Consider the following 56,539-nt stretch of genomic DNA (forward strand, 5'->3'; position numbering starts at 1 on the left):
GCGTCGGCGTCGGCGTCGGCGTCGGCGTCGGCGTCGGCGTCGGCGTCGGCGTCGGCGTCGGCGTCGGCGTCGGCCGGGAGTAGCGCGGGATCGTGGTCGTGCGCAACGTCGGTCACGGATTGTTCGGGAGGTGGGGACGGCACCCGTGCCGGGCCTTCTCGCTGCTGGTCGTCGACCGTGATCGCCCGTGGGGTGCCGTGCTCGCCGCCGGCTGCCGCCTGCGCCGCCTCGTGGATGCGGCGGAGGCGCTCGGCGTGGCGTCTGGCCAGGCCCCAGGCTCGATGCCGCTCGTGCTCCCGTCGGAACTGCTCAGTTGCCGGAGAATAGCGACGCGACCTGGTCCTGTCGCGCATGGCAGCCAATTCCGTCGCGGAAAACAGTTGCAGCTGCCTCATGCATTTGATTATCCCAGAACCCAACCGAAATCACCGCCCCGAACGATCGCGGATCATTTCAATTGGCGCACGCCTATGCTGTATAATTGACGTTCATTGCTGCTTGATACGACTGAATAGTGAGGCGTGCGCTGAGCTTGCTCGGACTCGGCGTCGTCACTCCAACCCCAAGCTGGGGCAAGCGCCTGGGGTCGGCCCTGCCCACCCGCATGCGGATGTCCATGAGCTGATGGACCCGCTCGTGCGCCTTGAGCCGCTCCACGACCCGTGGGTGCGCGGCGTTGCCCCGGCCCGCCTCGCCGAGGCTACCGCGATGATCGGCTGAATGCCGCGACGGCGCGGTGGGCGTGATCACGGTCCTCGGCGTCGCAGATCTCGGCCAGGGCCTGTTTGGCGCCAAGCCGCGCGGATTGCATGCCGCAAAGCCGCCGAGGAACATCGCGACAACGGGATCGTCGACAGCATCCCGACCACCCGACAGCATCGGCACGGTGCCCAGTGGCTCTGGTGGTGAAGCATGCCGCTTGTCGCGCGTTCTCCTGCTGGCGTTGCCGGCACCAGCATCGGCCTACCCAAAAAATGAGGTGCCCAGATCTGCGGCAGTCCGCAGTGCGTCGGGTCGCCGTATCTCTATCGCATGAGCGGCCTGCACGCAGGCACTCCGCTGCGCGTTGACCGGGCCTACGTCCGGCAGACCGACGACGAGTACATGCTGATTCTGGCCGCCACAGGCGTCCACCAGATTCGGCGCACCGGATCTGCCGACCATGGCGCCGTCGCGTCGGTATCGAGGTAACCGGAGTGGCTCCGGTGGGGTGGCCCCACCGGAGGTACTCCGGACGGCTGGATCGAAGCGGGTCGTTGCGCCCACTATTTACCGGATCGGGCTGCGGGCCGCCGTCTGGCCCGCGATCCGCCCGAAGAAGCTTCCGTCGCCGAGGGAGATGCCGCTGCAATAGCCGTGTACGGCCAGGCCCGCCGACGCGCGGCCCGCGGCGAAGAGCCCGTCGATCGGGCGGCCCTCGACATCCAGCACGTGACCACCGGCATCGGTGCGCAGGCCGCCCATGGTGAACGCCTGGATCGGAAACGACCGGTGGCGCAGGTCGAGCACCGCATACGGCGGGCTCAACGGCTGCAGCCACCGGACACCCTTGTGGAACAACGGGTCCTCGCCGGCCTCGGCACCGCTGTTGTAGTAGTCCACCGTCTGCTGGAGCGCACCATCGGGCAGCCCGATCTGCCGCTCCAGATCCTGCAGCGAGTCCGACGCCCAGGCCGGACGCAGCCACGACGACTCCAGGAAGATCTTCTCGTCGACGACGAGATAGCACTCCGAGTGCTGCCGCAGCACCGTCTCGGTGCCGAGCCGGCCGTAGTAGGTGTCCTCGTTGATGAAGCGCTGCCCCCGGGAGTTGACCAGGATCCCCTTGATGAACGAGATGTGCGGGGTGGAAACCAGGGTCGCGTCGATCGCGTCCATGTGGATCGCGTCCGCGCCGAGCATTTGCGCCATCCGGATACCCAGACCGTCCTGCCCGCCGTGGCCGAGCTTGCCCGCGCCGTGCACGGCGGGCGTGCAGTGCTCGCCGAGCATCTCGTCGTTGTAGACGAAGCCACCGGTGGTGATGATGACGCCACGGGCGGCGCGGACGAAGACGTCGGTACCGAAGCTGCGGGCCGCCGCCCCGACCACCCGGCCGGCGTCGTCGACGACCAGCCGCTCCACCCCGGTGTTGAAGACCGTCCGGACACCGGCCCGTTCGGCGGCGGCCAGCAGGCATTTCAGCACTGCGCCCTCGAACAGGTCCTCGGTGCCGTCCGGGTCCCGCGGCATGTGCCCGCGCGGGACCGGCGGGGTCAGCGCATTGAACGGATACGCCTGCTCTCCCCCGGTCCAGACCAGGCCGCCACCGGCGTACTCCTGAGCTCCCACCTGGACGAAGCCGTCCGGGTCCGGGGTCGCCAGCGGGGTACCTTCGCGGTCCGGCCCGCTGATCAGCGGTACCCCCGCCTCGAACAGCCAGCGGAAGTGCTCGACGCTGCCGTCGCAGTACCGGCGCAGCTTGTCCTCGTCGACGCCGGGACCGAGCGCGGCGAGCAGGAAGGTGTACATCGCGTCGGCGGTGTCGTGATGCCCCATCGCCTGCTGCATCGGGGTGCCGCCGCCGAGGTACAGGATCCCGCCGCAGGTGCCCTCCGAGCCGCCTCCGCGCTCCAGCGCGACGACGCGGTCCGTCACCTCCGACGCGCCGAGCGCGGCACAGACGCCGGCGATGCTGTAGCCCACGACAACCACGTCGGTCTCGATGTCCCAGGCTGGTACCTGATCCTGCGTGATCGGCCGGGCCGAAGCCTTGCTCGCCATTCTCATACCTCCAGCGATGATGGTCAGACGTTCGGAGTGGCTCCGAGGTAGAGACCGGACAGTTCCTGGTCCACTTGCTGCGGAGTGCCGGTCATGGCGACCCGTCCGGTGGTGAGGACCACCGCGGCGGATGCCAGGCCCAGGATGGTGGTGGCGAACTGCTCCACGGCGAGCACCGTGACGCCCTGCGCGGCGACGTCAGCCACCAGGCCGTACAGCGTCTCGACGATCTGCGGTGCCAGACCCATCGACAATTCGTCGATGAGCAGGAACGCCGGATCGGCCACCAGCGCCCGGGCCAGTGCCAGCATCTGCTGTTCCCCGCCGGACAGCGTGCCGGCCAGCTGCTTGCGCCGCTGCGCCAGCCGGGGGAACTGGGTGAACGCCCGTTGTTCGATCTCGGCGGTTCGGTGGCCCAGGTGGGTGATGAGGCGCAGATTCTCCTCGACCGTGAGGTTGGGGAACACCCCGCGCCCCTCCGGCACCAGGCACAGGCCGCGCCGGGCGAGCTCGTCCGGCGCCGCCTGGTTGACCTCGCGTCCGGCGAGCAGCACTGTTCCGGCCGAGACCCGGTGCAGGCCGGCGATCACCCGTAGCATGGTCGACTTGCCGGCACCGTTGGGGCCGAGGACGGCGAAGATGCCACCGGCCGGCACCACCAGGTCGATGCCGTGCAGCACCTCGATGGCGCCGTATCCGGCGCGGACGCCGCGCAGTTCCAGCAACGGCGGGCTCTCGGGCGCCTCCTGCCGCGCCTCGGCGGTCCCGGACGGGTGGGTTGCCGGGCCGTTCAGGCTCACCGGGCTCGCGATGTCGGTCATGCCGTCCTCTCCGGTGCGGATCCGAGATAGGCCGCGAGAACCGCAGGGTCGGTGCGCACCTGCTGAGGTGTTCCGGTCATCAGGACCTGGCCGAGGTTGAGCACCGTGATCGTCGAACATACCTGCATCACCAGGTCCATGTCGTGTTCCACCAGCACGATCGCCAGGCCGTCTCGGGCCAGACCGGTGAGCAGGTCACCCAGCACCGCGGACTCCTGCTCGTTCAGGCCGGCGGCCGGCTCGTCCAGCAGCAGCAGTCTCGGGCTCGTCGCCAGCGCCCGGGCCACCTCGAGCAGGCGCGCCATGCCGGTGGGCAGGCCGTCGGCTCGTTCGTCGGCGACGTCCAGCAGGCCCGTGCGTTCCAGGGCGGCGTGGGTCTCGGCCTTCGGGTCGCTCTTGTCGCGGGCCCAGCCGCGGCGCAGCTCGGCGGCGGTGAGCACGTTGTCGGCGACCGACAGCACCCCGAACAGCTCCAGCTGCTGGAAGGTCCTGGCCATGCGCAGCCGGGCCCGCTGGTGCGGCACCAGACGGGTGATGTCCCTGCCGTCCAGCACCACCGTTCCCGTGCGGGGCCGGACCAGGCCACTGACGACGTTGAACAGGGTCGACTTCCCGGCGCCGTTCGGGCCGATCAGTCCGGTGATCCGACCGGCCTCGGCCGAGATCGACACCGAGTCAAGGGCGGTCACGCCGCCGTACCGGACGGTCACGCCGCGCAGTTCGAGGAGTGTGCTCATCGCCCGGCCCCGATACCCAGGCGCTCGTCCAGCAGGTTCCGTTCATGATCGGTCAGCGGTTGGTCCATGCCGCTCCATTCCCAGGCGATGGTGGCAGTGTTCCCGGCGTGGTCAGCGGGCCCCGGTTCCGACGGTTCCGCCGGGGCCGCCGGCGCGCCCCGCCGGCTCAGCTTCGCCAGCCCGCGGCCGATGTCGGCGGCGACCCCGTTGGGCTGTTCACCGAGCCCGAGACCGACCAGGCCCGGCAGCAGCTGCGAGCCGCGGTTGAACAGGGACGACAGGTGGGAGAAGGTGCTGAACAGGCCGAGCGTCACCGCGCCGAACAGGGCGCCGCTGACCATGCCGGCACCGCCGGCCATCATCAGCAGCAGCAGTGGCAGGCTCGCGAAGAACGAGAACTGGGTCGCCGCCGTCTGACCCGACAGCCCGGCCAGCAGCGCACCGCCGACGCCGGCCATTCCCGCCGACAACGCGAACACGCTGAGCTTGACCGTGGTCAGTCGCAGCCCGAGCGTCGCGCACGCGGCCGGGCTCTCCCGCATCGCCAGCAGCATCCGCCCGTACCTGGACCGGCGCAGTGCGACCACGCCCAGGCCCATCAGGGCGAAGACGACGGTCAGGACCACGAAGTAGACCCGGTCGTCGCCGACGTTGAGGCCGCCGAGGTTCAGCCGCGCGGTCGCTACCGAGCCGGATTCGAACAGCGGCACCCGGTACCCGAACACCGTGATGGACGGCAGGCCGAACAGCCAGAGGTCGCAGAAGCTGGCCACCGCGGCGGTCGACAGCGCCAGGTACAGCCCGCGCAGCCGGATCGCCGGCAGTGCGGTGATCGCGCCGCAGATCGCCGCGACGGCGAACGCGGCGATCAGACCGAGCACGTTGCCGTCCCTGGCGGCGTGGGCGAAGGTGAGCGCGCCGACGCCGGCGAAGGTCATCTGGCACAGCGAGATCTGCCCGCCGTAGCCGAGCAGCGGCACCAGCGAGAGCCCGATGATGCCGAGGCCGAGACCGGTGCTCATCGAGAACAGCGGCTGGGTCGGCAGGACCACGGCCAGCAGCGCGGCCACGACCAGCAGGGTGCCCGCACCGATGACGAACATGCGGTAGGTCGGCACCGGGAAGGACTCCTGGCTGCGCCGGGCCGAATGGCCACGCAACCGCTGGTGTGGCAGCACCAGCAGGGCCAGGAAGAGCACGATGATGGGAATGGTGATGGGGAAGCTCTGCAGCCAGGGCACCGTGGACGTGGGCAGGTAGCCCACGGCGTAGCTCTGTGCCAGGCCGATGACGAGCGCGCCGGCGAAGGTCATCGGCAGGCTCCGCAGCTTCCCGATCACCGCCGCCGCGTAGGCGTTGACCACCAGCAGCGTCAGCGGGATCACCGCCAGTTGCAGGTACGGCGCGATCAGCACGCCGGCCAGCGCCGCGAGCATCGAGCCGACGACCCAACTGGTCATCGCGGCCCGGTCCGGCCGGCCGCCGTTGAGCAGCACCAGCGACCGGTTGTCGACCACGGCCCGCATGTCCAGCCCGATCCTGGTCCGGTAGAGCAGCAGCCGCAGTCCGACCGCGCACAGCACACCCAGCGCCAGCGTGATCAGCTGGTCCCAGGTCACGAACACGCCGGCGATGTCGACCTTGTTCCCCGCGTAGAACGCCGGGAAGGGGCGGCTGACCTGCGGATCCCAGATCCACAGCGCGGCACCGACGAGGGTCAGCATGACGCCGATGGTCACCGCGAGCTTGGTCGCCTCGGTGGCGTCGGTCAGCTTGCGCATCAGCAGCCGTTCGAGGCCACAGCCGAACAGCGGCGCGAGGACGAACACCACGAGCGGCAGCGCCAGCCACGTCGGCCAGCCCCAGCCGAACCGCAGCTGCCAGTAGGAGAACGCGGCGAACATGCCGAACGCGCCGTGGGCCAGGTTGAACACGCCGGACGTGGTGTAGGTGACCACCAGACCGCTGGCCGCGATCGAGTAGATGGCCGCCGTCACCAGACCGAAGATCGTGTAGGCGATGAGCTCATGCATCCGGTGTTGACCTCCGGGCGGTCAGAAATGATCGGATCACACAGTGGACAGCGGGTCCGGCAGGTCGCCACCCGGGACCGGGCGACGCGCGGTCCCGGGTGGCGATGGTTGCTCGTCGTCTTGCGAAGGATCAGGGCGTTACGGTCGGCGCGTTCTGCGGGTCGCAGTCGTACTTCCCGATCTCCTTGGGGATGACCTGGGTGAACTTGTCCGCCTCGACCTTCATGACGATCCAGCACTCGGACGTCTTGTTCTCCGACGGGGTGATCTCACCCTGCAGGCCGCCGCCGGTCCAGTTCTTGACCTTGCCGACCTCGGTCATCACGCAGGCCCGGGTCACCTGCGACCCGCATGCCTTCACCGACTGCGCGAACAGCAGCCACGAGGAGAAGGCGGTGGAGCTGAAGAAGGTGAGCTTGGCCTTCGGCGCGTGCTCCTTCAGGATCTTCAGGAACTGCGCCACCGCGGGAATGGTGTCGGCGGTCTCGAACGGCGTGGTGGGGATGTAGACGTAGTGGTTCTTCGCGACCTTGCCGGCCAGCGTCAGGTAGGTGGCGTCGTAGAGCTGCGGCGGCGAGATCTGGATGTCCGGGTACCAGTTCTGGGTCGACATGGCCTGCTGCAGGCCGGCGACCGCGGTGACCGTGGCGTTGACGAAGAGGAACTTGACCCCGGCGTTCTTCATGGCCTGCACGTACGGGCCCCAGTTGACCTGGCCGGCGGAGCTGTACTGCGCGGTGTAGACGATCTTCCCGCCGATCTTGGTGATCGCCTCGTTGTACGTGTGCTGTTGCCGGGCGCCCGCGGCGCCATCGGCGTACAGGGTGCCGACCGAGTTCTGGATGCCGGGGTTGTCGGCGAAGAGCTTGTGGAAGCCGCCGACGTTCTGCTGCGTGCTCGGGATCGGGTTGAGCGGGACCATGAGCTTGGCGTCGGCGGCCTTGGCACCGACGGTGGCGGCGGTGAAGTTGGGCATCCCGCACTCCACCCAGGCGTCCACGCCGGTGTCGTCGAGGACGCCCATGCTGCCGACCAGGGCGAGATTGCTCGTGCAGCTCGTCTTCACCTGCGGCAGGTAGTTGCTCATCGCGGAGTCACGCTTGTCGAGTACCAGCTTGCGGCCGTTGATGCCGCCCGCGGCGTTGCACCAGTTGACGAAGGCGTCGGCCCCGTCGAAGATCGGCTGGAGCAGGCCGGGAGCGGCCGCCCAGCCGACGTCGGCGACGGTGCCGACCCGGATCTCGGTGTCGGTGACGCCGACATCGGTGGCGCCCTTGGCGTCGCCGGAGCCGCACACCTCGCCCAGGGTGCCGAAACTCCCTGCCGATTTGCCGGCCGGCGCCGTGCTGTTCTGTGTTGTCGGGCTGGGAGCGCCATGGCCGCCACAGGCGGTAAGCGCTAACAGTAATGCGGTTACGGCGGCCAACGCCGTTGTTCGCTGTCGCATGGCTGACCCCTTTCTGCGTTAGACCAGATGGTCGTTGAATCTGCTCGGCGCCAGATGCCCCGGTTCCACTGAATGGCATGGCTGACACCCCGGAACAACGGCGAACCTCCGGAGGTCCGAACAGGCATATATCGATAAGCATCGATATTAATGAGCGTGCGGAATCTGTGCCCGCACGGTAGAACTGGCTAACCGGGCGGCAGCGCTTCCATGTCGACGATCCGGCGGCTGAAGCGCCAGGTGCCCGCATAGCGGGTCAGTTCGTCCAGGTAGCGGCCGAACACCAGCACGATCGGCCCGGTGTCGCGCTCGTACAGCATGGTGAAGTAGGTGCTCGCGACCGCCCGGTCACCGTCGAGCGTGATGGACGGCACCGACAGGAAGTGCTTGTGATAGACGGTCGGCGCCGACGTGTGCTGGTCGGCGAACGCGATGAGGCTCTCGGTGCCGGTATGCGCGAACATCGGTTCGCCCCGGCGGCGCACGTCGAACACCCCGTCCGGGGTGAAGGTGTCGGCCCAGGTCGCGCTGTCACCGTAGTCGAGCGACTCGGCGTAGCGCACCATGGTCCGGGCCACCGCGCGTTCGTCCTCGAGGTCGGCTACCCGGCGGCGCAGTTCGGCGACTTCATCGTCAGCCATCGGTACCTCTCTTCTGCGGTCCCAGTCCTCTACGCGGCGGTCAAGCCGGCCACGTCGAGCAGTTCGATCCGGTTGCCTTCGGGATCCTCGACAAAGGCGAACCGGGCACCGGGCCGGAATTCGGTAACCGGTGTCGCAATGGCGCAGCCGAACGCCGCGCACTCGTTGACCAGCTCCTCGATATTGCTGACGAACAGGCTCAGGTAGCGAAATCCGGCGGCCGGCACCGATCCGGGCGGGTTCGAATCCTGTGGCGCCGGTTCGAGGGCAAGGAGCTTCACGACCGAACCGCCGGCCCCGAACCGCCACATGTGTGTTCCCGGAAACTCCAGATCACCGAGGTATGGAAGGCCCAGCACGTCTCGATAGAACGTGAGCGCTTTCTCCGGATCGCGCACGACGATGCCGATCTCGATCGCTTCGTTGTTGATGACCGCTACCATTCCCGCATCCTTTCTTGATGCAGTCTCCTGAGTCGGACGGCCGTCCGCGGGAGCGGCGATGCCGTCGAGCGGCGCTCAGCTGCCCGGAAGCCGCCAGCCCTCGGGGTACCGGGCGCCCGACACCGGGTCGGCGGCGAGCACCGCGTCGATGCGAACCAGTACCTCGGCCGGCAGGTCGATGTCACAGGCGGCCGCATTCTCGGCGAGGTGATCGGCGCTCGTACTGCCCGGGATCGGCAGGACCAGGGCGGAACGGCTGAGCAGCCAGGCCAGCGCGAGCTGACCGGGGGTGATGTCCAGTGCACCGGCGAGTTCGCCGAGCGTCGCGGCCAGTTGCTGGTTGTGGCGCAGATGAGCACCCCCGAAGCGGGGCAGCCGGGAGCGCAGATCCGAGTCGGCGAAGCCGGTGACGCTCTGCAGGCGACCGGTCAGCAGCCCCTTGCCGAGCGGCGCGAACGCGATCAGGGCCGCCCCGAGCCGGTCGCACTCGGGCAGTACCCCGGCCTCCACGCCACGTTCGAACAGCGAGTATTCGCTCTGCACCGAGACCAGCGGATGCACCGCGGCCGCACGGCGCAACTGCTCCGGCGTCACCTCGGACACCCCGAGATAGCGGACCTTGCCCTCGGCGACCAGCGTGGCCATCGCCCCGACGGTCTCCTCCACCGGCACCTGCGGGTCGACCCGGTGCAGTTGGTACAGGTCGATAACGTCCGTCCGGAGCCGGCCGAGCGAGGCCTCCACACCGGCCCGGACGTACTCCGGACGTCCGTCGACCACCCGCCCCGCGGCCGAGGGGTTCGCGACCAGCCCGACCTTGCTGGCCAGGATTACGCCGTCGCGGCGGCCGGCGAGCGCGGCGCCGAGGCGCTCCTCACCGACCCCGGCGCCGTACGAGTCGGCGGTGTCGAACAGCGTGATTCCCAGGTCGAGCGCTCGATGCACCGCCCGGGTGGCCCGGTCGGCCGAGACCGCGCCGAAGTAGCCGTCGACCAGGCCCATACAGCCCAGCCCGATGGCCGAGACGGCAGGCCCGCCCCGGCCAAGGGTTCGCAGCCGCATCGCTCAGCTCCGATCGCCGCGGGTCATGAGCCGAAGTCGTAGGAGACTTCGCCCATCGCGCCGGCCGCGAGCAGGCCACCGTCGATGACGAAATCCGAGCCGGTGATGAAGGACGCCTCGTCCGAGGCGAGGAACGCGACCAGCGCCGCGATCTCCTCCAGCGTGGCACCCCGGCGCATCGGGGTGGCCAGCCGGATCTTCTCGGTCATCTCCGCGGCGCCGTCGGACATCGGCGAGGTGACGAGCCCGGGATGGACCGCGTTCACCCGGATACCCCAGCCGACGAACTCCAGCGCGGCCGTCTTGGTCAGCCCCCGCAGCGCCCATTTGCTGGCGTTGTACGCCGGCAGCGCGAAGCCGTAGAAGGCCGCCGCCGAAACGGTGTTCACGATCGAGCCCCCGCCGGAGTCCCGCATCGCCGGTGCGCACAGCTGCATCCCGTACATGGCACCGTCGAGGTTCACCGCCATCACCCGGGACCAGTCCTCGGGCGTGACGGTGGCCAGCGTTTCCAGCACACCGATGCCGGCGTTGTTGACCAGGACATCGAGGCGGCCGTGCTCCCCGACGACGTCGGCGACCACACCCGCCCAGGCCGCCCGCGAGCTCACGTCGAGCCGGGCGTAGCCGACGCCGTCGCCGATCTCCGCACTGTCGTGCACGTCGCAGCCGATCACCGTGGCGCCCTCGGCGGCGAACCGGCGCGCCTCGGCCGCGCCCTGCCCCCGAGCGGCCCCGGTGACCAGGACCACCTTCCCCGCGAAACGTCCGTCAGCCATGCTCATGCCTCCTTGACCGGCTCGGCGGCGGCGTAGACGCCGGCCTGGTATGCCCACACAAGGGCGTTGCCCAGCGTCGCGCCGCCGGACCAGTACGCGCCGTGCCCCGGCGATCCGACGCAGTTCCCGGCGCCGTACAGGCCGGGAATCGGGTCGGCGTCGCAGTCGATGACCTGCGCCCGTTCGTTGATCGACGGCCCGCCGTTGGTGTCGAAAGCGGCCGCGCCGATCAGGATCGCGTGGTACGGCCCGGTCGACGCGAACGGGTACATGGTCCGGTTGACGCCGCGGGTCAGTCCGAGCACGCTGTACCCGCGCTCGCCCGGCGCGGTGCCGCGACCGAAGTCCTCGTCGTGCCCGTTCTCCGCGAAGGTGTTGAACCGCGTCACCGTCCCGGCGAGGTTCGCCGCGAAGTCCGGCGCCAGCCGCAGACCACCCGTCTCGCCGGCGAGCTTGGCCAGCCGCTCGTCGATCGCCTCGGCCAGCTCCTCCCAGGTGTCGCCGGAGACCACCAGGTCCCACGGCTGGCCCGGGTACGGCACGGGGTACTTCACGCCCATCTCGGGGTTCTGCGCGAGAGCGTCGTCGTACACCTGGAACAGCACGGTGTTCTCGTACGCCTTGGTGGTCGCGTCGTAGACGGTGTGGATGCGCCCGCGCTCGTTGTAGTGCGCCTTCTCGTTGACGACGCGTACCCCGTGCCGGTTCACCAGCACCATGCTGTCGCCGTACAACCAGAAGGCCATCGAGTCCGACCGGTGGGTCTCGCGCACCTCCTCGACCGCCATCTGGCCCCACCAGACGCTGTCGATGTTCTCGGTCATGGCGCCGAGCTGCTGGGCGATGCGCAGGAACACGCCGGTGTTGGTCTTCGGTGCGGTCGCGCCCCACACCGTGCCGCGCAGCTTCTCGGTGCGCAGCTGCTCGTCGTGGAAGAAGCCACCGCTCGCGAAGATCACCGCCTTGCGGGCGCGCACCGTGACCGTTCCCAGTGCGGTGCTCGCGGCGACCCCGACGACCTCACCGGCGGCGTTGACGAAGGCCCGCTCCACCCGGTGTCCGGTGCGCACCTCGATGCCGGCGCGCTGGCTGTGCGCGTAGAGCAGGTCGACGGTGGCCTGCCCCTGCCCGGGACCGTGGATCCCGCCGGTGTCGGCCATCATGGCGCGGCCGTACTCCACCTTGTTCTCCGGCAGTTCGCTGTGGTACTCGATGTGGCCCTGCGGGTTGAACACCGCGTCCGGCGTCACGCCGTCGCTGAACACCGAGCCCATCGCGCCGATCCTGTCGAGCTCTTCGGTGGCGACGGACGCGACGTCGTAGTACGTCTCGAACAGCCGGTACGCCCGCGCCGGGATGCCGAGGGTGCTGGAGTTCGGGTCGTAACGGGACGGGTAGGACAGTCGGGCCATCAGCCGCAGGCAGTCCTCCTTGGGGTCGGCGATGCCGGCCTCGCGCATCTTCGGGTTGTTGGGAACCCAGTACTCCCCCGACGAGATCCGCATCATGCCGCCGACCTCATCATCGGCCTCCAGCATCACCACCTCGCAGCCGCGCCCGCGTGCGATCGCGGCCGCGACGAACGCCGCGAACCCCGACCCGACCACGACCACGTCGGTCTCGGCACTCCAGCTCCGCGGGGGGCGCATACTCTGTATGCCTGCCATCGGTCACGTTCCTTTCGCGTCTTCAGCCATCGAAGGTGCCGTAGGTGCTCTTAGCCGAGAGCGGCGTCAATCGTCCTGCCGGCCGGCTCAAATGCCCTGATCGGCGATGGACAGCCCGAACTGCTGGGCGCCGTAGGCCATCAGGATCGGTTCGGCGACATTGCTGTTGTGCAGGCTTCCGGCGTGAATGTCCCGCCAGGCCCGCTGGATCGGATTCAGTTCGTGCAGCACCCGGCCGCCGGAGTTGGTGAACACCCGGTCCACGGCGGAGCCCGCCAGCTGGGTGGCGCGCACCTGGTCGAGCCGGCCGCGTGCGCGCAACTCGATCGGGATCTCCTTGCCGTCACGGGCGAGCGCCATCATCTCGTCGAGATCGCGCATCATCTGCAGCCGGGCGCCGTCCAGCTCGCCGGCGGCCTCGGCCACCCGCGCCTGCGAGAACGGCTCCTCCGCCACGCGGGAGCCCTTGGAGATCCGGACCCGGTCGGCGGTCCACGCGATGTGCTCGTCCAGCGCACCCTGCGCGGCACCGAGCAGCGGCGCGGTGATCCCGAAGCTGAACACCGACCCGAACGGCAACTGGTAGATCGGCGAGTCGCTGGTGACACTGCCGGAGGTGAAGGGGTGGGTTCGGTGCTGCGGGACAAAGGCGTTGTCCACGACGACGTCGTTGCTGCCCGTTCCGCGCAGACCCACCACGTGCCACACGTCGTCGACGACGTAGTCGGTGCGTGGCACCAGGAAGCACAGCCGGCGTACCGTGCCGTCCGCTTCGGTCGCGGCGCCGCCCAGGATCACCCATTCGGCGTGGTCGGAACCGGACGAGAACGACCACCGGCCGCTCAGCCGATACCCGCCGTCGACGATCTCGACCTGGCCCCGCGGCGTGTACGAGGAGCTGATCAGCACGTCGTGGTCGGCGCCCCAGACGTCCTCCTGCGCCTGCTGCGGCATGAGCCCCAGCTGCCAGCTGTGCACCCCCACGACGGCGTACACCCAGCCGGTGGAGGGGCAGGCGGCACCGATGATCATCGCCGCCTCCATGAACACCTGCGGGTCGTACTCGAAGCCGCCGTACATCGCCGGCTGCAGCACACGGAACAACCCGGCTGACTTGAGATCGTTGATCGTCTCGTCGGAGATACGCCTGGCGTTCTCGGTGTCGAAGGCGCGCTCGCGAAGCACGGGTGCCAACGCGCGGGCCTTGTCCAGCATGTCGTCCGGGCTCATGCCCGACCTCCTTGGATCCTCGCGATGAGCTCCGGCAGCGCGGTGCTCCAGGACACTCTGCGATCGAGAAGTGGTCTTGTCCACCAACGCATCCCAATGAGCGGCACGGCGACCCGGCCCGGATCAGGACGCCGGCGTCCAGGACGAACGTGTCCTGGTAGCTGCCCGCCGATTCTGGAATTGTGGGGGGATGGAGCCCGCGTTCGTACTTGTGCACAGCCTGCTGCTGGGCCCCTTGACGTGGGCTCCGGTCGCGGCCAGGCTGGCATCCTCGGGTGCGACGACGATCGTGCCGTCGCTGGTCGATGTGACCGACGCGGACGACCCGCCGTTCTGGCCACGCGTCGTCGACAGGGTCGATGACGCCGTCTCCCAGGTGCCGCGGGGTCAACCGGTCTTCGTGGTCGCACACAGCAACGCCGGCCCGCATGTTCCGGTCATCGTGCACGCGGCTCGGCGTCCGGTCGCCGGGTGCCTGTTCGTCGAGGCGAGGCTGCCCTCCCGTACCGGGCCGACGGCTACCGCGTCGCCGGAGCGGCTGAGCTACCTGCGCACCCAGGTGACCGAAGGTCGGCTGCCGCGGTGGACGGACTGGTGGGACGAGGACGACGTCGCGACGCTGTTTCCCGATCCGCGGACCAGGTCGACGGTCTCGGCCGAACAGCCACGGCTTCCGTTGAGCTACTACGAACAGCAGATTCCCGTACCTGACGGCTGGGACAACCGGCCGTGCGGGTATCTGCTGTTCGGGCCGTCGTATGACCACATGGCGCAGGACGCCCGCGCACGTGGCTGGGACGTCGACCAGATCCCTGGCCAACACTTGCACCAACTCGTCGATCCGGACGCGGTGGCCGCTCGCATCGTCACCATGACCGGAAGGTGGGACGGTTAGCTACTGCTCCTGCTGCTCCCGCTGCTCGATGATCAGGCGGAGCAACCACACCCGCAGGAACTGCGCGAGGGAGTAACGCAGGAACACCCCGGACCCCGTCACCGCGCACGCGATACCCAGCATCGCGACGATCTGCGCATCGTTCTGGTTCAGCGGGTTGTCGGTGTTGTGGGACAGGAAGTAGCCGACCACGCCGAGCACGATGCCCAGCAGCGCGAGCAGCATGCCCAGCCGGGCCAGAACCCGGTCCCGGCCCGGTGCGGGCGCCGGCAGTTTCATTTCCGCGATCCGCTCCCGGAAGGCATCGGCACGGGTGCCTGGTTGAACATCGACGCTCATGATTCTCCTCGACAACGCTCGTTCGGCGATGGGCTCGACCGTGGTGCCCTGCGGCCACTGTTCACGCCGAGGTACCGCGGGTCAACTCTGGTATCTCATTCAGTGGCACCGTTCGCCACGCGACCCGGGGCATCAGGTCTACCGTGGCTGGATGGTCACGTTCGCTTCTATCGACGCTGCCTTGGCGGAGATCGCCGCCGGCCGACCGGTGGTCGTCGTCGACGACGAGGACCGCGAGAATGAGGGCGACCTGGTGTTCGCCGCCGAGCTTGCGACCCCCGAGCTGGTGGCGTTCATGATGACTCATTGCCGCGGCCTGGTCTGCGTACCGATGGAGTCCGACGCCCTCGAACGGCTCGAGCTCGGTCCGATGGTGGCGCGGAACACCGAGAGCATGGGGACCGCGTTCACCGTGTCCGTCGATGCCCGGGAGGGCATCAGCACCGGAATCTCGGCCGCCGACCGGTCCCGCACCATCCGGCTGCTGGCCGATCCGACCACCAAAGCCAGCGCGATCGCACGTCCCGGTCACGTGTTTCCGCTGCGGGCCCGGCCGGGCGGGGTGCTACGCCGCGCCGGTCACACCGAGGCCGCGGTGGACCTCGCGCGGCTGGCCGGGCTACGTCCGGCCGGCGCCATCTGCGAGATCGTCAACGCCGACGGCAGCATGGCACGGCTGCCCGAGCTGTCCGCGTTCTGCGAGCGCCATGACCTGCTGCTGATCTCGATCGCCGACCTGATCAGCTACCGGCGACGCTACGAGCAGCAGGTCGAGCGGGTGGCCATCGCCGAACTTCCCCTCGACGCGGGCAGGTTCCGCGCGCTCGGCTACCGCAGCCTGCTCGACGGTACCGAGCACCTGGCACTGCTCACCGGTGAGATCGGCGACGGCACGGACGTGCTTGTCCGAGTACATTCGGAATGCCTGACCGGCGACGTGCTGGGATCGCAACGCTGTGACTGTGGTGCCCAGCTCCGCGCCTCACTCGCAGCGGTCGCCCGGGAGGGGCGAGGCGTGGTGATCTACCTCCGTGGGCATGAGGGTCGCGGCATTGGCCTGCTGCACAAGCTGCGTGCCTACGCGTTGCAGGACGCCGGTGCGGACACCGTCGACGCCAACGTGCGACTGGGCCTGCCGGCCGACGCCCGGGACTACGGGATCGGCGCCCAGATCCTCGTCGACCTGGGGGTGCGCAGCATGCGGCTGCTGACCAACAACCCCACCAAACGCGCCGGCCTGGAAGGCTACGGACTCGAGATCGTCGGACGGGTCGGGATCCCGGTCCGGTCAAATCCGCACAACCTCCGCTACCTGCGCAGCAAGCGTGACCGGATGGGCCACGATCTGTCGGGACTGCCCTGGTACGACGACGACGTGTCGTGGGCCGCCCTGGCGCACCGTGGCGTCCGCAGCGCCACCCCTGCCGATCATCGCGGCCGGGTGAGCATGTTCGGCCTTGCCTCCGAGGACAACGACCCGGCCTGAGCCCCGGCGCGGGCTCCGGGTCAGCATGTGCCGCACAACCTGCTCGAGCGCGGCCGGCGCTCGACACCTGCGGATCCGCCGCTAAGACGCAGGCGGCGAGGTCTCGGTGCGGCGCAGGCGATACAGCACGTGCTGTGCCAGCGGGTGATCGGCGCCGAGGCTCGGGTGGATGAAGTCGTCCGCCGGGTCGCGGTGCATCCCGATCCGCCGCATCACCGCCTGCGACGGCGTGTTGGTGACGGTTGTCATCGACACGATCTCGTCCACGCCGGCACCGCTGACCTCACCGCCGGCCCTGTCGCCATCGCCCGTGCCGTTCGCGGGCCGGAATGCGTAGTCGCGGGCCGCGATCGCCGCCTCTGTCGCGTACCCCTTGCCCCAGGCCCGCCGGGCCAGCCGCCAGCCGATCTCCAGCGCCGGTGCCCACGGCGTGTCGATCCGCTGCCAGACCAGCCCGACGAACCCGATGAACGGATCGTCGGCCGTGGACACGGCCCACAGCCCGTAGCCGTACTCGTCGAACTGCTGCACGATCCGGTCCACGAACGTGTCGCTCTCCCTGCGGGAGAGGGTCCGGGGGAAGTACCGCATCACCTCGGGATCCGCGTTCAACGCCGCGAACGGCTCACGGTCGTCGTCGGTCCACCGGCGGAGCAGGAGCCTCTCGGTGCGCATCCCCCCAGCCTGCCAAACGAGCGGCCGCGAGTCACCCGGGCGGCGCAGTCCGTGCCTGCGATCTGCATCGCCCGACCATCATGTTCGCCGTGATCACGGAGTAAAAATGCACACGGAGCAGCACGTTCGCTCCGTGATCAAGGAGAACCCCGTGCACTGCGGGCGCCGGAGCGCATGACCACGGAGACTTTGCTCGGCGGACCGCCGCTGCCAGCCAATTGACTGTCGCTCTAAGTGATCGAAAAGAGACGATCAACGGGGTCGACAACGGCGGACAGTGACGCGCCGGGCACGAGAGCCGGGTCATCGGCGCGGATCGTGTCCGCCTCGAACGTGGCGAACCCGGGCCCGCTGATACGCACGTGGAGTTCCAGCCCAGGATCCTCTCCGCCCAGATGGTTCGCCACCGCGAGAATCTCTGCCGTCGCGGCGACACCGGCGGCGGATAGCCGGCGCGCGTCGCTGCGCGAACGGGTGACCAGCCGCCAGCCGAAGACACCGAACCCGATCCCAACGATCGTCGTCAGTACGTCACCGGCAAGCAGGTCCCAGAAGTCCGCGGGCGACCGCCGTGGGTCAAGCGTCACGGCGACGGCGAGCAGGACCGGTCCGGGCAGGCAGATGGCCAGGAAGAGCAGTCGGCACAGAAGCGCGCCGATCGGACCGATGCGCACTTCCGCTTCCCGCGGGGTACTCGTCACCCTCGCACCCTAGTGCGGCGCCGAGGCGTGCTGCCGGTGCCTGCGACGGCGGCGGCGCTCGCCGCGACCAGTAGCGCGAGCGCGGCGGGGATGCCGAGGGCGACCGACAGCGGTACCGTCCGCGTGGCCGCGCCGATGAGGACCGGGCCGGCGAGGAAGCCGGCATAGCCCATGCTCACCGCGACGGCCAGGGCCCGCGCTCCCTCGGCGAGCACGGTCGGCGCCGCGAACCCGCACGCTGCCGAAGCGGTCGACGAGCCGCCCGGCGACCATCTGCCCCACGATCGGCCCGGCGGCGAGCCCGAGCAGCGCCACGCTGAGCCGGAAGTCGTCGAGCCCGAGGCCGTGCTTGACCGCGGGCACCCGCGCGGTCCACACCCCGAGGGCGCCGCCGGAGAGCGGTCACGCCTCGGCGAGTAGGCGGGCGGTCGGCAGCTTCCGCAGCAGGCGCAGCGGCAGGACCGTCGCCGCCGCCGTGGCCAGGACGCCGGCGACGGCCGTGGTGGCGGCGACCGCATACCCCACCGCTGGGAGACCACCGTTGAGCGTCGCCGCGACGCCGAGCCCGCAGGCCGCGCCCGCCACGCCGCCGCAGACGCCGAGGATCGCGGCCTCGTAGCCGGCCAGCCGGCCGAGCAGGCGGTCGCTCCAGCCGACGGCGCCGAGCAGGGCGAACTCCGCCGCCCGCTCGCGGATGTTGACGTAGAGGACATCGCCGACGGTGGCGGCGCCCAGCAGGATCGTGATCGCCGCCGCGATGTAATCGGTCGACTGGACCTGCACGGTGATCGCGTCGCCCAGCAGCGTGCCGGTCACCGTGCCGCGGAAACTCAACGTGATGACCGCGAGCAGGGTCAGCGCCGCCACGCCGAGGGCGAGGCTCAGCGCGCCGAGCGCCGTCCGGCCGGGCGCCCGCAACACGTTGGCCCACGCCAGACCGCCCACCCGGCGCGGGACACGGCCGGCGCGGACCCTGGCGACCGCCGGGCGGATCGCCCTGACCGGCGCCGCGCGGGTCGCCTGCCATGCCGGTACGAGCGAGGCCAGCAGCGTGAGCAGCAGCGCCGCCGGTAGCGCGAGCAGAAGGTACGGGATCCGCAGGTGCACGTTCAGCGGCAGCGCCGCGGCCAGCGCCAGCGCGGTGCCGGCCACCCCGGCGATCAGGCCGACCACCGTCGACTCGGCCAGCACCAGGCCGAACAGCCGGCGTCTGGGCCAGCCGAGGCACGCCAGCACGCCGAGTTCGACGACGCGGGTGCGCACCGCGGCGCCGGTCGCGTTCGCCACCGCCAGTACGCAGGCGACCAGGACCAGCCCGGCCAGCAGAAGGCTCTTGCGGTCGATCGCCGCGACGATCACCGTGGCCACGCCGGCCTGCAGCCATGGCTGGTCGACCCGCAGTGGTGGCCGGCCGTGCGCGCCCGCCGGCAACGCCGTCGGTACCTCGGCCGGCGAGCCGCCGAGCACGATGTCGACCCGCAGCCCGGTCGCCTGCTGGATCTGGTCGGCGGCGGCGCGCGCCCGCTCCTTCGACAGCGCGTCCATGCCGAGCTGCCCGGTCAGCCGCACCCGGACCGAGCTGATCGGGGCGGTGATGTCCGCGCCGCCCACGGCGCCGAGATTCGTGTACTGCGAGCGCCACAGCGTCGGCATCGCGTCCAGCGTGGTCAGCAACTGTGGGCGTGGCCCGACCGGCCCGGTGAAGTTGGCACTCGGCGCGAGGTTCCGGCCGTTGAGTGCGCGCCGGGCGGCGTCGTCGGCCGGGGCCGCGTCGGTGGCGCGGTACAGGTCGGCCGGCACGGCGGAAAGCTCCGAGCCGACGTCGACCCGCCCCGGGTCGAACACGCCCACCGCGTGCAGGCGGGTCGGCCTGAAGCTGTCGCCCGGCGCCGGCACAAATTGGTGCGGTACCGCCGAGCGCACCGCAGTGTCGGACAACTCCAGCGGCAACGGGTTGAACGGCACGTCGTCGTTCGCGGACAGCCCCCACTCGCCGCCGGTCAGCGGGGTGGCCTCGCCGGGCCGCTGCGGACCGACACTCCAGAAGATCCACACCTGGTCCGACAGGCGATCGCCGATCGTCGTCGGGCGCTCGCCGCCGACGATCATGGACTGCGGCGGCGTATCGTCGGCCAACGGCTGCAGGAGCTGCTGCACGAGGCGGGGATAGGCGTCGTCACCGGAGACTGTCACCTCGCCCAAGCGCGTGCCGGTGTCGGCCTCGTAGCCGTCGACGAGGTTGTCGAACCTGGTACCGGCCGCGACCCCGTCCGCGCCCGCCGAGCCGAGCCGGTCGATCTCCACCAGGGCCTGCTGGTCCAGCGCCGGCCGGGAGGAGACCAGCACCGGCAACGTGGTGCCCTGGGCCGAGCTCCCGCTCAGGTACGTCCCGGCGACGACCGCCGTGTCCAGCCCGTTGAGTCGTGCCTCCTGCTCCGGATCGATCGCCGCGACCAGCATCGGCACGGACACCAGCACGTCGATCAGCGGGTTGGGGCTCGCGTTGCCGGTGGACGCGGGGTCGCTGGACCAGCATTTGACCGCCTGGCGCATGTCCGGCCGCAACGGGTCGACGGTGCCGATGTCGTGGGTGAGGTCGACGCAGACGGCGGTGCGCGAGCCGTCCGGCCGCACTTCCGCGAGCGACGACGCCTGCGGCTGCTCGCCCTCGAACTGCTGGCCGCCGGTGACCCGGTCACCGGGGATGAACTCGAGCCGGTCCGCGGTGACGTACAGGTACGAGGAGCCGTCCGTGAACCGGCTCAGCCCACGGTCCCAGCTCCACGTGGGACGGGCCCGCAGGACCTGCCGGCGCTGCCCGGCCGCGAGATATCGGGTAAGATCGATCGGTACGGCCACGGTGCGCATGACGTAGCCGACCAGCGCGACGGGCGCCGCCACCGACACCCCCGGCACCTGTTGGATGCGGTGCCACTGGTCGAGCGTGATACCACCGGACGTGCTCGCCACCGAGTCGAACGAGATCCGGCCCGGCACCGGGTCCGTCGTCGCCGCCGGGCGCACCAGCAGGTCATACTCGGGGCGGAAATGCTGGCTCACGGTGCCCTCGGCGCGCAGCTGCGAACCCCGCGCCGCCGAGGCCAGCAGCGAGAAGCTCGCCACGGCGACCGCCACGGCGAGCAGCGTCGCCACGACCCGGCCGCGGCGGAACCGCAGCTGCGCCATCACCATCGAGATCACGACACCGCACTCCTCGCCCGACGATCCGCCACGGATCGGCATGGGAGGCGTTGCGCTCGTCGCCGGCACAGGGCCGCGAGCAGCACGACCGTGAACGCGCCGGCCAGCCCGTACCGCGCGGCGACCGGTGCCAGGACAGCGGCGGTGACGCAGAACCCGGCGGCCACGGTGGCAACGGCCAGCGGTCGCGCCGCCGCGACCGGCACCCCGGCCAGCTCTCGGACCGAACCCGCGAACGCGGAGAACGCCCGACGGTTTCGCGCCTTTCCAGCCAGGAAGGCAACGAAAACACCAGCAATGAGCAGACGCGCGAGCCACGCGGCATACGACATGGAGCCCCCATGCACCAATCGCGGCCGTGCCATGATGTTGATAATTTTCGATCATGGGGACGGCATTGCCTGATCACTCTGGCGCGCTTCAAGGGAGGTGTCAACGCTTTCGACCCGCTGCTGGCCGCTCCCGTGCCCCGGCTCCCGGCACCCCTCACCGCAGTTGACGACCGAGCGGTTCCGGCCCGCCCTGTTGCGGATCTTCGGCACCCTCAACGGGGCACCGATCATGTGGAGGCAACGGCTCTTATCGTCTTGGCATGGATGAGGCCCGTTTCTGGATGATCGTCGACAGCAGCTTGGTTGACCCATGTCGCCAAACTGAACTGCTGAACAACGCGCTTGCCGGCTTGAGCGCCGATGACGTCCTGGGATTTCGCCGCCAGTTCGTCGCGGCCCATCGCAGGGCGTACACCCGACGGATGTGGCTCGCCGCCGCCTTGCTGCACAGCCACCCGAAGGGCGACATCGACCTCAGCGACGACAGCTTCACCGACTTCCGCAGCTGGTTGATCAGCCGAGGCCGGCACCCCTTCGAGCTCGCAGTCAACAATCCAGACACAATCATCGATCTACCGGTGGACGGCTGTCATGATCTCTTCTGCCACGGCGAGACGTTCGCGGCCGTCCCGGACGAGGTCTACGAGGAGTTGAGCGGCGAGGAGGTCCCGATCGACGAGGACATCGTCGAGATGCTCGGCGAACTGCCCGACTCGCCCGTCGGGCACAGCACCGCTACTCTGTCCGCCGCCTACCCTCGACTTGCCGCCCGCCGGGGATCGCCCTGAGCATCCATGGAATCCGTACGCCCTCCGAGCGGCACGTCGGACGTGTCGGGCGTCCGGTTCGCGGTACGAGCGTGGTCGAGCGACCGCACGCTTCGCCGGCTGGGTAACCCAAGTACGCTGGGGTGTGTTGATCGTGATCTCCGGCTTACCGGGCACCGGCAAGACCGCCGTGGCCGCCGGTGTCGCCGCCAGGTTGCATGCCGTGCATCTGTCCATCGACGCCGCCGAGGACGCCATGCTCGGCGCCGGCCTGCCATCCGGCTGGGAGACCGGCGTCGCGGCATACGAGGTGACCAGGGCTGCCGCCGAACAGAACCTGGCCCTGGGCTGGGATGTCGTCATTGACGCCGTCAACGACAGCGAACCAGCCCGCCAGACCTGGCGCAGTGCGGCCGAACGTGCGGCCGTCGCGCTGCGATTCGTATTGCTCACCTGCTCCAATCGGGAGGAGCATCGGCGCCGCCTGGAGAGCCGACGGCGAGGGTTGCGCCACCTCCCGGAGCCGACCTGGGACCACGTCGAATCTCGGGCCTCCGCCTATGAGCCGTGGACGGACCGCCACGTCCTGATCGACACCTACGCGCCGCTGGAGACGGTCATCGACGCGACCTACCGGCGACTCGCGGAAAGCCAGTAACGAATCAGCTCACCCTTCGGTCGCGACTGCCGCGATGGCGGCGTGCGGTCGGTGAGCGCCTTCGCTGGGCCGCCGCAGGCGCTCGACTTCCGTGAAGCCGGCGCGCGCCAGTCGCTGGGAGAACTCGTCAACGGGCCAGCGATAGGCGGTCACGACCTTGTGGTCGAAGGCGGCGACCTCGTCACCGTCGAAGAGACCAAGCACCAACGTTCCGCCCGGAGCCAGTACTCGCCGAAACTCGGCGAGTACGCCGTCGAGGTCTTGCGGCGGCAGATGGATCAACGAGTACCAGGCCAGGATGCCGGAGATGGAGTGGTCGGCAACGGCGAGATTTTCGATCGACCCGAGTTGGTAGCTGCCGCCCGGGTGGGCTGCCCGCGCATGGGCGATGAACTCGGGGACCATGTCGACTCCCGTCGCGTCGACGCCCAGCGAGCGAAGGTAACCGGTGATATGCCCAGGCCCGCAACCCAGATCGAGCACCGTGCCGGACCGGCCCACCAGATGCCGCCCGATGATGGCCAGATCGTCGGCGTGGACCCGCTCGCTCGTACCGAACAGCTCGATGTAGAGACCCGCGACGGACGCATATGCCTGCCGAACCAGTTCCATGTGTCGTCGCCGGAATCAGTTGCCGCCGATACCGGTGTCCATGACCTTCGCGGACGCCTTCACCTCGGCGCGCTTGGTCTGCTTGCCGCCGGTCGTGGTGATCGTGTAGGTGTGCGTCTCGACGCTGCCAACCGGGCCGCCGCAGGAGAACGTGAACGTCTCGGTGCCGGTGGCCGGGTAGTTGCCGTAGCTTCCGGGCAGCTCCGGGTTGTCCACCGACAGCCCCACGCCGGTCGCGCCGGTGACCTTCCACTTGATGATCACCGGTACCGCCTCGGCACGGAACACGGCCGTGCCTTCGGGGCACTTGGGCTGCTGCACGATCTTGAACTCGACGATCTTGGTCGCGCCGCTCGACTTGCTGTTCTTGGTCGGGCTCGGCTTCAGCGACGAGGTGGCACCGGCCGGCACCATCGACGACGAGTCGGACGGTGTTTCGGCGGTGTCCGAGGAGCAGCCGGTGGCACCCAACGCGGTGAGCGCGATCGCGGTGGCGGCCATCGAAAGGCGGACGGTCCTGCGGTTCATGGTGTACCTCCCGGCAGCGGGCGTTCGGTTGACGCATCTGACGGTAGAGGCATCCCGACCCGGACTGATCCTGGATTCGTGCCACACCCGGCAAGTGGTTGGGCAACACGCGAACCGTCGCACCGGGTACGGTGGCGAAATGTCACCATTGCGAGTCGTGCCGATGAAGGACTGTTGATGATCACCGATCCGACGATCCTTCGCATCGGCGAGGGCGTGGCGTTGAACCATGGTCAGGGGCAGCGTGAGGCTGCTCGCCATGTGTTCGCGGAGATCTGGGAGGAGATCGGCGGGGAGCAAGGGGATCCGCTGCACGTTTGTGTGCTCGCGCACTCGATGGCCGATGTGCAGGACGATGTCCACCAGGAGCTGGTCTGGGACCAACGGGCCTTGGCGGCGGCCGGCCTGCTCACCGACGACCGGGCGGCGCAGGCCGGGGTGACGCTGTCCGCGGACGGCCTGTTTCCGTCGTTGCACCTCAACCTGGCTGACTGCTACCGCAGGCTCGGCGATCTCGGCCTGGCCCGGGAGCACCTCCAACAGGCGCAGGCCGGGATCGGCGCGCTCGGCGATGACGACTACGGACAGCTGATCAAGAGCGGCCTGGAGCTGCTGACGCAGCAACTGGCTCGCAAGTAACCGCGACTGCCGCGACGGCGGCGTGCGGTCGGTGAGCGCCTTCGCTGGGCCGCTGCAGGCGCTCGACTTCCGTGAAGCCGGCGCGCGCCAGTCGCCCGGAGAACTCGTCAACGGGCCAGCGATAGGCGGTCACGACCTTGTGGTCGAAGGCGGCAACCTCGTCGCCCACGAAGATGGCAAGCACCAGCGGACGCATCTGCCTGCCGAACCTGCTCCACGTGCACCGCGTGACTATAGGACCTCCGTGTCACCGTTCGCTGCGGAAACCGAAGCCGCTGCGGTGGAAGACCAGGGGCAGCGAGTGGTCGGCGTGCTGCACCGCGTGCAGCCGGAGCAGCACGATCGTGTGGTCGCCCGCCTCCACCTCGCGGTAGATCGTGGTGTCGAACTGCGCGAGCCCGTCGGGCAGCGTCAGCGCGCCGTGCTCGCTCAGCAGGACCTCGACGTCGTTGAAGCGGGACTCGGGTGGGCCGGCGAGCTGGCGGGCCAGCCCGCCGTGCCGGTCGGCGAGGATCGTCACGCCCAGGTGCGCCGCGCGCCGCAGGTCGGGCCAGGTCTTGGACGCGTTGGCGACGGAGAACGACACGAGTGGCGGGTCGAGGCTGACCGACGTGAAGGAGCTGGCCGCGAGGCCGACGAGGGCGTCGTCGACCTGGGCGGCGACCGCGACGACGCCGCTGGGGAAGATGCCGAACGCCTGGCGGAGGCGCACCGGGTCGAGATCCTGGTTGGTGGGGAAGGGCTGGGAAAGCTGGGGCATGTCGATCAACTCTCAGGGGATCAGTCGAGGTGGGGTGTCGGCGAAGCGGCCTGGAAATGTGCGCGGAGGGTGTCGGTCTCGTACTCGTGCCGGTAGAGGCCGCGCTTGCGCAGGATCGGCACGAGCTCGTCGGCGATCACGTCGAGGCCGTCGATCAGCGCATCGGGCTGGAGGTTGAAGCCGTCGATCGCGCCCGAGTGGAACCAGTCCTCGATGTGGTCGGCGAGCTGCTCGGGCGTGCCGACGAAGCCGGCGTGGCCGGAGCCGGTGTAGCGGGTCTGCTTCAGGTACTCGCGCACGGTCGGGTTCGTGCGCCGGATCTGGGTGACGATCGACTCGCGGAACCCCATGCTGCCCTGGAAGGTCTGCGTGTCCGCGGGCGCGGCCAGGACCTCCTCGGGGAACGGCTCGTCGAGCTCGAGCTTCGAGGCGTCGTACCCGATCGACTGGGACAGCCATTGGATCGAGTAGGAGGCCGGGCCGGCGTCGTGCAACTCGTCGCTGCGCCGCTTGGCCTCCTCCTCGGTGCTGCCGAGGCTGAGCAGCAGACCGGGAAGGATCTTCACGTCGTCGGGCGAGCGGCCGTTGTCGCGCGCGAGGCGCTTGACGAGACGGTAGTGCTCGATCGCCTTCTGCTTGGTCAGTTCGGCCGCGAACACGCCCTCGGCGACCCGGCCGGCCAGCGCCCGTCCCTTGGGTGATCCGCCCGCCTGCAGCAGCACGGGGCGGCCCTGAGCGGAGGGCGGCACGCGGAGCCGGCCGTCGACGTGGAAGAAGTCGCCGTGGTGGTGGACGTCGTGGCCGGTCGCGGCCGAGTCCCACAGCGCCGTGACGACGTCGACGAACTCGGCGGCCCGTTCGTACCGGTCGTCGCGCAGCGGCACGTCCGCCAGGCCGAAGTTGCGGGCGGCCTGCGCGCCGCGGGTGGTGACGATGTTCCAGCCCGCGCGGCCGCCCGACAGGGTGTCCCACGAGAGCAGCCGTTCGGCGAGCTCGAAGGGGTCGTTGAAGGTCGTCGACGCCGTGGACACCAGACCGACGCGCTGCGTCGCGGCGGCGACGTAGCCCCAGTTCACGGTGGGTTCGAGCCGGATCGGGTTGGCGTCGTACGCGGGATCGCCGAGCACCGGCCCGTCGGCCAGGAAGATGGCGTCGAGCGTTCCCCGCTCGGCCGTGCGGCCGATGCCCGCCCAGTAGTCCGGGTCGACGAAGGAGTCCTTCTTCAGCAGCGGCGACTGCCACGCGGCCGGCAGGTAGCCGAGGACGAGCACGTTGATGCCGAGGATGACGTGTCCCGTACGGCGATCGGTCATGGTGTCTGCTCCGGGGTCACAGGGAGGGCTGGGGTTCGGGTACGGGAAACGCGGCGCGGCCGCCGGCAGGGCGCGCCGGGGTCGCCAGGCCGAGGGCCGCGCGCAGCGGTCCGCCCGGCGTCACCGGCGTGAAGCCGTCGGCGAGCAACCGCTCGGCCTCGGTCAGCACCTCGTCCAGGCTCTGGTCGAGGGTCGGCCGCAGCAGGACGCCGCCGGCGTCGCTGTCCGCCGGCCGCAGGCCCAGGGGCGCGATGCGGACGGAGCCGCCGACGCCGACGACAAGGTCGACCGGCGCCGAGTCGGCGGCGACGACGTCGTCCGGCGTGGAGGCGTACCAGGCGATGAGCGAGGCGCCGGTGGCGGGCTCCGGAGCGTTCAGCGGGCCGGTGATGTGGTAGGCGCCGTCGTGGTCGATGTGGACGATCTGGTCGGACTGCACCAGGATGCCGGTTTCGCGGTCGCCGATGATGGAGTCGTAGGGCCAGCTCTGCTCGAGCGCCCGGACGGCGCGGGCCGTGTCGAGCGCCGTCGCCGCGGTGAGCGGCGCGCCGACGCCCAGTCCGGCACCGCCCCAGGCGCCGGTGGCGTCCGGGCCGGGTGCGGCGTACGCGTCCGCCACCCCGAAGAGGACGCCGCTGCGCCCCCGGGAGAGGTGCCCGAGCGATGCCACCCGGCGTGCCAGGTTGTATGGGTGGTCGCGCTGCGGGCTGGCGACGACGAGGAAGCGCGCCCGGCTCGTGCGGCCGGCGAGGATCGCGCCGACGGCGCTGCTGTCCAGCGTCAGGGGCGCCGGGCCGCGGCCGTCGATCCGGTCGATTCCCAGGACGGTGAACGCGATCGGCAGCGCGTCCCATCGGGCGAGCAGGTCGGCGCTGCCGGTCAGCTCGTTGAGGTGCGGCCCGGCGAGGCCTAGTGCGAGGTACGGGGCGGGCATCGGTTTTCCCTTCGCTGGTGGGGCGGCACGGGTCATCGCAGGGCTCCGGCCGGCTGCCACCCGATCGCCGGCCCGATCTCCGCGGCCAGGACGTGCAGCCGGGCTCGGGCGTTGGCCGCGTCGAAGTCGTCGCGGTAGGAGAAGTTGGCGACGAAGTCCGTGGCCCCGGCCGCGATCGCCGGGTCGGTGCCGACCCGCTCGGCGATGTCGTCGGCGGAGCCGTAGAACGGCACGAGGTCGAGGTATTCACGCACGCTCAGGCCGCGCAGTCGCGGGTTGCCGCTCAACGCCGCCCGGTCGGCCAGCGCCTGCAGCCGCGGCCCGAGCACCGGTTCCACCTCGCGCAGCACCGTCTGCTTGTCGCGTCCGGCGTACACGAACCGGAAGATCGCGACCCGTGGGGCCTCGTCGGGGTGGGCGCGCTCGTGCGCCTCCAGGTGGGCCGCGACCTTCGGCGCCTGGCCGGTGTCGGCTGGGTCGAAGAAGGCGCCCTGCTGAAGCCCGTCGCCGGCCAGGCCAGCGGCGGTGGCCTGTTCGATGCTGGTCGCGGCCTGCCACAGGTGTCGTCGCACCCGCGTGCCGTCCGGGTACAGCCGTGGCGCGTCGGCGCCGGGCACCAGTGGCCGGCCGTCGAGCGCCGCGTGCAGCGCCGCGACCTTCCGGTCGAACAGGGCGTGCCGCTGGTCGGCCGACTGTCCGAACGCCGCGAACCCCTCGAGGTTGGCGCCGCCGGTGCCCAGCCCGAGGTGCAACCGGCCACCGGTGAGCGCGTCGACGACCGCCGCGTCCTCGGCGAGGCGCAGCGGATCCTCCAGCGGCAGGGTGGTGATGCCGGTGCCGAGTGTGATGCGCGAGGTTCGGGTGGCCGCCGCGGCCAGGAACGGCAGCGGCGAGGCGAACGGGCCGTCGGTGTTGTCGAAGTGGTGCTGGCCGACCCACACGCTGTCGATGCCGAGCTGTTCGGCGTACGCGATGGTGTCGATGACCTCGTCATAGACCCGCGCGACGTCTTCGATGGCGCGCGAGGTCGTGCGGAAGTTGAGGGCGAAGCCGAGGCGAAGCGGCCGGTGTGACATGTGTGCAGCTCCTGCGATACGGGTCAGTTGCCCTGGCCGCCGCGGTGGGTGAAGGTCAGGTCGGGTACCGGGTCGGCGCCGTTGACGATCCAGTCGCCGAGGATGCGCGCCTTGTAGACCCGCGGGTTGTGGGAGGCGAGGGTGCGTGCGTTGCGCCAGTGCCGGTCGAGCAGCAGCGTCTCGGAGACGCCGGACGCGCCGAGGGCGTCGAAGACGGTCGTCGTGGCCTGCAGCGCGGCGTCGATGATGGCCAGCTGCGCCTGCACCGTGGCCACCTCGGCCTCCAGGATCCGCTGCTTGCGGAGCACTTCGTCGCCGCTGGCGTGGGCCGCCGCGACCAGGTCGATGGCGTGTCCCGCCGCCCGCAGCGCCGCCCCGGCCGCGAAGGCGTACACGGAGAGCTGGCCGACGACCTGCAGCAGCTGAGCGTCGCGGGTCGGGTCGGGGTCGAGCGCCTGGGGGTAGTTGCGGCCGCGGGCCTTCAGCGCGCGGGTCCCGTCGCGCAGCGCCGCCCGAGTGATGCCGGTCAGCACGGACAGCACCGCGGTCTGGTAGAAGTGCCCCTGGTAGACGAAGCGCTCCCCGGCCGGGAAGACGTCGCCCTGCGCCGCGGGAACGTCGGTGTACGTCGCGCTGCCGCTGGCGGTGGTCCGCTGGCCGAAGCCGTTCCAGTCGTCGACCAGCCGCACCCCCGGGTCGTCGCGGCGCACGAGGGCGGTGAGCACGGTGTCGCCGTCGCCCTTGCCGAGCACGTCGAGCCAGTCGGCGTAGAGGCTGCCGGTGGCGTAGAACTTGGCGCCGCTGACCAGCCACCCGTCGCCGTTGCTGCGCACCGTCGTCTTGAGGTTGGCGAATGTGCCGTTGTTGGCCTCGGTCCACCCGCCGCCGACGAACTCACCGGCGAGGAACCGCTGGATCCACCGGTCGTTGGTCTGCGAGGGCGCCGCGTTGAGCCGGTCCTCGACGAAGGCGAGGTGGTTGCGCCAGACGTGCGAGACGTTGGCGTCGGCCTCGGCGAGATCCGCGAGCAATGCGAAGGTCTGCTCCAGTGAGGCGCCGAAACCGCCGAACTCGACCGGGATGCGGACTCGGCCGAATCCGGCGTCCTTGAGCCACTGCACCTGGTCGTGGGGGAAGATCCGGTCCGTCTCCCGGGCGACGTTGTCCTCGGCGATCCGGTCGAAGAGCGGCTGGAAGCGCTCGGAGAGCTCGGCGGCCGTGGCGGTGGCGGGACGCAGGTAGGTCCGCCCGGCGGGGGCGTCAGTCGTGGTCATGATCAGTCCTTGATGGTGGAGGGGGCGAGGAGGTCTTCGCGCCGGCGGGACCGGACGGGCAGGACCGCGTCGAGCAGGGCGCGGGTGGCCGGCTGCCGATCGGTGGAGAACAGCTCATCGGCGGGGAACGTCTCGACGAGCGAGCCCTGGCGCATGACGCCGATGCGGTCGCAGACGAAGTCGATGATCGCCAGGTTGTGGCCGATGAACAGGTAGGTCAGGTCGAGCTCGTCCTTGAGGTCGAGCAGGAGGTTGATGATGGCCGCCTGGGTGGAGACGTCCAGCGCCGAGGTCGGCTCGTCGAGAATCAGCAGATCGGGTTCCAGGGCGATGGCGCGGGCGATACCCACCCGCTGCCGCTGCCCGCCGGAGAACTCGCGCGGATACCGGTCCGCGTAGCCGGCGTTCAGGCCGACGAGCTCCAGCGCTCGGTGGGTCAGCTCGATGGCCTCCCGGCGGCCGGTCGCCTTTCCCAGCCGCAGCAGCGGCCGGGCGATCTGGTCGCCTACCCTGATCCGCGGGTTCAGCGCGGTGGCGGCGTCCTGGAAAACGTACTGGAACCGGCGCCGCAGGTCCCGCAGGCCCTGTTTGCCGGCCGTTCCGACGTCGGCGCCGTCGAACGTGACCGAGCCCGCGGTGAGCGGTAGCAGGGCGCCGGACAGCCGCGCCAGCGTGGACTTGCCGGAGCCGGACTCGCCGATGAGCCCGAAGATCTCGCCGCGGCGCACGCTGAGGGAGACCTCGCTGACCGCGCGGACGGTCGACCGGTGCCGTCCGGTGCCGAGCCCGCCGATCGAGAATTCCTTGGTGACCTCGCGCAGCTCCAGGATCGGGCGGTCGGCCGGCGGCCGGGGGGCTTCGATTCGTTCGCTGAGGCGTACGCGCGCCGTGGCCGCCGGGGCGCCGAGCAGCCGCCGCTGCTGGCCGTCCTGGAGATGGCGCTGCCCGATCTCGGGCACCGAGTCGATCAGGGTGCGGGTGTAGGGATGCGACGGCGCGCCCAGGATCTGCGCGGTCTGCCCGATCTCGACGATCGTCCCCTCACGCATCACCGCGACGCGCGTGCTGGTGTGCGAGACGACGCCGAAGTCGTGGGTGATCAGCAGGACCGCGGTGCCGGCCTCGCCGGCGAGGCCGAGGAGCAGGTCGAGGATCTGCTTCTGGACCGTGGCGTCGAGCGCGGTGGTCGGCTCGTCCGCGATGAGCAGCTTCGGGCCCGACAGTCCGGCGAGGGCGATCATGACCCGCTGCCGCATGCCGCCGCTGAGCTCGTGCGGATAGGACCGCAGCACCCGGTCGGGGTCGCCGATCCCGACCCGGTCGAGCCAGGCCCGGCTCACCTCGAGCGCCTCGTTGCGCGGCACCCGCAGGTGCAGGCGAGCGGTGTCACCCAGTTGGCTGCCGATCGTGAACGAGGGATCGAGTGAGGTCACCGGGTCCTGGAAGATCATGCCGATGCCGGCGCCGCGGAAGACGTTGAGCTGCCGCTCCCCCAGGCCCGCCAGTTCGGTGCCTTGGAAGCGGATGCTGCCCGCGGTCACCCGGGCGTTGCGCGGCAGCAGGCCGAGAATGCCGGCCGCGGTGACGCTCTTGCCGGATCCGGACTCGCCGACCAGGGCCAGTACCTCTCCGGGACCGACCTCGAGGTCGACGCCGCGAACGGCGTGCACGACCGCCCCGGGCAGCTGGAAGTCGACGTGCAGGCCGTCGACGGTGAGCACGGCTGTCATCGGATCACCTCACGGGTTGAGGACGTCGCGCAGGCCGTCGCCGAGCCAGTTGAAGGCCAGGGCGACCAGCAGGATGGCGATGGCGGGGAAGGTGGCGACGCCGGGGTTGCCGGTCACCAGGACCTTGGCGCCTTCGGAGATCATCCGGCCCCAGTCCGGGCTGGGCGGCTGGATGCCGAGGCCCAGCGCGCTCAGGCTCGCGGTGAAGACGATGTTGACGCCGACGAGGCTGGTCCCGTAGATCACGACCGAGGAGAGGAGGTTGGGCAGGACCTCGGTACGCAGGATGGTGGCCTCGGAGGCGCCCAGGGAGCGCGCCGCCTCCACGTAGTCCTTCTCCCGCTCGATCCTCGCCTCCGCGAACACGATGCGGGTCACGTACGGCACGGCGCCGAAGACCACCGTGCCGATCAGCACCCACGGTCCGGGGTGGATAACCGCGGCGAGCGAGAGCGCGACCAGGATCACCGGGAACGCGAACATCAGGTCGATGATCCGCATCAGCACCCCGGAGGTGCGCCGGCCGGCGAACGCCCCGTACAGCCCCAGCACCGTCCCGATCAGCAGCGCCACCGCGACCGACACGATCGAGACGACCAGCGCGCCCCGGCCGCCGTGCAGCAGCCGGCTGAGCACGTCACGGCCCTGGTCGTCGGTGCCCAGCAGGTGGCCGGCCGAGCCGACGGGCGCCAGCACGTTCTCGGGATCGCCGGCGTTCGGGTCGTACGGGGCGAGCCACGGCGCCAGCACGGAGATGCCGATCACGACGATCAGGACGACCAGCCCGAGCAACGCCTCGCGGTTGCGGACGAAGCGGGCGGCCGCGGACCGCCGCAGTCGTGGCGGCGCGCCGGTGCGGACCTCGGCTGTTGTCGTGGTCATGCGCCACCGTGCCTGAGCCGCGGGTTGAGCAGGTCGAGCAGCACGTCGGTGATCAGGTTGACGACCACGAATGTCGTGGCGACCAGCAGGATGCCGGACTGGATCACCGGGTAGTCGCTGCCGGCGATCGCGTTGAGCAGCACGCTGCCGAGACCGGGCCAGGAGAAGATCGTCTCGACGAACACCACGCCGGTGATGACCGAGCCGATGGTGAGCCCGGTCGTGTTGACGATGGGCGGCAGGATGTTGCGGCCGATGTGCTTGCCCAGGATCGCCGCGCGCCCGAAGCCCTGCGACCGGTAGGTGCGGATGTAGTCCGATCCCGCGCTCTCGATGACCGCCGCCCGGACGAACCGGGCGATGATCAGCATCGACACCAGGGAGGCCGCGAAGGCGGGGGCGATCAGGTGCAGCAGCAGGTCGCCGAAGCCGCCGTCGCCGCGCAGGTCGTGCATACCGCCCGGGGGCAGCCAGTTCCACTGGACCGCGGTCAGCCAGATGACGATCAGGCCGAACCAGTAGATCGGCAGGTTGCTGCCGACCTGGACCAGCAGCATCGCCGCCCGGTCGATGAGCCGGCCGTGCCGGATTCCTGAGACGAAGCCGATCAGCACCCCGAGGGCGACGGCGACCACGGTCGTCGCCGCCCCGAGGATGAGCGTGTTCAGAAAGGCCGGGAACACGATGCCCGACACGGGGCTGCGCACGCTCAGCGAGATGCCGCCGCCGTTGGTGAACATGTCCCGCAGCCAGAGCAGGTACTGCTTCCAGGCGGGCTGGTCGAGCCCGTACGCCTGGCGGATCTGCTCGATCTGCTCGGGCGACATCTTCTCGCTCAGCACGTTCTTGACGGGGTCAGCCGGGCCGGCCTTGGAGATGAAGAACACCAGCAGGCTGATCCCGAACAGCAGCGGGACCAGGTTCGCCAGCCGCCACAGGATCCGGCGCGCCATCGTCAGCTCGCCACCCAGATCTGCGACAGGTCGTAGTGGTCCTGCTGCGGCCAGACGAACCCGCCGACGCGCGGCGCGACCGCGTAGTAACGGTTGAAGGAGATCAGCGGGAAGATCGTGGCGTCCTTGGCCCAGGTCTGCGCCGCCGCCTGCCACAGCTCCTTCGACTTGGCCGGGTCTGAGTTGTGCGCGGCCGCCTCGATCGCGCTGTTCGTCGCCGCGCTGGTGTCGGAGTACTTGTCCCCGTTGCGGTTGACCACGCTGTAGTTGTGCGCGATCTTGACCCAGTTGGGGGCGATGTAGCCCCACTCGCCGAGGTTGATGCCGTCGGTCGGCTTGAGGTTGGCCGAGCGCGTCCCGTACGTGATCCACTCGAACGACTCCACCGAGGCGTCGATACCGACCGCCTTGAGCTGCTGCTGGATGAACTCCGCCGTGGGCTGTCCGGTGGTGTCGGTCAGGATCGTGAACTTCACCTCGCCGGGCTGGTAGCCGGCGTCGGCGAGCAGCTTCTTGGCCGCCTCGGGGTCGAACTGGTAGTCGACCGCGGACGCGTCGTACGCCTCGTTGCCCTGGTTGATGATCGAGGTCGCCGGCTCCGCGTAGCCCTTGTAGATCTTCTCGGCCAGGGTCTTGCGGTCGACGGCGTGGATGATCGCCTGCCGCACCCGCTTGTCCTGCAGATACTGGTTCGTGTAGTTGAAGTTGTAGTAGATGATCTGGGGAACGTTCTTGTTCTCCGGCACCGCGAAGCCGGCCTTCTCCAGCGTCGCGACCGAGTCCGGTGGGACGCGGCTGATCAGGTCGACGGCGCCACTGCGCAGCGCGGCGACGCGGCTCTGGTCGTCACCGATCGGCTTGAAGATCACCTTGTCCAGGTGCGGCCGGGCGCCCCAGTAGTCGGGGTTGCGCACCAGCGTGGTGTGGTCGCCGCGCACCCGCTCCTGGAACTTGAACGGTCCCGTGCCGACCGGGTGGTCGGCGAGCCCGTCCTGGCCGTGCTTCTGCAGGGCGGCCGGGCTGAAGATGCCCGACGCCGCGTTGCCGCTGTTGGGGATCTGCCGCAGGTAGTCGAGGAAGGGGTGCTTGAAGACGTACTCCACGGTGTAGTCGTCGATCACCTTGAACGACGCGAGATCCGCGTAGACCAGCCCCATCGTCGCGGCGCTGACCTTGTCGTAGTACTGGAAGGTGGGGTCGGTGAAGCGGCGCACGTTGAACTGCACGGCCTGCGCGTCGAACGGCGTCCCGTCGGTGAACTTGACGCCCTGGCGCAGCTTGAAGGTGTAGGTGGTGGCGTCGGGGCTGACCGTCCACGAGGTGGCAAGCCCGGGCACGATCTTCGGGATGCCGGTCGGCGAGGACAGATCCTCGTTGACGAGGGTCTCGTAGATGTTGCGGTCGATCCGCCAGGTCTCCCACGAGTACTGGCGGTTGGGGTCGAACTGCGTGACCTCCTGGTACTGGCCGACGATGAGCGTGCCGCCGTCGCGGGGCTTGGAGTCCGCGGCCGCCGAGGACCCGGAGCCGGAGCTGGAGCCGCAGCCGGCCAGCAGCAGGGCTGCGCCGGTGGTCACGGCGGTCCAGGCGAGCAGTGAGCGCTGGGATATGGCCATGGCTGGTCGATCCTTTCGTGGAGCATGGGCGCACGCGTCGTCGCTGCGATGCGGTACGGGCGCCTGAGGGGTGGCCACGCAGGCCGGAGATCAAGCCGTGAGATCGGCGTTGTCCGAGGTCGGATTACCTGTTATGCATACCGGAGAAGTAGGAATACCAACCGAGGATGGCATGTCGCTCAAACTTAAGTCAACCTCTTGAGATCTCGGTCATTCGATGAGCAACTAAAGTAGAACTGAAGTTAGTCGTGCTCCTGCCAGAACACGATCGCCTCGTCGTCGCCCAGGTTGCGACAGCTGCTCACGCCCGCCTGATGCACGGTCAGCGCATCGCCCTGCCGGAGGATGGGCCGCGCCGCCGGCAGCACCACCTGGACCAGCCCGACGGCGACGAGCAGCACCTGCGCCTTGTCGGCCCGGAACGCCGGCGCGGCGGCGCCACGCGGCGGGATCCGCACGACGGTCGTGCGCAGGCCCAGCGACTCGCTGTCGATGAGGTACGGCGCGCCGCCCACCCGCCCGTCGGCCCGGGCCAGCTCGTACGAGGGCGGCCGGCCGCGCAGCAGGTGGTCCACCGACATGCCCAGCTTGTCGGAGAGCTCGAGCACCGTCTCCAGCGACAGCGCGTGCTGGCCGCGCTCGGCCTGTGAGATCGCGCTGGCCGACACCCCCACCAGCTCGGCGAGGTGGGCCTGGGTCCAGCCGCGCTGGTGGCGTATCGAGCGCAGGCCGCGGCCCAGCAGCGACGCCGCGCTGGTGGCCTCGACCGTCAGGCCCTCCTCCCCCAGCCGGTAGGGCAGCATGGCGCCGCGGACCTGCGAGCGCCGGCCATCCGCCCGCTCGATGCGCAGATGACCGGCCCGCGCCTCGATCACGCACTGGGCCAGCGTCTGCACTCCAGAGTTCTGGTCCGATGCGGCATCGAACCAGTGCGTCACCACGCCGTGCTGGAGCGCGAAGTGGCCCAGCTGAGCCGTCGCCCGCGCGGCCGCTCGATCGTCCCGGGCGAGGGCGCGCAGATTGATCGCCAGCACGACGCCCGGCCCGCCGGGACGGTCCGTCGCGGATTTCAGGTCCGCGACAAGGTCGTGCAGGCCCATGCCGGCCGGGTAGTACTCGAAGCCGTCCGGCGCCGTCCACCGGCGCGGCTGCGTGTCGACGACGATGCGCCGGGCGAACGACGGCGCCCGGGCGATGCATCTGAGCACGCCCTCGGCGAACCGGGCCATGCCAGCGTCGTCGCCGTCGAGCGCCCAGAAGACGTTCTCGCCCCAGAAAAGCCCCTGCAAGAGCTGGTCGAGCTGCGGGATGCCGAACAGGGCGACCCGCCCGTCGTCCTCGCCGCCCACCGCCACCCGCAGCCTTCTGTTCGCATTCGGCCAACAGCTGCACACTAACGTTGGGGTCATGACAGCACGCCAGCCGGCCCTGGGACGCGACATCAACGGTATCCCCGCGCAGAACCGTGCGCTGATCATGGAGCAGCTCAGCGACGCCCGGCGGGTGCGGGAGTTCAGCGGGCCGTGGGACATCGAGGCGACCTGGCTGACCGGGTTCCAGAGCAGGGCGACCGTCCGCGGGCACGAGATCGCGTTCGACCAGCCCGGCGACGTCGCCGCCGACGACACCGCCCCGACCCCGCACGAGTACCTGCTCGCCTCCATCGCCGGGTGCCTCATCGCCGGCGTCGTCATGCACGCCACGGTGCAAAACGTCCGGCTCACCTCCCTGGTGGTGCACGTGTCCGGCACGTTCGACAACGTCCTGCGGTGGGCGGGCATCGAGTCCGCCGGCAATCCGGGCTATCGCGGCATCGACGTGCGGGCCACCATGTCCGGTGAGGCGGACGACGACACGCTGCGCGACATCTGGGACCGCGCCCTGGCCGGCTCGCCGGTGGCGCAGACCATCAACCGCGCGACCCCGGTCATCACGATCGTCGAGCTGTCCTGACCGCCCGTACCCCGAGGTGGTCGCGGAGCGTGTCGCCCTGGTACTCGTGCCGGAACAGGCCACGGGCGCGCAGGATCGGCACGACGTGGTCCACGAACGCCTCCAGCTGCCCCGGCAGCCCCGACGGCGAGAGGATGAAGCCGTCGGCGGCCCGGCCGGCGTACCAGCGCTCGATCTCGTCGGCGATCCGCTCGGGCGAGCCGGCGACGCGGGCGCCGAAGGCCGTGACCGTGCGGAACAGGAACTCGCGTACGGTCGGGTTGCCCTCGGTGGCCAGCGCCCGATAACCGGCGAGCGCGGTCTGGTGGGTCTCCGTCGACGCCGCGAAGGCCGACAGCGGCACCGGCCCGTCCAGGTCCGCGCCGGTCAGGTCGATGTCGACCTCCTGAAGCCAGCCGATCTGGTACTCGGGGATGAACTGCTCGAAGAGCGTGCGCTCCAGGTCGGTCGCCTCCTGCTCGGTGGAGCCGACGATGAAGCCCAGCGACGGGGTCACCAGCGGCGGCGTCTCCCGCCCGGACGAGCTCGCCTCGCGGTGGATCTGTTCGACGAAGGCGCGCCCGCGGTCGAAGTCGCCCTGCCCGGTGAAGATGACTTCCGCGTGGCGTGCGGCGAACGCGCGCCCGGCTGTCGACGACCCGGCCTGGAAGATCACCGGCCGGCCCTGCCGTGAGGGCGCGGCGCCGAGCGGACCCCTGACGGCGAAGAACTCTCCCTTGTGCTCGGGCACGCGGATCTTCCGGCGGTCGTTGTAGACCCCGGCCGCCCGGTCCTCCACCACCGTGTCCGGGCCCCACGAGTCCCACAGCTTCTGGACGACCTCGATGGTCTCGGCCGCGACCCGGTACCGCTCGTCGTGGGCGAGCACCCCCGCGTCCCCGAAGTTGGCGGCCGCCGCCTCGGCGAAGCTGGTCACCACGTTCCACCCGGCCCGGCCGCCGCTGAGGTGGTCCAGCGAGATCAGTTGACGCGCCAGGTGGTACGGCGCCTGGAACGTCGCCGAGCCGGTGACGACCAGGCCCAGCCGCTCGGTCTCCCGCGACAGCGCCGCCGTGGTGGTGAACGGCTCGAAGTCCTCGGTCGCCTTGTGCGGCCACGCGGCCTCGGGCCCGTAGTTCAGGGCGTCGGCGAAGAAGATGGCGTCGAAGGTGCCGCGCTCGGCGGTCCTGGCCGTCTCGATCAGCGACTCGAGAACGGCGGCGGGTCCGTTGACGACGCCCGGGTAGCGCCACGAACTGCCGAACCTTGGGTTGCCGAGTAACAGAAGGTGCAGCTGACGGCTCATCGGGACGCTCCTGAAGTGCTGGTCACGGGCAGCCGGCGGTAGCCCGCAGCCGGGTGGTCGTGTGGAAGCCGCGGACCGCCGGCGAAGATCGCCTCGCGGATCGTGCGGGCGTCGGTGTGCTCGCGGGCCCGGCCGCGGCGGCGCAACTCGGGGATCAGGTGCTCGGCCAGGTCGTCGAAGCTGCCGGGCGTGGTGAGGTAGACGAAGTTGAAGCCGTCCACGCCGGTCGTCTCGGCGTACGCCTCCAGCGCGTCCGCGACGGTCGTGGCGCTGCCCACCAGGACCTCGCCGCCGAAGCCGCTGAGCCCGTCGACGTATTCGCGCAGGGTGACCCGCCGCCGGACGGTGGGATCATCGACGGCGGCCAGCACGGAGCGGCTGGCGTCGGTCTCGAACTGCTCGATCGGCCGGTCGAGGTCGTGTTCGGACCAGTCGACGCCGCTGAGCGCGGAGAGCAGCACCAGGCCGCCGCGGGTGTCGCGGAAGCGGCGCAGGTCGTTCGCCTTCGCCTGCGCGGCCTGGTCGGTGCTGTCGACGACGACGGTCACCGAGGTGATGAACTTGATGTGCTCGGGCCGGCGCCCGAGACCGACCGCCTGGGCGCGGATGTCGGCGATGTTGCGCCGGAGCACCTCGGGCCGGGGGTCGGCGACGAAGACCAGTTCGGCGTTGCGGGCGGCGAAGACCCGGCCGGCCGGCGAGGTTCCGGCCTGCAGCAGCAAGGGTGTGCGCTGCGGTGACGGCTCGACGAGGTGGGCGCCGGGGACCGAGAAGTACTTGCCTGCGTGGCCGATGTCGTGCACCTTGTCCGGGTCGGTGAAGATCCCCCGCTCCCGGTCGCGCAGCACCGCGCCGTCCTCCCACGAGCCTTCCCACAGCTTGTAGGTGACCTCGAGGAACTCCTGCGCGATCGCGTACCGCTCGTCGTGGCCGATCTGCCGGTCGCGGGCGATGATGTTGCGTGCCGCGCTGTCCAGCAGCGACGTGACGATGTTCCAGCCGATCCGGCCGCCGGTCAGGTGGTCCAGCGTGCTGAACTTGCGGGCCAGCAGGTACGGGTGCTCATACGTCGTCGAGACGGTGACGCCGAAGCCGAGGCGCTCGGTGGCGGCCGCCATCGCCGAAACGGCCAGCAGCGGGTCGGTCACCGGCGTCTGGACGCCGTGCGCCAGCGCCGCGCGGGCGTTGCCGCCGTAGACGTCCAGCTGCCCGACGGCATCGGCGATGAACAGCAGGTCGAAGCCGCCGGCGTCGAGCCGCCGCGCCAGGTCGACCCAGTACGGCAGCGTGGTGTAGCCGGCGGTCCGGTCGTCCGGATGACGCCAGAGGCCGGTGTTGCCGTGCGACACCGTGGACATGGTGAACGCCGAGAGGATCAACGGGTCATGGTTCATGGTGAGTCCTAGAAGATGGTGCCGGCGAACGGCAGCGTGTCGACCGCGAACAGCGCGTCGATGCGGCGGACCGCCTCCGGCGAGTGGACGGTGACCCGGCCGGTCGCGGCCAGATGGCGCCACCTCGTGCCACCGAGGTAGGCGGCGGCCAGGGTGGCCACGTCGACGGTGAGGTCGGGTGGGGCACTCGTGCGCGACACGGACTTCGCGCCGATCTCGTAGCTGCCGTCGTTGGCGGGCAGCAGCGCGTCGCGCACCTCGAGCACGACGGTGTCCTCGCCCTCGTACCCACGGGCCCGCAACGCCGCCTCGACGTCGACCAGCCGCAGCCACGTCTCGTCGTGCGCCGGCCCCAGGGCGACCGATCGGCGGTCGACGACCGCGAGCGGCAGCACGTCGTCCAGCGCCAGCGCGTCGAACGCCACGACGTCCACGAGGTCGAGCGAGAGCAGGTGGCGCCACAGGCCGGCCCGGGCGTTGTCGTTCAGCGCCACGAAGTCGGTGACCGTCACGGTCTTCTCCGGGCTGGTGAACCAGGCGCCGGTGTTCTCCGGCCGGTAGATCGCGTATCCGTCGTCGGTGCCGTCCGTGCTGTGCACGGCCACGTAGTGGGTCACCGAGTCGGCGTCGCGCTGGATCTGCTGGAGCCGCCACCAGCCGTCGGGCCGGTGGATGGCGCCGGTCCAGGCCGCCCGCGCGTGGATGCCGTCGAGCAGCTGCGTGGTGACCGACCGGTCGACCAGCCGGATCGAGCCGCCGGCCGGGACCTCCGCGCGCAGCGCCGCTCGCCGCAGGCTGACCCGGGCAGACTGGGCCGACGTGGCGACGCCGTAGCCGAAGCGCTCGTAGATGACGGCCTCCGACGCGCGCAGCGAGGCGACGACCTCACCGCGGGCCGCCGCGTCCCGAAGCTGCCGGGCGATGAGATCGCTGACGATGCCCCGGCGCCGGTGGGTCGGCAGAACCCCGACGTGGGTCACGGCCGCGTGCGAAACCCGCGCACCGCCGGGGACGACCAGCCAGCCGGTGTACGAGTCGGCGCTGCCGACGACGACGTCGCCGTCCAGTGCGCCGAGGTAGCGGCCGGGCTCGGTCAGCTCGGTGGCGTCGAGGTCGCGGAACGGCAGGCCGACCATCGCACGCAGGAAGACCCGGAAGCCGGCGTTGACCTCCTCCGGCGTGGTCAGCGGCCGGATGTCGATGCTCATGACTATCGCCTCTCGGACGGCGCGGATCAGGGCAGGCGGCGGACAGCGGTCCGGCCGATGACGTCGAGGACGAGGTCGGTGTTCGGCGGGTGCAGGCTCCCGGTGCGCACGTCGCGGTAGAGCCGCTCGAGCTCGTTGGTCCGGCTCACCGACGACGCGCCCACGACCTGGACGGCGATGTCCACCACCTGGCGGGCGGTGGTGACGGCGAACTCCTTGACGGCGAACAGCCGCGGGGTCCACCAGTCGCCGTGATCGACCCCGGCGTCGAGGTCGGCGGTGGCCCGCTCCAGCAGCGACCACACGGCGTCCAGCAGGATCTCGCCCTGGGCCAGCTGCCGCTGGACGGCGGGCTTGTCGGCGTGCGTCTTGCCCGGCAGGGCCAGCGACTTGCGCTCCTGTGCCGTCAGCTCGGCGAGGTCCAGCGCCCGGCGGGCGATCCCGAAGTACACGTTGGCGACCAGCGGCAGGTACCACTGGAAGATCCCGGCGACGTACGGCGGGTAGGCCTGCCCGATCTCATGCACCCCGACGACCTGGTCGGCCGGGACGCGGACGGCGTCGAGCAGCGTGTCGTCGCTGGCGGTGGCCCGGACGCCGAGCGCGTCCCAGGTCTTCTCGGTCGAGACGCCGGCCGCGTCGCGATCGACGAACAGGTGCACGATGCGCGGGTGCTCGGGATCGGAGTCGTCGCGCGCGTGGATGCCGAGCTTGTCCCACACCGGGGAGAGCGAGGTGAACGTCTTGCGGCCGGTCACCACGTAGGACCCGTCGGGCTGCGGGACCGCCGCGGTGACGGAGTCGTCGAGGCCCAGGTCGTTGCCCCGCTCGCCGTGCCCGGCGGCCAGCACCTGGCCGTCCGCGACGGCACGCAGCAGCCAGCCCAGGTCCTCGACCCCCGTGCCGGTCAGCGCCGTGGCCGGACCGGTCCAGTACAGGTGCATGTTGACCGCGAGCGCGGTCGCCGGCGCCCAGTAGGCCAGGCGCCGCTGCTCGCGCGACACGGCGGTGAGGCTGAGCCCGCCGCCGCCGAGCTCGGCCGGGACGGCCGCCCGCAGATACCCCCGCGCGCGCAGGTCCTCGAAGTCCTCGGCGAAGAACCGATTCTCCCGGTCGTAGCCCGCCGCGCGGTCGTGGAAGCGCTGGTAGTCCTCGTCGCTGAAGTACGCCGAGGGCTCGGCCTTCACGAACAGCGGTGAGGTCGAGCTCGCGATCGTGGGCTTGGTCATGCTGCTTCTCCATTCCGGTTGGGGTGGGGGGCGAGCAGGCCGCGGCTGCGAAGCTCGGCGGCGGCGCCCTCGGCGAAGTAGTAGGCCTCCTCCAGATGCGGCTGCCCGGAGAGGATGAAGTGGTCGATGCCGAGGTCGTGGTACTCGGCGATCCGATCGGCGACCTCCTCGTGGCTGCCGACGAGCGCCGTGCCGGCACCGCCGCGGACGAGGCCGTAGCCGGCCCAGACATTGGGGTAGATCTCGAGGTTGCGCCGGTCGCCGCCGTGCAGCGCGAGCATCCGCCGCTGCCCGACGGACTCGCTGGCCGCCAGGGTCCGCTGGGTCTGCTCGATGCGGGAGTTGTCGATCCGCTCCAGCAGCCGGTCCGCCTCGGCCCACGCCTGCGCCGAGGTGTCGCGGCTGAGCACGTGGAAGCGGATGCCGAACGACAGCGTCCGCCCGGCCTCCTCGGCGAGCTTGCGCAGGCGTGCGAGCCGCTCCGCGATCTGCGCGGGCGTCTCGCCCCAGGCGAGATAGGTGTCGACCGTCCGCGCCGCCACCGTTTCCGCCGTCGGGCTGGCGCCGCCGAAGAAGATCGCCGGCGGGGCGTACGGCGCGAACGGGATCGAGGCCTGCTCGATGTCGAAGTGCGTGCCGTGGAAGTCGAACGGCTCGGCGGCGTCGCTCACACCGCGCAGGACGGTGAGGAACTCCTCGGTCCGGGCATACCGCTGGTCATGATCTAGGTGGTCGCCGAAGCGGCGCTGTTCCGTGGAGTCGCCACCGGTGACGACGTTGAGCAGCAGCCGCCCGCCCGAGATCCGCTGGAAGGTCGCCGCCTGGTGGGCGGCCAGGGTCGGTGAGATGAGGCCGGGGCGGAACGCGACCAGGAACTTCAGCCGGGTGGTGACGCCGGCCAGCGCCGCGGTGGTGATCCAGGCGTCCTCGCACCACGTGCCCGTCGGAGTGAGGACGGCTTCGAAGCCGAGCTGTTCGGCGGCTCGCGCGATGCCGCCGAGGTATTCGATCGACGGCGGCCGGAATCCGGACCGTACGGCGGCCAGCGTCTTCTGCGAGCCGTCGCCGGAGCCGACGATGTCGCGGTTGTCGCCGTTGGTGGGCAGGTACCAGTGCAGATGGATCGGCATGGCTCAGGCACCCGCCACGGCCGGACGCGCGGCGGCGACGTCGAGGACGAAGTCCCGCACCGCGTCGATCGCCCGCACGTGGTCGACGTCGTTGAGGACGTTGTGCAGGCCATCGGGGATCTCCACCAGGCGGGCGTTCGCGAGCGTGCCGTGCCAGTGCCGCGCGTCCTCGATCGAGGCCAGCGCGTCCCTGGTGCCGTTGACGAACAGCACGGGCAGCGTCACGTCGACGAAGGTCGTGGCGAGCCGTTCCGCGGCGACCGCGAGGGCCGCCGCGGTGACCTCGGGCTCGGGAAGCACCAGCTGGACAAGGGGATCCTTGGTGAGCTCCTCAAGATAGTCCGGGTCGGCGGCCAGCACCGACGTGTCGAACGCGAAGCTCTCCCCCGGCGGCGGGCCGTCGAGCGCCGTACGCCCGCGCAGGCTGGCCCCGGTGAACACCGCGCCCGCGAACGGCGCCGGATCGCCGGTGACGACCGCGGCCGTGACCCAGCCGCCCAGCGAGTGGCCGCCGATCACGAGCGGGAGCCCGGGCCGGCGCTCGCGGACGATGTCGACCAGGGCGGACGCGTCCCGCGCGAGCACGTCGAGCGATCGGACCACGCCGCGCTCCCCGTCGGAGATGCCGTGGCCTCGGTGGTCGATCGCGTGGACGTCGATGCCGGCGGCGTTGAGGCGCGAGGCGAGCCGGCTGAACTGACCGGAGTGTTCCCCGCCGCCGTGCAGGAAGACGAACCCGGCAACCGGCCGGTCAACCTCCCATGCGCGGTAGTAGAGGCGTGTGTCGGAACTGGTGAAGAACGGCATGTCGTGGTCCTCGAACTCGGTGGATCGGTGGTTCAGTGCCTGGTGGCCTGGTGGCCGGGGTCAGCGCGAGGGGCCGCTGCCGAGGTCCTCCACCGCGCGGTCGGCGCGATGGCCACCGGTCACGGCGTCGAGGATTCCGAGCTCGGCGAGTCGCTCCTGCTCGGCCTCGGACAGCGTCTGGATGGAGCCCACCCGGGCGGCGATCTGCGGCCGGGTGGCCCGCAGCTGCAGGAAGCGGAGCAGGCCGACCAGCAGCAGTGCGAGGAATACGTACGGCAGATACCGGTAGGCGCCGGCCGGGACCGGGACGAGGTTCTTGTAGATCACGTAGAGGATGCCGAGCGTCGCGAGTACGGCCACCACGACGGCTCCCGGCGTCAGTGCCCTGATCTTGCGCAGCCACAGTGGCGTCGCGATGGCGACCAGGAGGTAGGCGAACAGGTACGCGTAGCTGGAGACGATGCCGACGTAGACGTCCCACTGGAACCGGCCGACCGAGTTCACCGTTCCGATCAGGCCGATGACGAAGCCGACGACGCTGACGAACGTGATCGCGACGTGCGGCGTACGGAAGGCGGCGTGGACCCGGCCGAGCGAACGGGGCAGGGCCTGCTCGCGGGCCAGCGTGAAGAGGCTGCGCGCGCCGGAGTTGATCACGGCGGCCGAGAACACGATCATCGCCGTGCCGAGCGAGAGCGTGACGGCGTAGGTGACCCAGTGGACGCCCGCGTTCTCCGCCACGACCGGCAGCGGCGTGCTGTCGGCGTCGAGCTTCCTCGGGCCCTGGAAGCCGAGGATCTCCGGATACGTGGCGACCAGGTAGAGAGCGGACAGGATGATGACCAGTCGCAGGATCGCCCGGGGAACGTTGCGGTGGGCGTCGCGCGCCTCGTGCCCGAGGGAGGCGATGCTCTCGAAGCCGGCGTACGACCCGACGGCGGTGACCGCGGCGATGAGGGTGGTGCTGGCGCCCAGGTGGTGCAGGCTGAACTGCTCGGCGTCGAGGTGCGGCCCGTACTGGATGTAGGCGGCGATCAGGATGACGAAGATCGCCACCAGCGACACGATCTCGAATCCGAGCCCCACCTTGACCGACACGCTGACGCCGCGGAACGGGATGTAGAACGCCGCCGCCGAGGCGATGACCAGCAGGAGCACCTTGACCGCCACGTGGTCGGTGTGCAGGCCGATCTCCTGGAGGAACGCGTTGAAGTACAACACGGCCCCGAGCACACCGGCGGCAGCGAAGCCGATGTACCCGAGGATCAGGGCCCAGCCGGTGACGAACGCGGCCACCGGACCGAGGCCGTTGCCGGCGTACGTGCCCAGCGAGCCGGACGAGACCGTCCGCCGGGCCTGGAACGCGATCAGGGCGGCGATGAGGTAGACGAGGGCTCCGCCGATGATCGCCGCCCAGAAGGCGCCCTTGCCGGAGACCAGGAACAGCGAGCCGGGAACGCTGGCGATCGCGACACTCGGAGCGGCGGCGGCCAGGCCTTGGCCGAAGACGCCCAGGCCGGAGACGGCGCCGGCCGGGAGCTCGTCGGCCTCGCCGGCGGTGGACGGTCTGCTGCCGTCGGTCAATGTCGATTCTTGTGTGGCCACGGTGGGGGACCTTTCGGCGCGGTGCGGGGGAACGGCAGAGCAAGCCCACGACAGGAGGGCTTCGCCGGGTACGGCGATGTACCGGCCGGAGGGAGCGGTGCGCGACGAACACCGCCTCCGCAGCACGTGCGGGGCGGGATGAGATCAGGACCGGCGGTCTTCCCGGCGTCGCGGCCGCGACGCGCAGTGACACGCGGTGATGACGGCAGCGTCAGGACTGACAGTGACCGCGGGAGCCGGCGTGGCGACACAGGTCGAGGTATCGCTGGCCGAACAGGTGAGCTGCCTGGGGGAACACCAGGTCACAATAACGCAAAGCCTATGGGTTTACTAGGGATTGGTCGAAGAGATCACACCTGAGACGATCATGATTTCGCCGAGTTCACGACGGGCTGGACGGCTTCGAGGCGGACGACGCCGCAGCGCCGTCCGCCTTGCCTTGTTGCAGTGCCGAGCTCATCGGCGGACCCATCGCCGCGAGCGCGCCGTCTCACGCCGATTCGGGACTCAGCCGAACCCGGCGCAGGAGTTGGGCGTTGAGGGCGACCACGATGGTGGAGGCGGACATGAGGACCGCGCCGACGGCGGGGCTGAGCGTGACGCCGGCCCAGGCGAGCACGCCGGCGGCGAGGGGAATGGCGATGACATTGTATCCGGCGGCCCATGCCAGGTTCTGGATCATCTTGCGGTACGAGGCACGGGACAGGCGGATCACGCCGGTGACGCCACGCGGGTCGGAGGAGGCGAGGACGACGCCGGCGGACTCGATGGCGACGTCGGTGCCGGCACCGATGGCGATGCCGACGTCGGCGCGGGCCAGGGCCGGGGCGTCGTTCACCCCGTCGCCGACCATCGCGACGGTGAGGCCCCGGGCCTGCAACTCGGCGACGGCCTGGTCCTTGTCGACGGGCAGCACCTCGGCGAACACCTCGTCCAGGCCGAGGTCGGCGGCGACCGCCTCGGCGACGGGCCGGGCATCTCCGGTGATCATGACGATCTTCCGGATGCCCGCGGCGCGCAGCTCGGCGATGGCCCGCCGGGCCTCCGGCCGCACCTCGTCCTCGAGCGCCAGGGCGCCGACCACCTCGACCCCGGCGTCGCCGAGCCGCAGCAGGTGCAGCACCGCGGCGCCACGGCCCGACCACCCGTCGGTCCGCTCCCCGAGGTCGGCGGGCACGGTCACCGCGTGTTCGCGCAGCAGTGCCGGGCCGCCGACGGCGTAGCGGATGCCGTCGACGGTGGCCTGCACGCCCCGGCCCGTCAGCGACCGGAAGTCGCTCGCCTTCGCCTGCCTGCCGGCAGCGGCCGCGACGATCGCCTTGGCCAGCGGGTGCTCGCTGTCGGCCTCCACGCCACCGGCCAGCCGCAGCACGTCGTCCTCGGTCGCGCCGCCGGTGGCGGCGATGCCGGTGACCACGTGCGCGCCGCGGGTCAGGGTGCCGGTCTTGTCGAACAGCACCGCGTCGACGGTGCGCATGCGCTCCAGCGCGAGGCGGTCCTTGACCAGGATGCCCGCCTTCGCGGACACCGCCGTGGACAGCGCGATCACCAGCGGGATGGCGAGGCCGAGCGCGTGCGGGCAGGCGATCACGAGCACCGTGACGGTGCGTACCACGGACTGGTCGACATCACCGAGCGCCCACCAGACGCCGAACGTGAGCGCCGCGGCGGCGGTGGCGACGTAGAACAGCACCGCCGCGAACCGGTCGGCAAGCACCTGCGCACGCCCGCTGGACGCCTGCGCCTGCGCGACGAGCCGCCCGATACCGGCCAGCGCGGTGTCCTCGCCGATGGCTTCCACCCGCACCCGCAGCGCCGAGTCGGTGGCGACCGTGCCGGCCACGACCCGGTCCCCGATCCCCCGGCGAACCGGCTTGGACTCGCCCGTGATCATCGACTCGTCCAGCTCGGCCTCGCCGTCCACGACCCGCCCGTCCGCCGGGACCCGGCCACCGGAACGCACGAGGACCACGTCCCCGACCCGCAGGTGGGCCACCGGCACCGCCTCGACGGCACCGTCCGGCAGCACTCGCTCGGCCTCGTCGGGCAGCAGCGCCGCGAGCGCGGCCAGCGCGCCCTGTGCCTGCCCGATCGCCTTCATCTCCTGCCAGTGCCCCAGCAGCATGATGGTCACCAGCGCGGCCAGCTCCCACCAGAAGTCCAGGTCGAACAGGCCGGCGCTGGTGGCCACCGACGCGACGTAGGCGACGGTGATCGCCATCGAGATGAGCAGCATCATGCCCGGGGCCCGGTCGCGGACTTCCCGGACGCCGCCGACCAGGAACGGCCAGCCGCCGTAGAGGAACACGACGGTGCCGAGAACCGGTCCGACCCAGGAGACGCCGGGGAAGTCGATCCGGTAGCCGAACCAGTCCATCACCATCTCGCTGGTCAGCACGACCGGCACCGTCAGGATCAGGCTCAGCCAGAACTTGCGCCGGAACATCTCCGGGTCGTGCCCGGCGTGCTTGTCGTGGCCGCCGCCGTGCCCATGGTGCGACGCGTGGCCGGCATGGGCGTCCGGTGACGGCGCGTGGCCCGCGTGCGACGCGACACCCGGCGCCGTCGTGCCGGACTCGTGGTTGTGGTGGCCGCTGTGCATTCCCGCATCCGTCTTGCTCGCCGCGTCGGACATGGCACCCTCCTTGACGTCGATGAAGGTTCGCTGACGGCGGAGCCGCCCCCGCCCGCTCGTCAGATACCGGCGGGCGCGGGATCGCCGGCGCCGATCGGATGCGCCGGCTTGAACCGCCGCAGGCGCAGACTGTTGGTGACGACGAACACGGAGGACAACGCCATCGCGGCGCCGGCGAGCATCGGGTTGAGCAGCCCGGCGGCCGCGAGCGGCAGGGCGGCGACGTTGTAGGCGAACGCCCAGAACAGGTTGCCCTGGATGGTGCGCAGCGTCCGCCGCGACAGGCGGATCGCGTCGACGGCGGCCAGCAGGTCGCCGCGGACGAGGGTCAGGTCGGACGCCTCGATGGCGACGTCGGTGCCGGTGCCCATGGCCAGGCCGAGATCCGCCTGGGCGAGCGCCGCCGCGTCGTTGACGCCGTCGCCGATCATCGCGACGACCTTGCCGTCGGTCTGGAGGCGTTTGATGACCTCGACCTTGTCGGCGGGCAGCACCTCGGCGATGACCTCGGTGATGCCGACGTGGTCGGCGACGGTGCGGGCGACGGCGGGGTTGTCGCCGGTGAGCAGGATCGGCGTCAGCCCGAGCCGGCGCAGACCCACGATCGCCCGGGCGCTGGTGGGCTTGACCGTGTCAGCGACGGTGAGCAGGCCGCGGGCCTGCCCGTCCCACCCGGCGAGGATCGCCGTCTGCCCGGCCCGCTCGGCCGCGGACTGGGCGTCATGGAGGTCGTCGGGGATGCTCAGACCCTCCGTCAGCAGCAGCGCGGCCCGGCCGACGATCACCGCGCGATCCTCGACCCTGCCGCGGACACCGAGCCCCTCGACGTTGCCGAACTCGGCGACGGCGGGCAGGGTGCCGTGCCGATCGGCGGCCGCGGTCGCGATCGCGCGGGCGATCGGATGCTCGGACGCGGCCTCGAGCGCGCCGGCGACGCGCAGGACCTCGGCGGGATCGGTGCCCTCGGCGGCGATGACGTCGTGGAGGGTCATCTGGCCGGTGGTGACGGTGCCGGTCTTGTCCAGCACGACGGTGTCGACCCGCCGGGTGGACTCGAGGGCCTCGGGGCCCTTGATGAGGATGCCGATCTGGGCGCCGCGGCCGGTGCCGACCAGCAGCGCGGTGGGCGTGGCCAGGCCCAGCGCGCAGGGGCAGGCGATGATGAGCACCGCGACCGCGGCGGTGAACGCGGCGGTGAGCCCGGTGCCGGTGCCGATCCAGTAGCCGAGGGTGGCGACGGCGAGCGCGATGACGATCGGGACGAACACGCCGGAGATGCGGTCGGCGAGGCGCTGTACGGCGGCCTTGCCCGCCTGGGCGTCCTCGACGAGCCGGGCCATCTGGGCCAGCTGGGTGTCGGCCCCGACCCGGGTCGCGCGGACGACGAGCCGGCCGCCGGCGTTGACGGTAGCGCCGACCACCGGGGTGCCAGGACCGACCTCGACCGGGACGGACTCGCCGGTGAGCATGCTCGCGTCGACGGCGGAGGTGCCGTCCTCGACGATCCCGTCGGTGGCGATCTTCTCACCGGGTCGCACGACGAACCGGTCGCCGACCGCCAGCCGCTCGACCGGGACACGGACCTCGGCGCCGTCGCGCAGCACCGCGACGTCCTTCGCGCCGAGTTCGAGCAGGGCGCGCAGGGCCGCGCCGGCGCGACGCTTGGCGCGGGCCTCGAAGTAGCGGCCGGCGAGAATGAACAGGGTCACGCCGGCGGCGGCCTCGAGGTAGATGTTCCCGGTACCGTCGGTGCGCTCGATCGACAGCTCGAACGCGTGCGTCATGCCGGGCGTGCCGGCGGTGCCCAGGAACAGCGCCCACAGCGACCAGCCGAACGCGGCGATCGTGCCCAGCGAGACGAGTGTGTCCATGGTCGCCGCGCCGTGGCGCAGGTTGGTCCACGCGGCCCGGTGAAACGGCCACCCACCGTAGACGACGACCGGCGCGGCGAGGGTGAGTGACGCCCACTGCCAGAAGGTGAACTGCCACGCCGGAACCATCGCCAGCACGACCACCGGGACGGTGAGCACCAGCGACACCCACAGCCGGGTGCGAAGGCCACGGAACTCGTCGACCGGCTCCGCCGCCGCGCCGCCGGTGTCGGGCGGCGCGGGCAGGGCGGCGGTGTAACCCGTCTGCTCCACCACCGTGATCAGGTCCTGAGGGGTGAGCTCGCCGGTGTAGGTGACGGTGGCTTTCTCGGTGGCGTAGTTGACGCTCGCGGTTACCCCGTCCAGGCGGTTGAGCTTCTTCTCGATCCGCGCCGCGCAGGAGGCGCAGGTCATGCCGCCGATCGCCAGTTCGATGTGATTCGGTACCGCGATCAGCGGCCGGGTCGGGGATGCCATCGATGCCTCCTTCAGCTGTGCGTGTGGCCGGGCTCGCCATGCTCCGCCGCCGACGGCGACGCGGCCGGCGTGGGCTGCGCCGGGACGGTGCCGGCGACGGCGGTGAACTCGGCGGTACGGACGGTCCCGGCGTGCTGGAAGTCCAGGAACAGCCGATATGTGCCGGCACTGGGCACCTCGGCGAAGAACGTGACCTGCGGGCCGGCCGCGGTGCGACCGTCGCCGGGGGTGCCGTCGGGGTGGACGTGCAGGTAGGCGAGGTCGCCGTCGCGCAGCGCGACGAGGTGCCCGTAGGCGCCGAGGTAGGGCTGCAGGTCGGTGACCGGGGCGCCGTCGCGGGTCACGGTCAGCGTCAGCTTCGAGGCTGTACCGGGAGTGAGCGTGCCGTCGAGGGTGACGGTGTAGCCGTCCACGGTCGCGGTCCGCTGTGGCGCCGGCAGCGCCACGGGCTCGTAGCCGCCGGGGGCGGGCACATCCACGCCGAGGGTCAGCCCGCGCCCGCGCCCGGCCGGCTGGAAGTCGGCGAAGACGCGATACTGCCCCGCCGCGGTCACGGCGATGGGCACGCTCCAGGTGCCGTCCGGGTCGCGTTGCGGATGCAGGTGCTGGAACCCGGTCAGGTCCCGGCGCACCACGATGAGGTGCAGCTCCTTGTCGTGGCTGACCGTGTAGCCCGTGACCGGCTGGGCGTCGGGCCCGATGACGCGGAAGCGGAACGGCGCCGCGCTCGCCGTGCTCAGCGTGGTGGTGAGCGGCTGGAGGTGGTAGCCGCCCTCGGCGACCTGCAGCCCACCGGGCAGGCTCGCGGACGCGCCGTCCTGGTGGTCGCCGTGACCTGTGGCGGTGCGCGTGCCGGCTGTTGTGTGGGTGTCGGTGTGGGCGGCCGGGGCCGGGGCGGGGCCGGCGATGCTGCCGACCCCGACCGCGGCGATGAACACGGCCGCCAGCCCGAGCGCGTAGGCGCCGAGCTTGAGCGGGGTACGCACGGCTAAACCGCCACCTGGTATCCGGCCTCATCGACCGCGGCGCGGACCGCGGCGTCGTCGAGAAGCGCCTGGCTGGTGACAGTGACGGCACCGCTGGCCAGGTCGACCTGGACGTTCTGGACGCCGTCGAGCTTACCGAGCTCGCTACTGACGGACTGCACGCAGTGACCGCAGGTCATACCGGTCACGGCGTAGGTCTGAGTCGTCATGACGATCTCCTTCTGTTGTCGGCCCCGGTGCCGGAGCCCGCGGTTCGGGTGGTTCGGCGTTGCCTTCGACAGCCAATATACCGGTACCCCCCTGGGGTACCAACCCCAGGGCCGGACGGCAAGCTCAGGCCCGGACGCCCCCCTCCGGCCGAACTGGCGGACGAGGCAGCCGCGCTCTTCCTGCCGTCTCGATGACGGCGAGCGGTGTGCCGAGGGTGAAGACGTCCGCCGAATGGCGGACAGGAATGTCGCCTGACCGGCAGACGACGCATCGGTGATCCGCGCCTACGGTCGCGGTCATGAAACGACAACTGCTCATGACTGATGGCCACCTGGAGCGGGGGGTGCGGCGGATCGTCACCGTGGCGGCGCTGACTGCGATGTGTCTCACCGCTGCGGGAGCCGGGAATGCCCAGGCGATGACGACGGCACCAGGGATGGCACCGGAGAGGTTGTTGGCGCCGGCGGGTTCGTGGACCGGGGTCGGTCAGACCTTCGAGCGATCCGGTGGTGAGAAGATCGCTGGGTGCAGCGCGACTCTGCTCACGAGCGGTCGGCACGTCGTAACCGCAGCCCACTGCGTGTCTGGGCCGGAGGCGGCTTGGACAGTGCGTTTCGAAGGTTCCTCCCGCCGGGTGATCGAGCTGCCGGTCCGGGTCTGGCGGTACGACCACGAGCAGCGCTTCGACATCGCGGTCGGAGAACTCTCCCAGCCCGCCCCCGCGTGGGTGCAGCGGTATGACATCTACCGCGACAGGCACGAAGTCGGACGGATGTTCACGAAGGTGTCCTACGGGCCGGTGTGGCGAGATGGCGAGCCATCAAGGGAACCGGGGCAGCCTCGAGTCGATCCGGCATTCGAGAACCGTAAGGCGATCGGGCACAACACGTTCGACACCACGGGTCGGCGGCTGTTCGACAGGGTGGACCGCGGGAGCGTCGTCGCGCTGATCTTCGACGACGAGTTGCGTTCCGGTGTGAAGCCGGAAGACTCGCTGGTCTTCGACATGGACACCGGTCGGCCGGCGCAGGACGCGATCGGGACTCACCTGTCCGTGCCCGGACGCGGGCTGGGAAGGCGGGAGAACAACATCAACGGCGGCGACTCGGGCAGCCCGTCATTCATCGACGGCAAAGTTGCGGGGATCACCACGTACTCCTTCTCGGATCTGGCCGCGTTCTCGCACGGGCCGCGGACCGATGTCAGCGTGTTCCGGTTCCGGTCGTTCACAGAGGCCCGCGCGGCATTGGGTGATCCGGCGATCAACGACGTCATCGAATGGATGGATGACCTGGGTGTGCTGGCCGGGCGTCGCCTGCTGGAACTGAACGGCCTGTTGTCCGGCAACGCCAGCTGGGGTGAGTTCTCCGTCGAGCAGCGGCTGTCGTCGGCCACGGCCTTCATCGACGCCGAACTGACTCGTCCTCCCGGGCAGGCGGAAGCCTCGGCCCGCGCGCTGGAGGCCGGTGGTGTTCCGGCGAGGTGGAGGCTTCGGAGCTGGTGCGCTGCGGTGGACGGGTCAGCCCGAATTCGTGGGCGATGAGCGCTGCCTGAACACGGGTGCCGACATTCAGCTTGGCGAGAATCCGCTGGACGTGGGTTTTCGCGGTGCTCGATTCGATGGCCAGGCAGCGGCCGATCTGATTGTTTGTCAGGCCGAGGCCGAGTAATGCCAGCACATCGTATTCGCGCGGTGTCAGCAGGTGAATCGAGGTTGATGGCCGAGACGGCGGCTGACGCTCTCGACTGGCGCGGATGAGCCGTGCGGTGGGGCCCGGGGATACGAATCCGTCTCCTCGGGCCACCGCCCGCACCGCCTCGATGAACGCCTGCACGGTGTCGTGCTTGAGAACGAAGCCGGAGGCTCCCGCGTGCAACGCCCCGAACAGGAACTCGTCGGTGTCGAAGGTGGTCAGGATCAGGATCGCGGGCGGCGACACGTCCCCGCTCAGCTGCCGGGTAGCTTCGATCCCATCGACTCGTGGCATGCGGACGTCCATGATGACGACATCCGGACGGAGCTGCCGGGTCAGCGTGACGGCCTCCTCGCCGTCTGCGGCTTCGCCCACAACGCGCAGATCCCGTTCGGTCTCCAACATCAGCCGCATACTGGTTCGGACCAGGTCCTGATCGTCTGCCAGGACCACGGTGATCTCCGGCCTGCTGGGAGTAGAAGCCCATCCTGGGCTTGCGGTTTTCATGCGTGATGACCTTGTGGTGGGACGGGTAGGTAGGCCTCCACCGACCAGCCGCCGTCCGAGCGCGGTCCGGCGACCAACGTGCCACCACAGGCGATGGCGCGTTCGGTCATGCCGACCAAGCCGTGCCGTGACGTCAACGCCCTGGCTGCGGTGACCCGCAGAGCGAGTGCTGACAACCGGTTCGCGACAGCGTCGTGCAGATCCCGGGCGATCCGCAGACGCTCGTTCAACGCCGCCGCACGCACCCGGTCGGCCGCGAGCGCCCGCTGGCGCCGCACGCTCACCGCGCCGCCGAGCAACGTCCCGATGAGCACCGCGGTGCTCGCCGTCCCCACAACCTGGTGCGGGCCGCCCTCACTCCAGTTGGCCACTATGTCTATGACAATCAACGAGGCGAGCATGCAGCCTCAACCCGTGTACCAAGCACCGATCCCACCGCGTTCAGCGCACCCGAGTCGTCATGCCGGACGCACGAGGCCCGCGTCGTACGCGACGATCACCGCCTGGATCCGGTCACGCGCGCCGACCTTGGTAAGGACCCGTCCGACGTGCTTCTTCACGGTCGACTCGGTCAGCGTGAAGTGGTCGGCGATCTCGGTGTTGGTCCAGCCGCGGCCGATCGCCACGAGGACCTCCCGTTCCCGGTCGCTGAGCGCGGCCAGCCGCGGATCCTCCCGAGGTCCGGCGTCACCCTGCGAGACATACGCCTCCATCAGCCGTCGGGTGAGGCTCGGCGCCACTATGGCGTTCCCGGCGGCCACCGCGCGGATTCCGGCGAGCAACTCGTCCGGACGAGCGTCTTTGAGCAGGAAACCGCTGGCGCCCGCCTGTAGTCCTGCGTAGACGTACTCGTCCACGTCGAAGGTGGTGAGGATCAGGACGTGAGTGCGGGTGCCCGTCGCGGTGATGTGACGGGTCGCCTCGATGCCGTCCATGCCCGGCATGCGAACGTCCATGAGCACCACGTCCGGCCGCAATGCCTGTGCTTTGCGTACTGTCTCAACGCCGTGCGCCGCTTCGCCCACTACCGTCATCCCTTCGGTGCTGTCCAGCAGCATCCGGAAGCCGAGCCGTTGCAGCGGCTGGTCGTCGGCGATCAGCACCGTGGTCACGCGGGCTCCTTGAGGATGGCCTCGACCAGCCATCCGTCGTCGCTTGGTCCGGCCTTGACGGTGCCGTCGTAGAGGGCGGCACGCTCGCGAATGCCCGCGATCCCGTTCCCCGGGGTGCCGTGGGCCGGTGCGCCGTAGTCCCGTACCGTGATGGTCATCTCGCCCGGCCGCTTGCGCAGCGCGACGTCGACGGCGACGCCGGGGCCGGCGTGGTTCAGCGTGTTGGTGAGAGCCTCTTGGACGATGCGGTACGCCGTCAACTGCAGGCCCCTGCTCAACGCAGCGAATTCACCTTCGGTGCGATAGGTGACCGCCAGCCCCGCCGATCGGAGGGCCGGCAGGAGATCTTCGATATCGGCGATGCCGGGCTGGGGACCCCATTGCTGATCCTGCTGTACGTCGCGCAGCACGCCAAGTACACGGCGAAGCTCCGTGAGGGCTTGCCGCCCGGTTTCCCCGATCAGGCGCAGCGGCTCGGCTGTCCGCTCGCCGCGGCTGTCGGCCAGCGACGCGCCACCGTCGGCCAGACCCACGATGACGGAGACGTGATGGCCCACGATGTCGTGCATCTCCCGGGCGATTCGGGCTCGCTCATGAGCGGCAGCGAGCTGCGCCGACTGTTCGCGCTCGATCTCCAGCCGGGCCGCCCGGCTCTCCAGCGAGGAAAGATAGGCGCGGTGGGTCCGCACCGTCAACCCGGTCGCTACGGCGGCAGCCGACAATCCCCCGATGGTCAGGAGGTTCCTCAGCAGAACGCCGGGCCCGCCATGCCACAGAGTGCCTGCGGCCAGGCTGTACATCGCCGTCATGAACCCGCAAGCGCAGGCCACCGCACGCGACGACCCGCGCGCGGCGACCGAGTACAGCAGAACGAATTGGGCGAGGTACGTGGGTAGGCGAATGCCGAGCAGCCATTCGGCCGACAGTACCAATTCGAAGGTCACGAACGCGACCAGCGGCGCCCGGCGCCACCACCAGAGCGGTAGCACCAGGGCCGCCAGCCCGATCATCGCCATGATGTGATGGAGGCCGTCGCTGTTCTCGCCTCCGAGCACGACCGGCAAGCTCACGAGCGCTGACGCGGCCGGCACGAATCCGTCCAGGAGCCTCGGGTGCCGCCGGTCGATGTTCTTCAGCCGGCCGGGCAGGTCGAAGTGCTTGGGGTGGATCGGATGTACCTCGTGGTCGGTCATGACGCGCCGATCTCAGGCATCCGTCTTCGCCAGCCGCAGGGCCGCACTCCCAACCAGCACCACGACGTAGACCGCCAACACCGCACCAGCGGGTCCGGGCGCCAGATGGCCCTCTGGTGGCTGCTCCGAGATGACGGACAGGCCGGCCGCCCCCAGGTGATACGGCTTGACAGTCTCTTCTACGGCTTGCGGCAAAGCCGGGAGCAGCTGCGGCAGGATCAAGAGGAACCCGGCGAAGATGGAGATGGC

At 70.4% G+C, this 56,539-nt stretch carries 51 protein-coding genes and 3 pseudogenes (1 of these 54 cut by a window edge); 8 read left to right on the plus strand and 46 right to left on the minus strand.

Going from position 1 to position 56,539, the window contains the following annotated elements; genetic code table 11:
- Positions 1-1,032 precede the first annotated feature (1,032 nt).
- Positions 1,033-1,191, plus strand: coding sequence for a hypothetical protein (locus ABT297_RS27720; RefSeq protein ID WP_350554819.1), 159 nt, complete (start codon positions 1,033-1,035; stop codon positions 1,189-1,191).
- Between the two features lie 78 nt (positions 1,192-1,269).
- On the opposite strand, the gene ABT297_RS27725 is transcribed toward ABT297_RS27720, so the two are convergent.
- From ABT297_RS27725 to hsaA, 11 genes are all read right to left on the minus strand, one after another.
- Positions 1,270-2,763, minus strand: coding sequence for an FAD-dependent oxidoreductase (locus ABT297_RS27725; RefSeq protein ID WP_350554821.1), 1,494 nt, complete (start codon positions 2,761-2,763; stop codon positions 1,270-1,272).
- A 23-nt stretch (positions 2,764-2,786) separates the two neighbouring features.
- Positions 2,787-3,584, minus strand: a complete 798-nt coding sequence (locus ABT297_RS27730) for an ABC transporter ATP-binding protein (protein WP_350554823.1) — start codon at positions 3,582-3,584, stop codon at positions 2,787-2,789.
- Positions 3,581-4,321 (minus strand): ABC transporter ATP-binding protein, encoded by a 741-nt coding sequence (locus ABT297_RS27735; RefSeq protein ID WP_350554825.1) that lies wholly within the window; start codon positions 4,319-4,321, stop codon positions 3,581-3,583. The genes ABT297_RS27730 and ABT297_RS27735 overlap by 4 nt, the downstream gene beginning before the upstream one ends.
- Positions 4,318-6,354 (minus strand): branched-chain amino acid ABC transporter permease, encoded by a 2,037-nt coding sequence (locus tag ABT297_RS27740; protein WP_350554827.1) that lies wholly within the window; start codon positions 6,352-6,354, stop codon positions 4,318-4,320. The genes ABT297_RS27735 and ABT297_RS27740 overlap by 4 nt, the downstream gene beginning before the upstream one ends.
- 130 nt (positions 6,355-6,484) lie before the next feature.
- Entirely contained in the window at positions 6,485-7,651 is a 1,167-nt protein-coding gene (locus tag ABT297_RS27745; protein ID WP_350554829.1) for an ABC transporter substrate-binding protein, read from the minus strand.
- 338 nt (positions 7,652-7,989) lie between these two features.
- The gene (locus ABT297_RS27750) at positions 7,990-8,442 is read right to left on the minus strand and encodes a nuclear transport factor 2 family protein (protein WP_350554831.1); all 453 of its coding nucleotides are present in this window, start codon (positions 8,440-8,442) and stop codon (positions 7,990-7,992) included.
- A gap of 29 nt (positions 8,443-8,471) precedes the next feature.
- Positions 8,472-8,885 (minus strand): VOC family protein, encoded by a 414-nt coding sequence (locus tag ABT297_RS27755; protein WP_350554833.1) that lies wholly within the window; start codon positions 8,883-8,885, stop codon positions 8,472-8,474.
- A 75-nt stretch (positions 8,886-8,960) separates the two neighbouring features.
- Positions 8,961-9,947: an aldo/keto reductase gene (locus tag ABT297_RS27760; protein WP_350554835.1), complete on the minus strand. Its 987-nt coding sequence runs from the start codon at positions 9,945-9,947 to the stop codon at positions 8,961-8,963.
- Positions 9,948-9,970: 23 nt separating this feature from the next.
- Entirely contained in the window at positions 9,971-10,726 is a 756-nt protein-coding gene (locus ABT297_RS27765) for an SDR family NAD(P)-dependent oxidoreductase (protein ID WP_350554837.1), read from the minus strand.
- Between the two features lie 2 nt (positions 10,727-10,728).
- On the minus strand, positions 10,729-12,393 hold the full coding sequence (locus ABT297_RS27770) for an FAD-dependent oxidoreductase (protein ID WP_350554839.1): 1,665 nt from the start codon (positions 12,391-12,393) through the stop codon (positions 10,729-10,731).
- A gap of 87 nt (positions 12,394-12,480) precedes the next feature.
- Entirely contained in the window at positions 12,481-13,623 is a 1,143-nt protein-coding gene (hsaA, locus tag ABT297_RS27775; RefSeq protein WP_350554841.1) for a 3-hydroxy-9,10-secoandrosta-1,3,5(10)-triene-9,17-dione monooxygenase oxygenase subunit, read from the minus strand.
- A gap of 190 nt (positions 13,624-13,813) precedes the next feature.
- Here hsaA and ABT297_RS27780 point away from each other — a divergent pair, with 190 nt between their 5' ends.
- Positions 13,814-14,518, plus strand: a complete 705-nt coding sequence (locus ABT297_RS27780; protein ID WP_350554843.1) for an alpha/beta fold hydrolase — start codon at positions 13,814-13,816, stop codon at positions 14,516-14,518.
- Here ABT297_RS27780 and ABT297_RS27785 read toward each other — a convergent pair whose 3' ends face one another.
- Positions 14,519-14,857: a hypothetical protein gene (locus ABT297_RS27785; protein WP_350554845.1), complete on the minus strand. Its 339-nt coding sequence runs from the start codon at positions 14,855-14,857 to the stop codon at positions 14,519-14,521.
- A gap of 151 nt (positions 14,858-15,008) precedes the next feature.
- Here ABT297_RS27785 and ABT297_RS27790 point away from each other — a divergent pair.
- A pseudogene (locus tag ABT297_RS27790) lies at positions 15,009-16,205 on the plus strand (bifunctional 3,4-dihydroxy-2-butanone-4-phosphate synthase/GTP cyclohydrolase II); the annotation flags it as partial.
- A 219-nt stretch (positions 16,206-16,424) separates the two neighbouring features.
- Here the strand turns inward: ABT297_RS27790 and ABT297_RS27795 are convergent.
- The 5 genes from ABT297_RS27795 to ABT297_RS27815 form a co-directional block, all read right to left on the minus strand.
- Positions 16,425-17,018, minus strand: coding sequence for a GNAT family N-acetyltransferase (locus ABT297_RS27795; protein ID WP_350554847.1), 594 nt, complete (start codon positions 17,016-17,018; stop codon positions 16,425-16,427).
- A 230-nt stretch (positions 17,019-17,248) separates the two neighbouring features.
- Positions 17,249-17,692: a hypothetical protein gene (locus tag ABT297_RS27800; protein ID WP_350554849.1), complete on the minus strand. Its 444-nt coding sequence runs from the start codon at positions 17,690-17,692 to the stop codon at positions 17,249-17,251.
- Between the two features lie 23 nt (positions 17,693-17,715).
- Positions 17,716-17,934, minus strand: coding sequence for a hypothetical protein (locus ABT297_RS27805; protein WP_350554851.1), 219 nt, complete (start codon positions 17,932-17,934; stop codon positions 17,716-17,718).
- Positions 17,935-18,121: 187 nt separating this feature from the next.
- On the minus strand, positions 18,122-20,911 hold the full coding sequence (locus ABT297_RS27810; RefSeq protein WP_350554924.1) for an FtsX-like permease family protein: 2,790 nt from the start codon (positions 20,909-20,911) through the stop codon (positions 18,122-18,124).
- A gap of 5 nt (positions 20,912-20,916) precedes the next feature.
- A complete protein-coding gene (locus tag ABT297_RS27815; RefSeq protein WP_350554853.1) occupies positions 20,917-21,285 on the minus strand; it encodes a MauE/DoxX family redox-associated membrane protein in 369 nt (122 codons plus the stop codon).
- Positions 21,286-21,512: 227 nt separating this feature from the next.
- Here ABT297_RS27815 and ABT297_RS27820 point away from each other — a divergent pair, with 227 nt between their 5' ends.
- Both ABT297_RS27820 and ABT297_RS27825 read left to right on the plus strand, forming a co-directional pair.
- Entirely contained in the window at positions 21,513-22,040 is a 528-nt protein-coding gene (locus ABT297_RS27820; protein ID WP_350554855.1) for a DUF4240 domain-containing protein, read from the plus strand.
- A gap of 133 nt (positions 22,041-22,173) precedes the next feature.
- Complete coding sequence (locus tag ABT297_RS27825) at positions 22,174-22,677, plus strand: P-loop nucleotide/nucleoside kinase family protein (protein ID WP_350554926.1); 504 nt, start codon at positions 22,174-22,176, stop codon at positions 22,675-22,677.
- 9 nt (positions 22,678-22,686) lie between these two features.
- On the opposite strand, the gene ABT297_RS27830 is transcribed toward ABT297_RS27825, so the two are convergent.
- Both ABT297_RS27830 and ABT297_RS27835 read right to left on the minus strand, forming a co-directional pair.
- Positions 22,687-23,289 (minus strand): class I SAM-dependent methyltransferase, encoded by a 603-nt coding sequence (locus tag ABT297_RS27830; RefSeq protein ID WP_350554857.1) that lies wholly within the window; start codon positions 23,287-23,289, stop codon positions 22,687-22,689.
- Positions 23,290-23,304: 15 nt separating this feature from the next.
- Positions 23,305-23,817: a hypothetical protein gene (locus tag ABT297_RS27835; RefSeq protein ID WP_350554859.1), complete on the minus strand. Its 513-nt coding sequence runs from the start codon at positions 23,815-23,817 to the stop codon at positions 23,305-23,307.
- 177 nt (positions 23,818-23,994) lie between these two features.
- Here ABT297_RS27835 and ABT297_RS27840 point away from each other — a divergent pair, with 177 nt between their 5' ends.
- Complete coding sequence (locus ABT297_RS27840) at positions 23,995-24,456, plus strand: hypothetical protein (protein WP_350554861.1); 462 nt, start codon at positions 23,995-23,997, stop codon at positions 24,454-24,456.
- Here the strand turns inward: ABT297_RS27840 and ABT297_RS27845 are convergent.
- The 11 genes and pseudogenes from ABT297_RS27845 to ABT297_RS27895 form a co-directional block, all read right to left on the minus strand.
- A pseudogene (locus tag ABT297_RS27845) lies at positions 24,410-24,646 on the minus strand (hypothetical protein); the annotation flags it as partial. The gene ABT297_RS27840 and the pseudogene ABT297_RS27845 sit on opposite strands and share 47 nt — an antisense overlap.
- Before the next feature lie 57 nt (positions 24,647-24,703).
- Complete coding sequence (locus ABT297_RS27850) at positions 24,704-25,216, minus strand: flavin reductase family protein (RefSeq protein WP_350554863.1); 513 nt, start codon at positions 25,214-25,216, stop codon at positions 24,704-24,706.
- A gap of 20 nt (positions 25,217-25,236) precedes the next feature.
- Positions 25,237-26,529 carry an NtaA/DmoA family FMN-dependent monooxygenase gene (locus tag ABT297_RS27855; RefSeq protein ID WP_350554865.1) on the minus strand — a complete coding sequence of 431 codons (1,293 nt, stop codon included), beginning with the start codon at positions 26,527-26,529 and terminating at the stop codon, positions 25,237-25,239.
- Positions 26,530-26,545: 16 nt separating this feature from the next.
- A complete protein-coding gene (locus ABT297_RS27860) occupies positions 26,546-27,463 on the minus strand; it encodes an LLM class oxidoreductase (protein WP_350554866.1) in 918 nt (305 codons plus the stop codon).
- A 32-nt stretch (positions 27,464-27,495) separates the two neighbouring features.
- The gene (locus ABT297_RS27865) at positions 27,496-28,539 is read right to left on the minus strand and encodes an LLM class flavin-dependent oxidoreductase (protein ID WP_350554868.1); all 1,044 of its coding nucleotides are present in this window, start codon (positions 28,537-28,539) and stop codon (positions 27,496-27,498) included.
- Positions 28,540-28,562: 23 nt separating this feature from the next.
- Positions 28,563-29,813 (minus strand): acyl-CoA dehydrogenase family protein, encoded by a 1,251-nt coding sequence (locus tag ABT297_RS27870; protein ID WP_350554870.1) that lies wholly within the window; start codon positions 29,811-29,813, stop codon positions 28,563-28,565.
- 2 nt (positions 29,814-29,815) lie between these two features.
- Entirely contained in the window at positions 29,816-31,543 is a 1,728-nt protein-coding gene (locus tag ABT297_RS27875; protein ID WP_350554872.1) for a dipeptide ABC transporter ATP-binding protein, read from the minus strand.
- Positions 31,544-31,552: 9 nt separating this feature from the next.
- A complete protein-coding gene (locus ABT297_RS27880) occupies positions 31,553-32,425 on the minus strand; it encodes an ABC transporter permease (RefSeq protein WP_350554874.1) in 873 nt (290 codons plus the stop codon).
- A complete protein-coding gene (locus ABT297_RS27885) occupies positions 32,422-33,378 on the minus strand; it encodes an ABC transporter permease (protein ID WP_350554876.1) in 957 nt (318 codons plus the stop codon). The genes ABT297_RS27880 and ABT297_RS27885 overlap by 4 nt, the downstream gene beginning before the upstream one ends.
- A gap of 2 nt (positions 33,379-33,380) precedes the next feature.
- A complete protein-coding gene (locus tag ABT297_RS27890; RefSeq protein WP_350554878.1) occupies positions 33,381-34,994 on the minus strand; it encodes an ABC transporter substrate-binding protein in 1,614 nt (537 codons plus the stop codon).
- 242 nt (positions 34,995-35,236) lie between these two features.
- On the minus strand, positions 35,237-36,349 hold the full coding sequence (locus ABT297_RS27895) for a helix-turn-helix domain-containing protein (protein WP_350554880.1): 1,113 nt from the start codon (positions 36,347-36,349) through the stop codon (positions 35,237-35,239).
- A 52-nt stretch (positions 36,350-36,401) separates the two neighbouring features.
- On the opposite strand from ABT297_RS27895, the gene ABT297_RS27900 reads away from it, so the two are divergent.
- Positions 36,402-36,947: an OsmC family protein gene (locus ABT297_RS27900; protein ID WP_350554882.1), complete on the plus strand. Its 546-nt coding sequence runs from the start codon at positions 36,402-36,404 to the stop codon at positions 36,945-36,947.
- Here ABT297_RS27900 and ABT297_RS27905 read toward each other — a convergent pair.
- The 11 genes from ABT297_RS27905 to ABT297_RS27955 form a co-directional block, all read right to left on the minus strand.
- Positions 36,925-38,232, minus strand: a complete 1,308-nt coding sequence (locus ABT297_RS27905; RefSeq protein ID WP_350554884.1) for an NtaA/DmoA family FMN-dependent monooxygenase — start codon at positions 38,230-38,232, stop codon at positions 36,925-36,927. The genes ABT297_RS27900 and ABT297_RS27905 overlap by 23 nt on opposite strands.
- A complete protein-coding gene (locus ABT297_RS27910; protein WP_350554886.1) occupies positions 38,229-39,626 on the minus strand; it encodes an LLM class flavin-dependent oxidoreductase in 1,398 nt (465 codons plus the stop codon). Before ABT297_RS27910 ends, ABT297_RS27905 begins: the two co-directional genes overlap by 4 nt.
- Before the next feature lie 8 nt (positions 39,627-39,634).
- Positions 39,635-40,834 (minus strand): GNAT family N-acetyltransferase, encoded by a 1,200-nt coding sequence (locus ABT297_RS27915; RefSeq protein ID WP_350554888.1) that lies wholly within the window; start codon positions 40,832-40,834, stop codon positions 39,635-39,637.
- A gap of 26 nt (positions 40,835-40,860) precedes the next feature.
- Positions 40,861-42,063: an acyl-CoA dehydrogenase family protein gene (locus ABT297_RS27920; protein WP_350554890.1), complete on the minus strand. Its 1,203-nt coding sequence runs from the start codon at positions 42,061-42,063 to the stop codon at positions 40,861-40,863.
- The gene (locus ABT297_RS27925) at positions 42,060-43,193 is read right to left on the minus strand and encodes an LLM class flavin-dependent oxidoreductase (RefSeq protein ID WP_350554892.1); all 1,134 of its coding nucleotides are present in this window, start codon (positions 43,191-43,193) and stop codon (positions 42,060-42,062) included. Before ABT297_RS27925 ends, ABT297_RS27920 begins: the two co-directional genes overlap by 4 nt.
- Positions 43,194-43,196: 3 nt before the next feature.
- Positions 43,197-44,000: an alpha/beta fold hydrolase gene (locus ABT297_RS27930; RefSeq protein ID WP_350554894.1), complete on the minus strand. Its 804-nt coding sequence runs from the start codon at positions 43,998-44,000 to the stop codon at positions 43,197-43,199.
- A 60-nt stretch (positions 44,001-44,060) separates the two neighbouring features.
- On the minus strand, positions 44,061-45,605 hold the full coding sequence (locus ABT297_RS27935; protein WP_350554896.1) for an APC family permease: 1,545 nt from the start codon (positions 45,603-45,605) through the stop codon (positions 44,061-44,063).
- A gap of 490 nt (positions 45,606-46,095) precedes the next feature.
- Positions 46,096-48,207: a copper-translocating P-type ATPase gene (locus ABT297_RS27940; RefSeq protein WP_502885655.1), complete on the minus strand. Its 2,112-nt coding sequence runs from the start codon at positions 48,205-48,207 to the stop codon at positions 46,096-46,098.
- A 92-nt stretch (positions 48,208-48,299) separates the two neighbouring features.
- On the minus strand, positions 48,300-50,588 hold the full coding sequence (locus tag ABT297_RS27945) for a heavy metal translocating P-type ATPase (RefSeq protein ID WP_350554898.1): 2,289 nt from the start codon (positions 50,586-50,588) through the stop codon (positions 48,300-48,302).
- Between the two features lie 11 nt (positions 50,589-50,599).
- Positions 50,600-51,574, minus strand: a complete 975-nt coding sequence (locus ABT297_RS27950) for a DUF8832 domain-containing protein (RefSeq protein ID WP_350554900.1) — start codon at positions 51,572-51,574, stop codon at positions 50,600-50,602.
- A gap of 2 nt (positions 51,575-51,576) precedes the next feature.
- On the minus strand, positions 51,577-51,783 hold the full coding sequence (locus ABT297_RS27955; protein ID WP_350554902.1) for a heavy-metal-associated domain-containing protein: 207 nt from the start codon (positions 51,781-51,783) through the stop codon (positions 51,577-51,579).
- Between the two features lie 437 nt (positions 51,784-52,220).
- Here ABT297_RS27955 and ABT297_RS27960 point away from each other — a divergent pair.
- Positions 52,221-52,595 (plus strand): annotated as a pseudogene (locus tag ABT297_RS27960) (trypsin-like serine protease); the annotation flags it as partial.
- Positions 52,596-53,184: 589 nt separating this feature from the next.
- On the opposite strand, the gene ABT297_RS27965 reads toward ABT297_RS27960, so the two are convergent.
- The 5 genes in view from ABT297_RS27965 to ABT297_RS27985 are tightly spaced (at most 57 nt apart) and all read right to left on the minus strand, a layout consistent with a single transcriptional unit that may run on beyond the window.
- A complete protein-coding gene (locus tag ABT297_RS27965; protein WP_350554904.1) occupies positions 53,185-53,985 on the minus strand; it encodes a response regulator in 801 nt (266 codons plus the stop codon).
- A complete protein-coding gene (locus tag ABT297_RS27970; RefSeq protein ID WP_350554906.1) occupies positions 53,982-54,386 on the minus strand; it encodes a histidine kinase in 405 nt (134 codons plus the stop codon). Before ABT297_RS27970 ends, ABT297_RS27965 begins: the two co-directional genes overlap by 4 nt.
- Positions 54,387-54,443: 57 nt before the next feature.
- The gene (locus ABT297_RS27975) at positions 54,444-55,097 is read right to left on the minus strand and encodes a response regulator (protein WP_350554908.1); all 654 of its coding nucleotides are present in this window, start codon (positions 55,095-55,097) and stop codon (positions 54,444-54,446) included.
- A complete protein-coding gene (locus ABT297_RS27980) occupies positions 55,094-56,290 on the minus strand; it encodes a sensor histidine kinase (protein WP_350554910.1) in 1,197 nt (398 codons plus the stop codon). Before ABT297_RS27980 ends, ABT297_RS27975 begins: the two co-directional genes overlap by 4 nt.
- A 12-nt stretch (positions 56,291-56,302) precedes the next feature.
- A protein-coding gene (locus tag ABT297_RS27985; protein ID WP_350554912.1) for an ABC transporter permease crosses the window boundary here: on the minus strand, positions 56,303-56,539 show its end. It continues 555 nt past the right edge of the window; only the last 237 of its 792 coding nucleotides appear in the window; its start codon lies off the right edge, out of view; it ends in the stop codon at positions 56,303-56,305.

The sequence above is a fragment of the Dactylosporangium sp. NPDC000555 genome (assembly GCF_040300025.1).
Taxonomy (GTDB): Bacteria; Actinomycetota; Actinomycetes; order Mycobacteriales; family Micromonosporaceae; genus Dactylosporangium.

What these genes read in the sequence shown, in the direction of transcription:
- ABT297_RS27720 (WP_350554819.1), top strand. Translation starts at nt 1,033, where the DNA reads ATGAGCGGCCTGCACGCAGGCACTCCGCTGCGCGTTGACCGGGCCTAC.
- ABT297_RS27725 (WP_350554821.1), bottom strand. Translation starts at nt 2,763, where the DNA reads ATGGCGAGCAAGGCTTCGGCCCGGCCGATCACGCAGGATCAGGTACCA.
- ABT297_RS27730 (WP_350554823.1), bottom strand. Translation starts at nt 3,584, where the DNA reads ATGACCGACATCGCGAGCCCGGTGAGCCTGAACGGCCCGGCAACCCAC.
- ABT297_RS27735 (WP_350554825.1), bottom strand. Translation starts at nt 4,321, where the DNA reads ATGAGCACACTCCTCGAACTGCGCGGCGTGACCGTCCGGTACGGCGGC.
- ABT297_RS27740 (WP_350554827.1), bottom strand. Translation starts at nt 6,354, where the DNA reads ATGCATGAGCTCATCGCCTACACGATCTTCGGTCTGGTGACGGCGGCC.
- ABT297_RS27750 (WP_350554831.1), bottom strand. Translation starts at nt 8,442, where the DNA reads ATGGCTGACGATGAAGTCGCCGAACTGCGCCGCCGGGTAGCCGACCTC.
- ABT297_RS27755 (WP_350554833.1), bottom strand. Translation starts at nt 8,885, where the DNA reads ATGGTAGCGGTCATCAACAACGAAGCGATCGAGATCGGCATCGTCGTG.
- ABT297_RS27760 (WP_350554835.1), bottom strand. Translation starts at nt 9,947, where the DNA reads ATGCGGCTGCGAACCCTTGGCCGGGGCGGGCCTGCCGTCTCGGCCATC.
- ABT297_RS27765 (WP_350554837.1), bottom strand. Translation starts at nt 10,726, where the DNA reads ATGGCTGACGGACGTTTCGCGGGGAAGGTGGTCCTGGTCACCGGGGCC.
- ABT297_RS27770 (WP_350554839.1), bottom strand. Translation starts at nt 12,393, where the DNA reads ATGGCAGGCATACAGAGTATGCGCCCCCCGCGGAGCTGGAGTGCCGAG.
- hsaA (WP_350554841.1), bottom strand. Translation starts at nt 13,623, where the DNA reads ATGAGCCCGGACGACATGCTGGACAAGGCCCGCGCGTTGGCACCCGTG.
- ABT297_RS27780 (WP_350554843.1), top strand. Translation starts at nt 13,814, where the DNA reads ATGGAGCCCGCGTTCGTACTTGTGCACAGCCTGCTGCTGGGCCCCTTG.
- ABT297_RS27785 (WP_350554845.1), bottom strand. Translation starts at nt 14,857, where the DNA reads ATGAGCGTCGATGTTCAACCAGGCACCCGTGCCGATGCCTTCCGGGAG.
- ABT297_RS27795 (WP_350554847.1), bottom strand. Translation starts at nt 17,018, where the DNA reads ATGCGCACCGAGAGGCTCCTGCTCCGCCGGTGGACCGACGACGACCGT.
- ABT297_RS27810 (WP_350554924.1), bottom strand. Translation starts at nt 20,911, where the DNA reads ATGGTGATGGCGCAGCTGCGGTTCCGCCGCGGCCGGGTCGTGGCGACG.
- ABT297_RS27815 (WP_350554853.1), bottom strand. Translation starts at nt 21,285, where the DNA reads ATGGCACGGCCGCGATTGGTGCATGGGGGCTCCATGTCGTATGCCGCG.
- ABT297_RS27820 (WP_350554855.1), top strand. Translation starts at nt 21,513, where the DNA reads ATGGATGAGGCCCGTTTCTGGATGATCGTCGACAGCAGCTTGGTTGAC.
- ABT297_RS27830 (WP_350554857.1), bottom strand. Translation starts at nt 23,289, where the DNA reads ATGGAACTGGTTCGGCAGGCATATGCGTCCGTCGCGGGTCTCTACATC.
- ABT297_RS27835 (WP_350554859.1), bottom strand. Translation starts at nt 23,817, where the DNA reads ATGAACCGCAGGACCGTCCGCCTTTCGATGGCCGCCACCGCGATCGCG.
- ABT297_RS27840 (WP_350554861.1), top strand. Translation starts at nt 23,995, where the DNA reads ATGATCACCGATCCGACGATCCTTCGCATCGGCGAGGGCGTGGCGTTG.
- ABT297_RS27850 (WP_350554863.1), bottom strand. Translation starts at nt 25,216, where the DNA reads ATGCCCCAGCTTTCCCAGCCCTTCCCCACCAACCAGGATCTCGACCCG.
- ABT297_RS27855 (WP_350554865.1), bottom strand. Translation starts at nt 26,529, where the DNA reads ATGACCGATCGCCGTACGGGACACGTCATCCTCGGCATCAACGTGCTC.
- ABT297_RS27860 (WP_350554866.1), bottom strand. Translation starts at nt 27,463, where the DNA reads ATGCCCGCCCCGTACCTCGCACTAGGCCTCGCCGGGCCGCACCTCAAC.
- ABT297_RS27865 (WP_350554868.1), bottom strand. Translation starts at nt 28,539, where the DNA reads ATGTCACACCGGCCGCTTCGCCTCGGCTTCGCCCTCAACTTCCGCACG.
- ABT297_RS27870 (WP_350554870.1), bottom strand. Translation starts at nt 29,813, where the DNA reads ATGACCACGACTGACGCCCCCGCCGGGCGGACCTACCTGCGTCCCGCC.
- ABT297_RS27875 (WP_350554872.1), bottom strand. Translation starts at nt 31,543, where the DNA reads ATGACAGCCGTGCTCACCGTCGACGGCCTGCACGTCGACTTCCAGCTG.
- ABT297_RS27880 (WP_350554874.1), bottom strand. Translation starts at nt 32,425, where the DNA reads ATGACCACGACAACAGCCGAGGTCCGCACCGGCGCGCCGCCACGACTG.
- ABT297_RS27885 (WP_350554876.1), bottom strand. Translation starts at nt 33,378, where the DNA reads ATGGCGCGCCGGATCCTGTGGCGGCTGGCGAACCTGGTCCCGCTGCTG.
- ABT297_RS27890 (WP_350554878.1), bottom strand. Translation starts at nt 34,994, where the DNA reads ATGGCCATATCCCAGCGCTCACTGCTCGCCTGGACCGCCGTGACCACC.
- ABT297_RS27900 (WP_350554882.1), top strand. Translation starts at nt 36,402, where the DNA reads ATGACAGCACGCCAGCCGGCCCTGGGACGCGACATCAACGGTATCCCC.
- ABT297_RS27905 (WP_350554884.1), bottom strand. Translation starts at nt 38,232, where the DNA reads ATGAGCCGTCAGCTGCACCTTCTGTTACTCGGCAACCCAAGGTTCGGC.
- ABT297_RS27910 (WP_350554886.1), bottom strand. Translation starts at nt 39,626, where the DNA reads ATGAACCATGACCCGTTGATCCTCTCGGCGTTCACCATGTCCACGGTG.
- ABT297_RS27915 (WP_350554888.1), bottom strand. Translation starts at nt 40,834, where the DNA reads ATGAGCATCGACATCCGGCCGCTGACCACGCCGGAGGAGGTCAACGCC.
- ABT297_RS27920 (WP_350554890.1), bottom strand. Translation starts at nt 42,063, where the DNA reads ATGACCAAGCCCACGATCGCGAGCTCGACCTCACCGCTGTTCGTGAAG.
- ABT297_RS27925 (WP_350554892.1), bottom strand. Translation starts at nt 43,193, where the DNA reads ATGCCGATCCATCTGCACTGGTACCTGCCCACCAACGGCGACAACCGC.
- ABT297_RS27930 (WP_350554894.1), bottom strand. Translation starts at nt 44,000, where the DNA reads ATGCCGTTCTTCACCAGTTCCGACACACGCCTCTACTACCGCGCATGG.
- ABT297_RS27940 (WP_502885655.1), bottom strand. Translation starts at nt 48,207, where the DNA reads ATGCACAGCGGCCACCACAACCACGAGTCCGGCACGACGGCGCCGGGT.
- ABT297_RS27945 (WP_350554898.1), bottom strand. Translation starts at nt 50,588, where the DNA reads ATGGCATCCCCGACCCGGCCGCTGATCGCGGTACCGAATCACATCGAA.
- ABT297_RS27955 (WP_350554902.1), bottom strand. Translation starts at nt 51,783, where the DNA reads ATGACGACTCAGACCTACGCCGTGACCGGTATGACCTGCGGTCACTGC.
- ABT297_RS27965 (WP_350554904.1), bottom strand. Translation starts at nt 53,985, where the DNA reads ATGAAAACCGCAAGCCCAGGATGGGCTTCTACTCCCAGCAGGCCGGAG.
- ABT297_RS27970 (WP_350554906.1), bottom strand. Translation starts at nt 54,386, where the DNA reads ATGCTCGCCTCGTTGATTGTCATAGACATAGTGGCCAACTGGAGTGAG.
- ABT297_RS27980 (WP_350554910.1), bottom strand. Translation starts at nt 56,290, where the DNA reads ATGACCGACCACGAGGTACATCCGATCCACCCCAAGCACTTCGACCTG.